Origin of the sequence: Neptuniibacter sp. CAU 1671 (assembly GCF_029222905.1) — a bacterium.
Taxonomy (GTDB): Bacteria; Pseudomonadota; Gammaproteobacteria; order Pseudomonadales; family Balneatricaceae; genus Neptuniibacter.
Window position 1 is genome coordinate 57,672 of sequence record NZ_JARHUE010000005.1, and the last position, 57,671, is coordinate 115,342.

Here is a 57,671-nt window from a genome sequence, read left to right on the forward strand (position 1 = left end):
ACTGCTTCATCGACAAATTTCATTGCATTCACCCTGCGGCTGACGCCGGTTCTTCTTCAATATTGCTAATCATAAACAAAAAAAGCCCCGCCAGGGCGGAGCTTTTTTCGATGTCAGGTGCTATTACGCAGCTACAACAGAAATGTATTTGCGCTTGTTAGGACCTTTCACTTCAAATTTTACTACGCCATCCGCTTTAGCGAACAGAGTGTGGTCTTTACCACAACCTACGTTCTCACCTGCGTGGAATTTGGTACCACGCTGACGGATCAGGATATTGCCGGCAATCACTGCCTGACCACCAAAGCGCTTAACGCCAAGGCGTTTCGATTCTGAATCGCGACCGTTACGCGTTGAGCCCGCAGCCTTCTTATGAGCCATTATCTATCTCCTGTTCAGTTAATCTCAGGCGTTGATGCCAGTGATTTTCACTTCAGTGAACCACTGACGGTGGCCCTGATGTTTCATGTGATGCTTACGACGCTTGAATTTGAGAATCTCAACTTTCTTAGCGCGACCAGTCTGCAGAACTTCAGCAGTCACTTTAGCACCTTCAACAACCGGCGCACCGACTTTAACGTCATCGCCATTGCCAACCAGCAGAACACGATCAAACTCAACGTTCGCACCGGATTCAGCCTGCAGTTTTTCCAGCTTAAGGGTCTGACCCTCCTGGACGCGGTACTGTTTACCGCCACTTACGATTACTGCGTACATGTTAATCTCCGTCAATTGCCCACCCGGCTACTGTTTAACAAACCTACTTTTAATGGCGCACCATATGGTAGGGAGCTACATTTGGATGAGTCAGGGCGCGCGATTATAAAGCACCTAACACCCGGCAGGCAACCCCTATCAAAGGTATCAGGCCGAATTCTTGACAGGGTTGCGGGCTACCCATAGCATGCGCGCTTACACAACTATCAGCCAATATCTTTAATCATGCAGCCATCTGAACTCAACCCGCTCATCACGCCACAGTTTGAGGCAGTTAATGACTACATTATCAACCACTTGGGCTCAAATGTGCCGCTGGTTGAAAAGATTGGCCACTATATAGTTGAAAGTGGCGGTAAACGCCTGCGCCCTCTACTGGTACTGCTGGCCGCCAATGCAACCCGGTACGAGGGTGACAAACATATCCCCATGGCCGCCGTGATTGAGTTTATCCACACCGCGACCCTGTTACATGATGACGTGGTGGATAATTCGGAACTGCGTCGCGGCAAAGACACCGCCAATGCCCGCTGGGGCAATGCGCCCAGTGTATTAGTGGGTGACTTCCTCTACTCCCGGGCATTTCAGATCATGGTCGAAATTGGCTCCATGGAGATCATGGAAGTCATATCCAATGCCACTAACGTCATTGCCGAAGGCGAAGTCCTTCAGCTGTTGAACTGCCGAAATCCGGATACTTCAGAAGACGCCTACATGCAGGTTATTCTGGGCAAAACCGCCATGTTATTCGAAGCAGCAGCAGAGGTTGGCGGCTTGCTGGCAAACTGCTCTGACACTGAGCGCCAGGCCCTGAAACACTATGGATTACAGCTAGGCATCGCTTTCCAACTGATCGATGATGTGATGGATTACCTTTCTGACAGTGACACCATGGGTAAGAACGTGGGCGACGACCTGGCAGAAGGCAAAGCAACGCTGCCGCTGATTCAGGCGATGCAGCTCTGCTCTGACGAGGAGCGCACTCTGCTACGGCGGGCGATCCGAGAAGGCGGTTTAGACGATCTGGATCCGATTCTGGAAATTATTGATCGCACCGGCGCCATCAAATATACCCAAAACAAGGCTCAGCAGGCCGCCGCCGCCGCCATTGAAGCCTTGTCAGCGCTGCCCGACAGCTCTTTCAAATCAACACTTGAACAACTTGCCAATCTAGCCGTAAACCGCGCTGCTTAAACAGCGCGGCAAAAGCGGCTATCGGTCGGTCAACAACCACACAGCCTCACGCCACTCAGGCCGATCCCAGGCGTCAGCTTCGGCAAGACACTGCAATTCAAAACGTTCACCAAACAGATTCGACACTTCCTGATCCGTCACAGTGAACGGCGGCCCACCTGCAGAGGGGCGCTGCAGGGTTACCAGTAACACCTTCACACCGCGAGGCAGGCAGTGCAGCAACAGCTCCGCATAACGCCGCCGCATTTCTGGCGGGAATGCCACCAACGCTGCGCGGTCATAAACTGCCCGGACATCGGTTAAGTCGTCCGGTGTCAAATCAAACACATCCCCGCAGAGCAACTCCAGATTCTGATGCCGAAAATGCTGAAACCGCGAACATTCCGAGACTGAAACAGACAGGTTATTTTCCCGGAAAAAACCGTCACAGGCAGTCCGGTCCAGCTCAATACCAGAGACCGAATAACCCTGCTGCAGCAACCAAAGCATGTCGAGACTTTTGCCACACAACGGCACAAACACCTGTTCGCCAGCATCAAGATTGAGCTCTGAACCATAACGAATCAGGTGCGGATTCACCTCAGCCTGGTGAAAACCAATCTCACCATTACGCCATCGCTCCTGCCAAAAAGCCTTTTCCATCCTATATTTCTCCGACATTCGTCAATAATTGGGCGAATTATAACGGACAGTTCGTGCCTCACCCGTTTCAAATCTGTATAATTGCGCGATATTTTGACCTTTAAAAGCCCGGAAACGCATAACCCAATGACACGACCTTCTTCTTTTAGCCGCGACGAACTTCTGCAGTGCGGCCACGGCGAAATGTTCGGCCCAGGTAATGCACGTCTGCCAATTGGCAACATGCTCATGATGGACCGAATCCTTAAAATCACCGAAGACGGTGGCAACTTTGGCAAAGGTGAAATCATTGCTGAACTGGATATCAATCCAGAGCTATGGTTCTTCCAGTGCCATTTCGAATCTGACCCGGTAATGCCTGGCTGTCTGGGTCTGGACGCCATGTGGCAGCTGGTCGGTTTTTATCTGGGCTGGAAAGGCAACCCTGGCCGCGGCCGCGCGCTGGGTTCTGGCGAAGTTAAATTCTTTGGTCAGGTCCTACCCACTGCGCAGAAAGTTACCTACCATATTCATCTAAAGCGTGTAATTGAACGCAAGCTGGTGATGGGCATTGCAGACGGCAGCATGTATGTTGACGGCCGCGAAATCTACACCGCCAAAGATCTGCGGGTTGGACTGTTTACGTCCACCGATGGCTTCTAAGCCGGGTAATCAGACAATAACGATAGGTGGAGAGCGACTTTCCGGTAGCCAAATCAGTTGGATTCACGGAAAATAACCGCCTTAACGATAAAGAAAGAGAGAGAAGCACATGCGACGCGTCGTAGTTACCGGTATGGGCATTGTGTCTTGTTTGGGTAATGACAAGGCCACTGTTCTGGAGTCCCTGAAACTGGGTCGCTCCGGAATCAAGTTCCAGGAAGAATACAAAGAACGCGGCTTTCGCAGCCAGGTTGCAGGCAGTATTGATATCAGTTTTGAAGACCGTATCGATCGTAAACTGCTGCGCTTTATGGGTGACGCTGCTGCCTACACCTATATTGCCATGCAGGATGCCATCACCGACTCCGGCCTGAGCGAAGACCAGGTTTCCAATGTGCGTACCGGCCTGATCGTTGGCTCCGGTGGTGCTTCCGCGGAAAACATCGTTGAAACAGCTGACATCACACGCGAAAAAGGCGTTAAACGTGTGGGTCCTTACCGTGTAACCCGTACCATGGGTTCCACTGTATCTGCTTGTCTGGCGACACCTTTCAAAATTAAAGGCGTGAACTACAGCATCACCTCTGCCTGTGCAACAAGCGCACACTGTATCGGTAACGCGGTCGAACAGATCCAGCTGGGCAAACAGGACGTGGTATTTGCAGGTGGTGGTGAAGAACTGCACTGGGTCCAGACTGCGATGTTTGATGCTATGGGTGCCCTGTCCAGCAAGTATAACGAAACGCCTGAAAAAGCATCACGCGCCTATGACGCTAACCGTGACGGATTTGTCATTTCCGGCGGCGCAGGTGTACTGGTGGTTGAAGAACTTGAACACGCCAAAGCCCGTGGTGCGAAAATCTACGCTGAAATCGTAGGCTACGGCGCCACATCTGACGGCTATGACATGGTTGCGCCATCAGGCGAAGGCGCCGCACGCTGCATGCAGCAGGCTATGGCTACCGTTGATGGCGATATTGATTACATTAACGCACATGGCACTTCTACCCCTGCAGGCGATATGCAGGAACTGAAAGCGATGAAGAACGTGTTTGGCGACAAAATGCCAGCCGTCACTTCAACCAAATCGCTTTCAGGTCACTCTCTGGGTGCTGCGGGTGTTCAGGAAGCGATCTACTGCCTGTTAATGCAGGAAAACAACTTCATTGCAGCCTCTGCCAATATTGAAGAACTGGATCCTGAAGCGGTCGGTCTGCCAATCGCTACTACAGCTAAAGAGAATGTTGATCTGCAGCGTGTGATGTCCAACAGCTTCGGCTTTGGTGGCACCAACGCTACTCTGGTGTTCCAGAAACTCTAAGCAGAATCTGCTGATTAAAAAACCCCGCCATGGCGGGGTTTTTTATTGCTGAGCTGTTATCAATCTTATCAGCCAGCTACATAGTTCAGCGGAATCACGGTACTCCACAGAATCACTGTGGCTGCCAGCATGCCAACCAGCGTACATAGGCCTACTGTCAGAATCGATGAAGAAAACATAAACGCCCGGTCTTCAGGTATTTTCATAATCACAGGCACCCCGGTGTAGAGCAGATAAACCGAGTAACAAACTGCCGCAAGCCCTACCGATACATTAAACCAGAGCAATGGATAAAGTGCAGCGAGGCCTGACAGGAAGAGCGGCGTAGCAGTGTAAGTTGCCAGAGAGACACAATCTTCAAATGAGATAGTGCCACCGTAGGTTTTTTCCATCCAGTGAATACAGTAGCTGATGAACGCAACACCGGCCCACATGGCAAAATAGAATGCTATGGCGGCGGGCAGCGCACTCATAACATCCAGCTTAACAAAGTCAGTACCATTAATACTCCAACCGACCTGTGTCGTCCCGATGAACATTGCGATGGCTGGAATGGCCGACAGCATACTGACCTGCTGCAGGAAAATATGCGAGACACTGTAGTGCTCGTCCCGGATCTGGTTCCATTCTGTTTTGGGGTGATACAGCATTCCCATCATATGTTGAATGAACATGGTAATTTCCTCTTTTTATTATTTTGCCGACTGCCTGACTTCAGACGCTCAACGGCTCGTTGGTTGGTTTACATCTACAGCTTTACTCCCTTCCTTTTTCAGGGGTTGGTAGTTTCTACTTAAGTTTAGATCGCCTAAACGCCGTTTCAACTAATGATCAGGTAATGATCAATTAAAATGACACAAAAAAGTAACATGATGTACGTGATGCTATAGCGGAACATTGCCATAGGCGCCCCGGGCACAGCGTTATAGACTCTCAGCGCCCATTGCATAAACCGCAGATTCAGCACCACCACCAATAACAAATAAAGATAACCACTCATGCCGCTCAGAAACGGCAACGCAGTTGTCGCCACCATCAGCAGGGTATAAAGCACAATCTGCAGGCGGGTATAATCATCGCCATGCGTCACAGGCAGCATTGGAATGCCTGCTTTGGCGTAATCCTGTTTACGGGCGATACACAACGCCCAGAAATGCGGAGGCGTCCAGGCAAAAATAATCAGCATTAATAACAGGCTGTTTGCGTCCAGTGAACCGGTCACAGCAGTCCAGCCCAGCATCGGCGGCGCCGCACCTGCGATACCACCAATGACAATATTCTGCGGTGTCGCGCGTTTGAGCCAGACCGTATAGACCAACGCATACCCCACCAGAGACGCCAGCGTCAGCCAGGCGGTAAGCGGGTTAACCCAGATCACCAACAGGCTGATTCCAACCGTCCCTACAATGGCAGAAAAGGTCAGCGCCTGCGCGGCGGTAAGACGACCCTGCGGTAATGGCCGACCTTTCGTGCGTGCCATTTTTTCATCGATGCGCCGGTCCATAACATGGTTTACCGCTGCTGCGGAGGCAGCCGCCATACCGATGCCGATCAATCCGACAATGACCTTAACGGGGTCTGGCAAAGAGGGCACCGCCACAAACATTCCCACTGCAGCAGTGATTAACATCACCAGTACTACATTGGGTTTGCACAGGATCAGGTAGTCTCGCCATCCAATGGGTGCTTCAGATACTGCAAAAACACGCTGCTCAGCCATCTATTACCTCCTTAACCGCCATTCCGGCACGGTCATATGCCCACAACAATGCCAATAAAACCGCCACTGCCATAAAGTGATGTGCCATCGCCAGACCTATCGGCAAGGCATGAACAATATTGGCAACACCTAACCCAACCTGCGCCACCACCAGCACCGTTAATAACCTCAGGGGGGTGGTCAACGCGGGGATACGGGAAAAACACCACAGCAGAATCAGGGTATAGGTGAGTACCACCAGTGCACCTATACGGTGTACCACCTGGATAGCCGCACGTGCTTCAACTCCCAACTGCCCGCCCTGATAGTTAGGACCGATCGATTTAACAGGATCAAAACCGGCCGCAAAATCGAGTCCCAGTTCAGTACCCGGGTTGCAACTTACCCAGTGAGTACAGGCATACCCAGCGTAGTTGGAACTGGTCCAGCCACCCAGTGCGATCTGTAACAGCAGCAAAAAAACACCTATCAGGAACCAGCGTTGAGGTGCTGCCGGGTTGATCGGCTCACGGATATTCAGCCGTTTCAGCTTTTGCCGCAGGAACAATAAAAGCGTCAGGGTCAGCAAGCCACCCATCAGGTGCAGAGTAACGACCAGCGGATGGAGTTTCAGGGTGACCGTCCACATACCAAATAACGCCTGAATAACCACCAGCAGCAGCAACGCCACACTGAGTCCAACCGGATAAGATCGAGTCTTGCGCTTATGTACAGCGATGCCGGCCAGCGCCGCAATCAGCAAACCCAATGAACCCGCCAGATAACGATGGCCCATCTCCAGCCAGGTTTTATGTTTTTCGATAGGTGTGTCCGGATAACGCTGTTGCGCCAGTTCAAGTGCCTCATGCGATCCGGGCATCACTATATGGCCATAACATCCAGGCCAGTCAGGGCAACTCAGACCCGCATCATTGATACGCGTCCAGCCACCCATTAAAACCACCAGCAAGACCAGCAGAATCGCCAGGTTGACCAATTTCCATGCTGTACGTAGCGCCATACTCAGCCCACCTTGGATAACTTCAGCAATTTACGCAGATCATCCAGCACCCCACGAGGAGACTGTTCATACTCATAACGCAGCACCAGATTGCCCAACGGATCAGCAATCCAGATTGCCTGTCCCGGAGAGACGGTCTGGTCTGACGCAGTCAGATCATCCAGCACATTAACCACGACCCGATCACTGTCTTTGCCAAGGGCAATATGAATTTTTTCAAGTCGATCACGCCACTCGGTACAAGACTTGGCGGACTGGCAGGTGGTTGGACTGGTCAGGATCAACTGCCAGTGCTCGGTGGTGAGTGTCTCGGGGGTTTTACTGCTTGCAAACCAACCATTCAACTGCTGCCCAACAACCAGTTCGCCATGATTAACACGGCCTTCGGGGACAGCAAACCCACCGTAATACATCACTATTGCACTGACCATCGGGATAAGCCCCACCCCCCAGACCAGCCAGAAAATACGTTTATTCATGGTGTTTTTCTCCCTGTAAGCGAAACCAGCTGACAACCAACAAAATCAACAGGGCCGTAGCCAGCGCAAACCACTGAAAGGCATAACCCCGATGTCGCTCCGGGGTCATCAGGTTAAGAGTCCAACGGATATCCAAGTCATCAACAACAGACTCCCGGGTCTTGGCCGTTGCATGCCAGATGGGTTGCTGAAGCAGCACTTCAACCCGTTGCGTATCAATCGCCTGGATACGCTTGGGCCAGCCTTCGGCCCATTGATCCCTGGCCAGAACCAGTGACGACTGCTCTGCTTTAGCCATGAGCGCCAGGCTGACAACACCCGATGGAAGGTCAACATTGGGCAATTCATCTCTGGAGTTTCCCGCTGGTGTCCAACCCAGGTTTACCAGTATCAAGTGCGCTTCCTGTAACGGCTGAAACAGCGCAATGACCTCATAACCCACGCGGCCTTCCCGGGTACGATTATCCAGCAAAAAATACTGCTGTCGGTCAAACTCTCCCTGCAGGGCAAGCATTGAATACTGAACGTCAGAAAGTGATTCAGAGAGGGGAAGATATTGCAGTTGTTCAGCCTGCTGCATACTGTCCAGCAGCTGCTGTTTCTGATCAGCCCTTTGCAACTGCCAACAGCCCAGTCCTACCAGTACCGGCAGCCCAAATAACGCGAACCCCGCCAACATCCACTTGAAGCGCAGCGTGCTTTGATCTTTACTCTGTAGATTCATCAGCTTGCCGGAACTGTACATAATGCTACTTAAACCACTGTTATTATTATTGTTTCTTGCCGCTGTTATCAGCCTTTTCTGCGGCCTTTTCTTTTTAATCAAGGATCAGGGACGCTCCAACCGAACGGTAAACTCACTTTTTTTCCGGGTTGGATTTTGCGCCCTGATCATTCTTGTTTTGCTGTATGGGATTTACAGTGGCGAACTGAAACCCCATGCACCCTGGCTGCATTAAAGGATGTAAACAAACAGGAACAATCCCACCCAGACCACATCCACAAAATGCCAATACCAGGACACCGCCTCGAAGCCAAAGTGTTTCTCGGCTGAAAAATGCCCCTTCATCACCCGCAGCCAGATAATGATCAGCATCAGCGTGCCCAGTGTGACATGCAGCCCATGGAAGCCGGTCAGGATAAAGAACGTGGCACCATAAACGCCGGCGTGGAGTGTGAGCCCAAGTTCATGATAGGCCTCAACGTATTCGTAGGCCTGGAACACAAGGAACCCGGCACCCAGCAAAATCGTGGCTGCCAGCCAGAGCACAATTGCAGAACGCTTACCCTGCTTCAGGGCCTTGTGTGCGATAGTGACCGTGACACTGGAAGAGATCAGCAGGATGGTATTAATCAAAGGCAGATGCCAGGGGTCGATGATGCCTTTAGGACCCGGGAAGGTTTCACTGTCTGGCGGTGCCATCAATGGCCATTCCGCGGTGAAGCCCGGCCAGAGCATATTGGCCACACCTTTTTCACCCTCACCACCAAGCCATGGCACGGCCAGCGTACGGATATAAAACAGGGTGCCGAAAAAGGCGGCGAAGAACATCACCTCAGAGAAGATAAACCAGCTCATACCCCAGCGAAATGAACGATCCATCTGACTGCTGTAGAGCCCTTCATGGCTTTCACGAATAACATTACCGAACCAGCCAATCAGGATCAGGCCCATGGCCAGCGCACCGGCCAGAAGCAGCATCACACCGATGCCTCCGCCCTGTTCGGCGTTAAGTCCGTTGATGGTATTCCCGGCACCAAAGGCCATCAGAAACAGGGCAATTGACGCCAGTATGGGCCAACGGCTCTGGGTTGGAACGTAGTAGGTCTGGGTAGTCATAATCCATTCCTCCCGCCGTCAGCAACGCGGTTGTCTGCCGCCGGCGTTATGTCAAAAAGCGTGTAGGAGAGCGTGATGGTATGAATGTGGGCAGGCAGTTTCGGATCGATACTGAGCAACAACGGCATCTCCTTCTGTTCAGCCGCAAACAATGGCTGACGATCAAAACAGAAGCAGTTCACCTTGTGCACATAGGGCGCGGCTTCCGAAGGAGACACCGACGGGATCGCCTGGGCGATCATGTAACGCTCCGTGGTGTTATGGGCAAAGTAGGCGGTTTGCAGCAACTGACCCGGATGCAGTCGGGTCTGACTTTTCATGGGGCGAAACTCCCATGGCATCGACTCGTTATTGACTGCTGTCAGTTGCAGTTTAACCTCGCGACTGAGGTCAACCGCCTCTGGAGCAGGCGCCTCAACGGCGCGCAGCTCAACCTTGCCATTCAGCCCTGTGATGTCACAAAAAACATCGTAGAGCGGCACCAAGGCAAAACCGAAGCCGAACATCGCCACACAGCTCATCACACTGTAAGCGATGGTGCGGCGTGTTCTGGCTTTCAGTTCAGCGTCCATCGATCCAGCCTCCTGCCTTATTTCACCACCGGAGGCTCGGTAAAGCTGTGGTAAGGCGCGGGGGATGGCAAAGTCCATTCCAGGCCATGCGAACCTTCCCAGACTTCACTGCTGGCTTTCTTACCAGATCGGATACAACTGATCACGTTGTAGAGGAAAATCAGCTGCGAGAAGCCAAAGATAAAGGCACCCACCGACGCGACGGCATTAAAGTCGGCAAACTGTAATGCGTAGTCCGGGATTCGCCGTGGCATACCCGCCAGACCGATAAAGTGCATCGGGAAGAAGGTGATATTCACCCCGATGAAACTCAGCCAGAAATGCACCTTGCCCATGGTTTCGTTGTAGTAGCGACCGGTCCATTTGGGAATCCAGTAATAGGTCGCCGCCATGATGGCAAAGATAGCCCCCGGCACCAGCACATAGTGGAAATGCGCCACCACAAAATAAGTATCATGGTATTGGAAATCCACTGGCGCGATGGCCAGCATCAACCCTGAGAACCCACCAATAGTGAACAGCACCACAAAGGCCAGCGAGAACAGCATCGGCGTTTCAAAGGTCATCGAGCCCCTGAACATGGTGGCGATCCAGTTAAACACCTTCACCCCGGTCGGTACTGCAATCAGCATGGTGGAGAACATGAAGAACACTTCACCCACCAGCGGCATGCCTACCGTGAACATATGGTGCGCCCAGACGATAAACGACAGGAATGCGATCGACGCGGTCGCATACACCATGGAGGCATAACCAAACAGTTTTTTGCGGGCAAAGGTGGGAATGATCTCACTGACGATACCAAACGCCGGCAGAATCATGATATAGACCTCAGGATGCCCGAAGAACCAGAACACATGCTGGAAAAGTACGGGATCACCGCCACCGGCTGCATTGAAGAAGCTGGTACCGAAGTGAATATCCATCAGCATCATGGTCACCACACCCGCCAGAACCGGCATCACTGCAATCAGCAGGAAGGCGGTGATCAGCCAGGTCCAGACAAACAACGGCAGCTTCATCATGGTCATGCCGGGTGCCCGCAGGTTCAGAATGGTAGCAATGATATTGATCGCCCCCATAATCGAACTGATACCCATCATATGCACGGCAAAGATGAAGAAGGTTACGCTGGGAGGCGCATAGGTCGTGGAAAGCGGAGCATAGAAGGTCCAGCCAAAGTTAGGTGCGCCACCGTCCATGAACAGGGTCGAGATCATCATGGCGAAGGCAAATGGCAGGATCCAGAAACTCCAGTTGTTCATCCGCGGCAGTGCCATATCCGGCGCGCCCACCATCATCGGCACCATCCAGTTAGCCAACCCGACAAAAGCGGGCATCACCGCACCAAATACCATGATCAGACCATGCATGGTGGTCATCTGGTTGAAAAATGCCGGTTCAATCAGCTGTAATCCCGGCTGAAACAGTTCAGCACGAATCATCAGCGCCATACACCCACCGGTGAGGAACATGATGAAACTGAACCAGAGATAGAGCGTGCCTATATCTTTGTGGTTAGTGGTAAATAACCAGCGGCCAATGCCTGAAGCAGGACCGTGGTGGTGTTCTGTCAGCTCGCCGGCTGCAGCAGTCTGTTCCAGAGTCGACATATCACCCTCCTACTGTTTCAGTGCTGCAATATCAGCGGGGTTAATCAGATCACCGGTGTTGTTACCGAAAGCATTTCGCTCATAGGTCACGACAGCGGCCAGCTCAACGGCACTCAACTGGTCACGGAACGCCTGCATGGCGGTACCAGCCTTACCGTTCATTACAATATCGATATGTGCTGCCGGATCACCGAGAGCAATCGGGCTGTTCTTGAGCGCCGGGAATACACCGGGTAAACCACCGCCATCAGGCCCATGGCATGCTGCACAGGTACGGTTGTAAACCTGCTGTCCGCTTTCCATCAGCTCAGCCAGCGTCCAGGTCTTTTCTGCCGCCGCGGCCTGAGACGACTTGGCCTGTTTCATCTCTGCCAGCCACTGCTGGTAATCTGCTTCAGACTTGGCCTCAACCACAATCGGCATAAATCCGTGGTCTTTACCGCAGAGTTCAGCGCATTGGCCCCGGAAAACACCGGGCTCTTCAACCCGGGTCCAGATTTCATTAATGAAACCAGGGATAGCGTCTTTCTTAACCGCCAAATCAGGCACCCACCATGAATGGATTACGTCATTGGCAGTCACCAGAAAACGAACTTTTTTGCCGGTTGGAATTACCAGCGGGTTATCCACCTCGAGCAGATAATGCTCGCCTTTGGATTCTTCATTACCGATCTGGGTTTGCGGCGTACTCAGGGATGAGAAGAAATCGATATCTTCGCCTAGATACTGGTAGCGCCACTTCCACTGGTAGCCGGTGATCTGGATATCCAGCTCAGCTTCCGACTGGTCATACATTTTGACCAGCGTCGCTGTTGCCGGGACAGCCATGGCGATGAGGATGACGAAAGGGATGATCGTCCAGGTGATCTCAACCGCCACGTTTTCGTGGAAGTTGTGGGCTTCGGCCCCACGAGATTTGCGATGATGGATCAGCGCCCAAAGCATGACGCCAAAAACGACCACGCCAATCGCAACACAAATCCAAAATATCAGCATATGCAGGCCATAGACCTCGCGACTGATATCTGTCACGCCCTGAGTCAGATTGACGGTCCAATCTGCCCATGCAGCGCACGGTGCACACAGTGCAACCAGCAACCATGGGGTAGCTCTACTCATTAACTGCCCTCCTTTGTAAACATACAAAAGAGCCTGCTCAAGGCAAGTCACTAGGGGCGTTGTGACAACAATACGCAACGTCGGTAGCGACAGGCTTTGAGCAGGCTCTCTGTAGTCCTGGTTCCTTCCTATCTTATCCGACCAATCCACTTGGTTTTGCTGAAGTATAGCAGGGAAAAACAGAATGCAAGTTTGGCAGTGAATATTTTTTGAACAGCAATTTCCCTAACAATAACAATACTTAAGCGTAAATCTTACAGACCATAAGTACTGCTTTCAGGGGTGTGACAATATGCCGCATTTGCAATAAGTCCGGCCGAATCAGGAAGGGAAAACCAGAGTGCTCGAGAGGGTGAGCGCCAGAAAATCAGGCCCCCGCAAGGTATAAAGCCACACGCACCAACACCATAACGCACAGCACAAACAGTAGCGCCACAACAACACCACTGACCAGGTAAGGCAGAAACTTGCCCGAGGTAAAATCACGACTACGATTTTTTTCAGACTGGACACCGAAAAGCGCTGCCAGTGTGCTGGTAAACACCTGCCAGAAATTATTCGTTTTGAACCTCCTCAACATCGCACACCTCCTTTGCCAGTTCAGGAAGAATGTACTTTAGACATCCTCAGTAGATGAGTTGTTCTTAATTTAAGGTATAGCCGATACCCCAGCAGTACCGCCAGAATCACACCATAAATCAGCACCTCAAGGTAGTTACTGCGGATCTGCCAGATAAAATGCAGCAACGCCAACAGACTGATCAGGTAAACGGACTGATGTAAGCGGGTCCAGTTTCTGCCCAGCCTGCGCTGCATTTTTTTGGTTGATGTGACCACCAGAGGCAATAACAGCAAGAACGCCAGCGAACCAACGATGATATAAGGCCGCTCTGTCACCTCATTCCACAACAAATCGAGTCGCCAACCCAGAATAAACGTGACAAAACATAACAGATGAATCAGCGCATAAAACGCCGTATACAGCCCGAGCATGCGCCGGTAGCGGATCAACCAGCTCCAGCCAAATAACTTTCGCAGCGGTGTAACCGCCAGGGTGAGCCACAAAAACCGTAGCGTCCAGGTGCCAGTAAAATCGGTAATCTCTTCAGCAGGATCAGCGCCAAGATTAAGTGTCCAGGCCTGATAACTGATCCATAGCAGGGGCATAAGGCAGCTTAAAAACAGACTCCACCATACAATGATCCGCCCCCAATTTATCCGAGCCGTTAATACCATTTTTTCAGATCCATTCCCTTATAAAGCCCGGCAACCTCCTCGGCATAACCGTTGAAGAGGGTTGTTTCAATCCGGTTAGGATCAAGCAATGAAGAGGGCAACCGGCGTTCTGTGGCCTGACTCCAGCGCGGATGATCAACCTTTGGGTTCACATTGGCGTAAAAACCGTATTCATTGGGCGCAGTCAGATTCCAGCTGGTCGGCGGCATCTCCTCTTCAAGGCTGATTTTGACGATCGATTTGATGCTCTTGAAACCATATTTCCAGGGCACCACCAGACGAATCGGCGCGCCGTTCTGTGGCGGCAAAGCATTGCCATAGACACCTACCGCCAGCAAGGTCAACGGATGCCTCGCTTCATCCAGCCGCAACCCTTCTACATAGGGCCAGCGAATGGTACTGAAATAGGATCGCTGCCCCGGCATCTGTTCCGGATCCAGCAAAGTGGTGAACGCAACATACTTAGCTTTTGAGGTAGGCTCAAAAGCTTTTAATACTTCAGCCAGTGGTACACCAATCCAGGGAATGACCATGGACCAGGCTTCAACACAGCGAAGCCTGTAAATACGCTCCTCAAGCAGATGGGGTTTGATGACATCTTCGAGGTGATAGTGACCGGGTTTATTTACCGCCCCGGCAATTTCCACCTTCCAAGGGTCGGTTTTGAACTCCTGCGCATACTGAGCCGGGTTCTTTTTCGCGGTACCAAATTCGTAAAAATTGTTGTGTGTAATGGCGTTGAAGTAGGGTGCTGGTGTTTCACTGGTTGAGTAGTCGTTGTTTCTGACACTGCTGCGAATCTGCGGTTGCAGCCAGGCAGGACCGGGGTAACGCGGCAGATCCGCATCAATAGGATACTCCGGCACGGCATGAGCCAAGCCTGACATACCACCGAGCATCAAACCGCCGACACCGCGCATAAACTGCCGTCGCTGCAGATAAACTGACTCGGATGTGATTTCAGAAGATGGTATGGAATCAGGTTTTTTAATCAGCATGGCAGCCCCCAGAGCAGTTTCCGATAGTGGTTAGACTGCCAACAGGAAAATAATTCCCCTGTACCGGGACAGGGGAATTCAGACTGCGCTTAAGCCTCAGTATCGCGATGCAACTGCTTGCGTTTTCTCAGTACCCAGAGCGCCGGGCCAGACAGGGCGTAGACCAGAAAGAGTAGCCACAGGAAGGTCGGCGGATTGATAGAGATCACCGCCAGGCCAAGGACAATGCCTGTCAGAATCAGGAACGGCACTTTCTCTTTCAGGCCCACATCCTTAAAGCTGTAATACAGGATATTGCTGACCATTAGCACTGCGGCCAAGGCGACGTAAACAGCCACCAGATAAACATAGTTTGCGCTGGTGATGTCAAACTCCACTGCCGCCCACACCAGGCCAGCAACGGTCCCGGCAGCAGCCGGGCTGGGCAGACCTATGAAATAGCGTTTATCCACTGAGCCGATCTGAGTATTAAATCTGGCCAGACGCAGGGCGGCACAGGCCACATACACAAATGCAACAAACCAACCCAGCTTGCCAATATCAGACAGCACCCAGTTAAAGGCTACCAGCGAAGGCGCTACACCAAAGGAGACCATATCCGCAAGGGAGTCATATTCAGCGCCAAACGGGCTGGTTGTATTGGTCCAGCGAGCCACGCGTCCGTCCAGTCCATCCAGAATCATGGCGACAAAAATGGCCACAGCCGCATTTTCAAACTGGTTGTTCATGCTGGCGACCACGGCATAAAAACCCGCAAATAAAGCGCCGGTGGTAAACAGATTGGGCAACAGATAGACGCCCCGACCCCGGGGTTTATCCTGCTCCTGTGCTGGTACTTCTTCGTGCTCTGTCATGGGTTTCTCATCCGCCAGAAAGGAAGAACGTCATTCTACTGTGCTGCACCCGCTGATGCCATGCATCAAACCAACAAGACACGATCAACAAAACGTGCCAGCAGCGCATTGGAGACCGGCGTTTCAACAGCGGCATCCAGAACCTGTTTCAGATGACGTTCACCTTCGGTGTAGTTGTGTTGATAGTAGGTCAGCCGTTCAACCAGCACTCGCCGATCCACTTCAGGGTGAAACTGGAACGCCCAGAACGGCTTATCCAACACCCTGAAAGCATGAATACACTGCTGGGTAAAGGCCAATACCTGGCAGTCTGATGGAAGCTGATCTGCATACTGTTTATGAACAGAAACCGCATAAAACGGATCATGCAGATGGCTGAACAGAGGGTCATCAGTAGCGGCCAGACTGACTGAAATAGGCAGCGTCCCCATTTCGAATCCAGTCTCCCGATGTTTAATCTCACCACCCAGCGCAAGTACGGCCAGCTGAAAGCCAAAACAGGAGGCAAAAACAGGGATATTCTGGTTGATACAGGCCGTCAGGAGATGGATACAACTGGTCACAAAAGGATACTGCTCTGGCTGCAACACGTTGGCTTCGCTGGCGCCACCGACAAACACAGCATCGTAGCCCTCAAACGCATCCACCGGCACCTGAGGGGTATCAAATACGTTTAACACATCGATCTGACGCAGACTCAGGCCACTGTAAAGCGCAAAACTTTCCAGCTCTTCACGCCTCACCTGAGCACCATCGCGAATTTGCAGCAGTAATACCCTGAGCGTACCTCGCTCCCGCATCCCCTTCCCTCTCAGAGAAACAGTTCATTGAGGTTACAGCTTGCTCTGATACCGATATCCTGCCGGTGGTTCTGCAACCATTGATCCGCTGTTTCCCTGCCGCGTTCTTTCAGCCCCCCCAGAAAATCCTGCCGGGTAACATACTTACTGGCACCCTCCAGCGTTGACAGCACCTCACCCGATTCAATCAAATGAAAACGTAACTGCCTGAACCGCTGCTCCAGACTGCTGGAGGTGAAATATTTACTGCGGGACTGTTCAATAGTGTAGCTGATGGCACGCATCTCCCGCATAAAGGTGCTCTGAAAACCCAGCTCGGTAATACGCTGGTTAATCGCCTGAGAGCTGGTCGGCACCTCCGGTCGATACATGGGTTGCAGAAGCACCATCAGAATATCGGAGCTGCGGCAGTCAAAAATCAATGGATAGACCGCGGGGTTGCCTGAAAAGCCGCCATCCCAGTAGGGCACACCCTCTATTTCAATGGCCTGATGCAGCGTTGGCAGACAGGCCGATGCCAAAATATGCTCTACCGTGAGTTCTGATTCACGAAACAACCGGATTTTGCCACGACTGACATCCGTAGCGGCGATAAAAAGATTAAAAGGAGACTCCGCCCGGAGCTGTTCAAAATCAACCTGCTCAACCAGCAGGCCCCGCAGCGGATTAATATCAAGTGGATTCAGATCATAGGGGGAAACATACCGCAGCAGATCCAGCATCCAGCCGGTCATCGTTGTCAGTTGCGCTTCCGGTACCTGAGTGCCCAGCAGGTCCTGCGGCGAACAAAGAGAGACCTTGTGCCAGAAGCGGTTCAACGCTTCCCGCGCACCCTCCGGACCATTATCCAGCCAGCCTTGTGTCATAATGATCGCATTGGTCGCACCGGCGCTGGTACCACTGATACCTTCAGGATAAAAATTCTCTTCTTCAAGCAGGCGGTCCAGCACACCCCAGGCAAATGCGCCATGAGCTCCACCTCCCTGCAATGCCAGATTTAAGCGTCGAGTCATCCTGAGCCCTCCATAAATTTGTGCATTGCACAAAGTATAACCTATTGACATCTCCGTATATGAAAAGTTTTAAAATTCAAGAATTATGCCGTGTATTTAAAATATACTTATTTAATATCAATAGATTAAGTTATGTTCGCTTTGTAAACCCCCAACTAACACCAACCCAACCCGCTCTCTGAAACGCTATCAAAAACAGATGAATCGCACCTTAATTGTGCAAAGCAACAACTCCATTTGCATTACTCCTCGTGCATCTGGCAAAAAAGCACAATAAGATGCCAGCATGGACATCAAACAGTTACGACAATTCCTAATCCTGAGTGAGTGCTTACACTTCGGCAAAGCCAGTGAAGCCTGCCATGTCAGCCCATCCGCCCTCAGCCGCAGCATCAAACAGCTGGAAGATGAGCTGGGTACCCCACTGTTTGAACGTGATAACAGGTCGGTTGCGATGACCGGTGCAGGCATGCTCTTTCAGAGCTACGCCCGCGACGCGCTGGGCCAGTGGGATCTGATCCGCACCACCCTGATGCAACAGTCCGGGGAATTACAGGGCGAGTTGAGCATCTATTGTTCCGTCACCGCCAGCTACAGCTTCCTGTTCGAAATACTGAGCCGGTTCCGGCTTGATTTCCCCAGCATCGAAATCAAGCTGCATACGGGTGATCCTGAGCATGCCATCCCCAGAGTGATGAGCGGCGAAGATGACTTTGCCATTGCAGCCAAACCCAGCCATCTGCCCAATGGCCTGGCATTTAAACAGATCGCCATTTCGCCACTGCTGTTTATTGGCCCTAAAGACCCGGGCAACGGCCAGAGCAGCACCGAGATCACTGCAGAGACCCCGATGATTCTGTCTGAGGAAGGCATTGCGAGAAAGCGGGTTGACCAGTGGTTCAGGCAGCACCAGATTAAGCCCCGAATCTATGCCCAGGTGGCAGGCAATGAAGCGATTGTGAGCATGGTCAGCCTGGGTTTCGGTGTAGGCGTGGTACCGCAGATTGTGCTGCAAAACAGTCCGTTGGCGGGGAGCGTTACTATTCTGCCGGTTGAACCGGAGCTGGAGCCCTACGAAGTAGGCATTGTGACCCTGAATAAAAAGCTGAAAAACCCCCTCATCAGCGCCTTCTGGTCACAGCTTCAGGCGCTCTGATCACCCTTCCAGCAGCGTTTCCAGAGCGGGGAGTACACAGGGACGCCCCTGAGGGTTCAGCGCCACACCGATGACTAATCCGTGCAATACCACCTGATTATCGGATAACCGAATGACCTGTTGCCGGAAACCGAATTTGACGCGGCTGATACGCTCAACCTGCACCTCAATTGCAAAACGATCACCGCTGGTGAGGGACTGGCGGTAATCCAGTTCGGAACGCACCACCACCAGATGAATCCCTTGGGCGGTGAGTGCTGCAAAGTCGATACCCTTCTCAAGCAGAAATTCATGCCGGGCGTGCTCCAGATAATTGAAGTAGACGCCGTTATTGACGATTCCCTGCAGGTCACATTCGTAATCCCGTACTTTCATCTCCAGCCTGAACGTCATAGCACCCCCGATTCAAAAAAACCTGTTATACCACATCAGACCGCCGATTTTAGCTGAGCGGTTACTCGCAAAGTCCACTATTATGGTTTTAACTTGGACTACCCATCTACGCTAACAAAGCACGAAACTCATAATAAAAACAGGAGCTTACATGCCTGACATCACCGGTAGCTGCCTATGCGGACAGGTGCAGTACTCAATCAGACCACCCTATATGGCATTTCAGAACTGTTTCTGCTCGCGCTGTCGGAAAACCAGCGGCAGCGCCCATGGCAGTAATATTATTTTGCCGCCGGACCAGTTCACCTGGCTGACGGGTGAAAACGAAGTGGGACGTTTCGAGATCCCTGAGGCACAGCATTTCGCTACCTGCTTCTGCAAGCGCTGTGGCAGCAGTTTGCCCTGGTTGACCCAGCGCGGTACGACGGTGGTTGTGCCCGCCGGCACGCTAGACACCCTGCCTGATGCAACGCCAACCCAGAATATTTTCTGGGACAGCCATGCCGCCTGGTACCGTTTACCGGACCAACTGGAAACTTACCCCACAGTACCCGGCAAATCACAGCCCACTGAAATCAAACGAGGGAAAGATTAATGTATGCGGTGATATTTGAAGTCTGGGTCAAACCCGAAGGTCGTGATGAATACTTGGGCATTGCCGCAGAAATGCGAGAAAAGGTCGATCAGATTGAGGGTTTTATCTCAGTAGAGCGGTTTCAGAGCCTCACCGAGGAAGGCAAACTTGTTTCGCTCTCTTTTTGGGAATCCGAAGCTGCGATCAAAACCTGGCGGGAGCAGATTGATCATGGCAGGGCTCAGGCACAGGGACGCTACAGCTTATTCAAGGATTATCGCCTCAGAGTTGCTCAGGTCATGCGGGATTACGGCCCCAACGATCGACGCGAAGCCCCTAACCCCTAGTCCTGCGAAATCCCCAGCCAGAATAGCTGCCAGTGATGGCCGTCCGGATCACTAAAGCTGCGGCCATACCCCAGCTCATGCTCGACGCGTGCGCCGACTTCGACCGCGCCGGCCTGTAACGCCTTAGAAAAAAGCTGTTCAACATCATCACGATGGTCACATTGCAGACTGAGCATCAGTCCTGTTTTAACAAAGCCGGTGCCAGCTTCCTGCCGGGTTTGCATAAAACTTTCCGGAGTATGCAGCAGCAGGTGCACGGCAGGATGATCCAGCGCCGTCATTTCAGCACCAGAGAATTGCAGGTTTATCGCAAAACCCAGCTTCAAATAAAACGCAGTAGCTCTCTCCAGCGAATCCACTGGCACATTGACGAACAGTTTAGTCATTTCAATCTCTGCTAGGTTGTTAGCTACAGACAAACAATAAAGACAGCAAGGATGAACAAAAATCAACCAAAAGCACTGCCAACGGCTTGGAATCCAGCCCAGGATTTATTATCATATTTTTATTAGTTATATGCTTATTACTTTAAGTTATCAAAAGGCAACAGCATGAAACCGATTGTCACCACCTTCTTCGATGAACCCACATTCACCTACAGTTATGTGGTTCAGGATCCAAACAGTGCGCATTGCGCCATTATCGACTCGGTGCTGGACTTTGATTATGCCAGTGGCACCACGTCAACGGCATCCGCAGAAGCCATTCTGGCTTATATAGCCGAGCATAACCTGACCGTAGATTGGGTGCTGGAAACCCATGTACATGCAGACCACCTGTCTGCGGCACCCTTTCTGGCAGAAAAAACCGGAGGCAAATTAGGCATCGGTTTTAATATCACCGTGGTTCAGAACACCTTTGGCAAAGCCTTTAATGCTGGCACTGAATTTGCCCGCGACGGCAGCCAGTTTGATGTACTGCTGGCGGATGGCGATGCCATTCAGGTTGGCGATCTGACCGGCAAGGCGATTCACACCCCGGGTCATACCCCTGCCTGCATGACCTATGTGTTTGGTGATGCTGCGTTTGTAGGCGACACCCTGTTTATGCCGGACTACGGCACTGCACGGTGTGACTTCCCGGGCGGTGATGCCTCTACACTCTATCAGTCAATTCAAAAAGTGTTTGCCCTGCCCGACGACACACGCCTGTTTATGTGCCACGACTACAAGGCACCGGGCCGCGACACCTATGCTAACGAAACCACGGTAGCGGAAGAACGCCTGCACAATATCCATGTTGGCAAAGGCATCAGTGAAGCCGACTTTGTCAAAATGCGTGAGACACGCGATGCCACTCTGGATATGCCACGCCTGATCCTGCCGTCTGTGCAAGTCAACATGCGGGCAGGGCATATGCCACCGGCAGAAGACAATGGTCAGGTCTACCTGAAGGTACCCATCAATCTGTTTTAAGTAGCGGCACACTCAATAACAATAAATCAGCCCGGAGGTTTCCAATGGATGTTCGCCAACTGACGCCCTTTATCAGCGTTTCACCTCAACTCACCGCAACCGATATGGGATTGGCGGCAGCAAAGGGTTTTAAAGCGGTGATCTGCAATCGGCCCGAGCATGAAAGCGAGGACCAACCCGCCATGGCCGATCTGCGTTCAGCAGCAGAAGCCAATGGGCTGACCTGGCATTTCCTGCCAGTGGTGGCTGGTCAGATCACTGAACAGGACATCAATGACTTCAGCGCCCTGATGAACCAGATAAAGGGACCTGTACTGGCGTTCTGTCGCACGGGCACCCGCAGCAGCACACTGTGGGCACTTTCTGAAGCCCAACATCTTTCTGTTGACGCCATTTTGAGCACAACAGCCGCTGCTGGATACGACCTCAGTGCCCAGCGCGAACGCCTTGAGTCCATCCAAACCTCGGCTTCGGAAAAACCCCTCAAGGTATCGGGTGCGCAACATGATGTGGTCATTGTCGGTGGCGGTGCCGGTGGCCAGGCGGTGGCCAGCAGCCTGTTGAAACGGGCACCCGATCTGGACATTGCCATTATCGAACCCCGCACTGAACACTACTATCAGCCCGGCTGGACGCTGGTGGGCGGTGGTGTTTTTGAACGCCGGGAAACAGTTCGTCCCATGAGTTCAGTGATGCCGAAGCAGGCCAAGTGGTATCAGGCCGCTACCGCTGGCTTTGCCCCGGAACAACAACAGGTGATTCTGGAAGATGGCGAGCGGATCGGATACCGCATTCTGATTGTGGCACCGGGACTCAGCCTGGACTGGGAAGCCATTCCGGGTCTGAAAGAAACCCTCGGCAGTAATGGCGTCACCTCAAACTATCACTTCGATCTGGCACCTTATACCTGGGAACTGGTTCAGAGCACGCAAAAAGGCAAAGCACTGTTTACCCAGCCGCCCATGCCGATCAAATGCGCTGGTGCGCCGCAAAAAGCGATGTATCTGGCCTGCGACCACTGGACGCGCCAGGGCAGAATTCAGGATATCGAGGTTGAGTTCTGCAACGCCGGCGCCGCGCTGTTTGGTGTCGCGGATTATGTACCCGCACTGATGGAATACATCAAAAAATACAATATTCAACTCAGCTTCCAGCACAATCTGGTCGCTGTAGACGGGGCTGGAAAAACAGCCCTGTTCAAAGCCACCGATGCCGAAGGCAATGTGTCTGAAATCGAAAAACAGTTCGATATGATGCACGTCTGCCCGCCGCAAAAGGCACCGGCTTTTATCGCTAACAGCCCACTGGCCGATCAGGCTGGCTGGTTGGACCTGAACCCGGAAACGCTGCAACACAAAAAATATGGCGACATTTTTGGTCTGGGTGATGCAGGCAACACCCCCAATGCCAAAACAGCCGCGGCGGTTCGCAAGCAAGCTCCGACGGTGGCCGAGAATGTGATTCGCGCTCTTGAGGGCGGCTCATCCCGTGCTGTCTATGATGGCTACGGCTCCTGCCCGCTGACCGTGGAACGCGGAAAAATCGTCCTGGCTGAATTCGGCTATGGCGGCAAACTGCTGCCAACCTTCCCAACCTGGCTGGTGGAAGGCCGTCAGCCCAGCCGTTTGTCCTGGTTCCTGAAGGAAAAAATGCTGCCCTGGATCTACTGGAACGCCATGCTCAAAGGGCATGAATGGCTGGCTAAACCTGAAATTCTGTTGCATCAGCCTACGGCACATGAGGCGCAACAGGCGTGTAATTTTGGTGACAAAAAATAAAGGCGCGCACGGATCAGATGATGAAGCTGCAACGTATTTTCCCCTGTCTGGAATGGGCCCGCACCTATGACCGACCCACGTTGACCAGTGATCTGGTAGCTGCGGCTATCGTCACCATCATGCTGATCCCGCAGTCACTGGCCTATGCCCTGCTGGCCGGTTTGCCCGCCGAGGTGGGGCTCTATGCCAGCATACTGCCGCTGGTCGCCTATACCCTGTTTGGCAGTAGCCGGACGCTGGCCGTGGGCCCCGTTGCGGTGGTTTCCTTGATGACCGCTGCCGCGGTAGGCAATCTTGCCTTACAGGGTACGGCTGAATCTCTGGCTGCAGCCGTCGCACTGGCCTTTCTGTCAGGTGTCATTCTGATTCTGATGGGTATTCTGCGCCTCGGCATGCTGGCCAATTTTCTGAGTCACCCTGTGATCTCCGGCTTTATAACAGCGTCGGGCATTATCATTGCTGCTTCCCAGCTGAAACACCTTCTGGGGGTGAATACAGGCGGACATAATCTGTATGAAATCGTAGTTAATCTGACCGCCGCTATCGATCAGGCCAATCTGACAACACTGGTCATTGGCGTCAGTGCCACGGTATTTCTGTTCTGGGTCAGAAAACAGCTCAAGCCTTTGCTGACCCGAGTTGGTGTTAAAGCAGGACTGGCGGATATCCTGACCAAAGCAGGCCCTGTCTTTGCGGTTGTGATTACCACGCTGGCAACCTGGAGCGGCGGTCTGCAGGATGCGGGCGTAAAAGTGGTTGGCCATATCCCTCAGGGGCTGCCCGGACTTAGTCTGCCAAGTTTTAATCCAGATCTGTGGGAACAGCTCTTTATCTCCGCGCTGCTGATCAGCGTGGTTGGCTTTGTGGAAAGTGTCTCCGTTGCACAAACGCTGGCTGCAAAACGTCGCCAGCGCATTTCGCCTGATCAGGAGCTGATCGGTCTGGGCAGCGCCAATATTGCCAGTTCGCTGTCCGGCGGCTTTCCGGTCACCGGTGGTTTTTCCCGCTCTGTAGTCAATTTTGATGCCGGGGCAGAAACACCAGCTGCGGGCGCTTTTACTGCAGTGGGCATTGCCATTGCCACCCTGCTGCTGACACCGATGCTGTTTTTCCTGCCGAAAGCCACGCTGGCAGCCACCATTATTGTTGCGGTGCTGTCACTGGTGGATCTGGGTGCCTTGAAACGGACCTGGGATTATTCACGCAGTGACTTTGCCGCCATGCTGGCAACCCTGTTGCTGACCCTGATCGAAGGCGTCGAAATTGGCATTATCGCCGGAGTCGGTCTGTCCATCCTGCTGCACCTCTACCGGACCAGCAAACCCCATAGCGCGATTGTGGGCCGGGTACCCGGCACAGAGCATTTTCGGAATATCGATCGCCATCAGGTGGAAACCGATGAAAGCCTGCTGACCCTACGGGTGGATGAAAGCCTCTATTTCGCCAACGCCCGCTATCTGGAAGACCTTGTCTATGATCTGGTGGCACGCAATCCTAGCGTCAAACATCTGATACTGATGTGCCCCGCCGTGAACCTGATTGACGCCTCCGCCCTGGAAAGCCTTGAAGCCATTAACCAGCGGCTTTTGGATAGCGGTGTCTGCCTGCACCTTTCTGAAGTGAAAGGCCCGGTTATGGACCAGCTAAAACGCAGCCATTTCCTTAACGATCTCAGTGGTCAGGTCTATCTGAGCCAGTTTGAAGCCTGGAACGAGATCCGACAGAGCAATCAGTCCTGTCAACCGAACACTGAAGTCGCCTGAATTAAACGCTGCTTTTAAACAGGCAATACCTGATGACCCCATGCAGGTACCCGTTTCTCACATCCGGTTTATTCAAAAAATCGATCCCAAGCCAGCCTAAGCCCCCTTTCTGCCATTAATTAAAAATTTCATAAAAAACAAAGCTATCGAAAACACACCTTATTCAGGAAATAAATTTTTTCGTGCAAATTAGAAAAGCTTTACATATCTGTAACTTAATCGAAATTTCAAACAAGCGAGTTAAAAATCATCCATCGGGTTATAAAAAATACACCTATTATTTATGCAGGTTAACTTGGACACCGATGTATGAACGGACATGGCAGAGACAAATTGGGCTATTTGTCTCTCATTTTTGTGGTTGTTGTCTGCATCATCCCCTTTAATCCGCTCTCTGCAGCAGAGGAAACCGTGCGGCTGCAACTGCTGTGGAAACACCAGTTCCAGTTTGCGGGTTATTACATAGCGAAAGAGAAAGGGCTGTATACTGAAGCCGGAATCGACGTCCAGTTTCTGGAATTGCCGCCAGGACAGGACCCGGCAGATATCGTCACCCGAGGGGATGCTGAATTTGGCGTCGGCCGGTCTTCACTGGTGCTGCAAAGAGCCAGGGGTGCGCCTGTTGTCGCCATGCTGGCAGCCTTTCAGTACTCGCCGCTGATGCTGATGACCCGCGCCGACAGTGATATTAAATCACCGGCTGACCTGGCAGGAAAACGCGTCGAAATCACGCTTGAGGCCCAACAGGGTTCCGAAATCATCGCCATGCTCCTGAAATACGGCCTGACCATAGACCAAATTGTGCTGGTGCCACACAGTTTCAGTATAGAAAAGCTGATCAACCACCAATCCGATGCCGTGGCATCCTATGTCTCTAACGAACCCTACGCCATGTCCCTTAGAGGCTTTGATGTAAATCAGATCCACCCTCAGGCACATGGCTTCCCCATGTACTCAGACATTCTTTTTACCTCAGAAAAACTGGCCCGTACCCGTCCGGACCTAGTCCAGCGATTCCGCACGGCCTCTGTTCAGGGCTGGCTCTATGCCTTTGACAATATCGACGAAACCGTCGCTTTGATTCTGAATAAATACAACCCGCAGGGTCGGACAGCAGATGCCCTGAAGTATGAGGCAGAAAGCCTGAAACACCTGGCATTTGATGAGCAGGGGTTATTTGGCACCATCAAGCCTGAACGTTTCCAGTCCATGGCCAACGTTTATCGCATTACCGACCAGCTAGCCGGTGACATTGACCTGTCCGGCTTTATCTTCTGTTGCAACATCAATCCTGAACAAACCCTTCCTATCAGTCTTAAAGAAAGACAATGGCTTGCCAACCTGCCGGAACTGACTGTCTGCACCGAAAATAATTGGGCACCCTTTGTCAGCGTACCCGATAAGGCACCTGAGGGCATTATTGTTGACTATACCAAAGCAGTTCTGGATACCCTGGGCCTCAAATATCGCTGGCGCACTGTGGAATACTGGAACCAGGCCCATGCGCGGCTGTTAAGCAAAAACTGTGACCTGCTCAGCGGCATCAATAACCGTCTGGACAGCAGTGACCGTATCCTGTTTTCAAAGCCCTATTTCAGCATGCCCATGGTAGCTGCTACCCGCAACGGAGAGGGACTGCAGAGTCTATCTCTGCGTCAGGGCCGTGTCGGCATCATGGCCCATCATGGCATTGGCCATCTGATCGCCGGCCGCTATCCTGGCCTGACTCTGCGCTCGATCTTTTCGGTTAAGGATGGCCTGCGTCAGGTCCAGAACAATGAGCTGGATGCCTTTATTGATGCGGAAGCCAGCATCGCCGATACGCAGCGCAAGTTGCATATCAGTAATCTGGTTATCGATACCAGCATTCAGGATTCATGGGATCTGAGTTTTGCGGCCACACCCAACAACAGCTATCTGATCAGTCTGCTGGATCGCGCCATCGGCACGCTGGAACCGAAAGTCCGCAATGACATTGCGGAGCGCTGGCTCCCTCTGAGTTACAAACCCGTCCTATCTTCTGAAACCGTTGAGAGGGGGTTGCTGTTACTGGGTCTGGTGCTGGCATTTTTTGGTTATCGTTATTACATCGTCCACAAAAACAACCGCATGCTGCAACGTATCGTACACACTGACCCGTTGACCAAAACCCAGAATCGCTATGCAATGCAGCAGCAGCTTAAACTTCACCTCAACCTGTCTGCTCGCAATCAGTCACCCTTCACCCTGATTTTCCTGGATATCGATAACTTTAAGCAGATCAATGACAAAAACGGCCATGATTTTGGCGACAAAGTACTGATTGCTGTCTGTGAAACAATTAAACAGGGATTACGGGTAACAGATGAGTTAGGCCGCTGGGGTGGTGAGGAATTTCTCGTCATCCTACCCAATACCGATCTGGATGGCGGGACACAGGTGGCTGAAAAATTACGCCTGCGCCTGAAACAGAGCACCGATTACCCGTTCGCACTGCCCACCTGCAGTTTTGGGGTCGCTGAATGGCAGCCGGGAGAAAGCCAGGAAAATCTGGTCCAGCGTGCTGATAACGCACTCTATCAGGCCAAGTATCGTGGCAAAGATATGGTACGACAGGCGCTGTTTCCCATTCCATCCATGCCACGGCCACCCCTGTCGCAAAAGAAAAAACCTTATTGAGACACAAAAAAACCGCCATAAAGGCGGTTTTTTTTCACGGTGGACGTTATACGATTTTGGCGTTCAACTCGCCTTTTTCGTAACGTACTGCCATATCTTCCAACGCGATCACTTTCAGTTTGTCAGCATTGCCAGCCGTACCGAAGGCCTCATAACGCGCGATACAGATCTCGGTCATCGCATCCATGGTTTTCTTCAGGTATTTGCGTGGGTCAAACTCGGCCGGGTTTTCAGCCAGGAAGCGACGGATCGCACCGGTCGATGCCAGACGCAGATCGGTGTCGATATTGACCTTACGTACACCGTACTTGATGCCTTCCACAATCTGCTCAACCGGCACACCGTAGGTTTCCGGAATTTCACCACCAAATTCGTTGATGATCGCCAGCCACTCCTGCGGTACAGAAGAGGAGCCGTGCATCACCAGATGGGTGCCAGGAATACGGTCATGAATCGCTTTAATGCGGTCAATCGCCAGAATATCGCCTGTCGGTGGACGGGTGAATTTGTAGGCACCATGGCTGGTACCACAGGCAATCGCCAGCGCATCAACACCGGTTTTCTGTACAAAGTCAGCCGCTTCATCCGGGTCGGTCAGCATCTGATCGTGGGACAGGGTGCAGTCTGCACCGATACCGTCTTCTTCGCCTGCCTGTCCGGTTTCCAGCGAACCCAGACAACCCAGCTCGCCTTCTACGGACACGCCACAGGCATGTGCCATTTCAACAGTACGACGGGTCACATCCACATTGTATTCGTAGCTGGACGGGGTCTTACCGTCAGCCATCAGCGAGCCATCCATCATCACAGAGGAAAAACCCATAGCGATGGAGCGCTGACATACCGCCGGAGACGTACCGTGGTCCTGATGCATACATACCGGGATGTGCGGAAACTCATCAATTGCCGCCAGAATCATATGACGCAGGAAGTTGGAACCCGCGTACTTACGCGCACCGGCAGACGCCTGAACGATCACGGGGGAGTTGGTTTTATCCGCCGCTTCCATGATGGCACGCATCTGTTCCAGGTTGTTTACGTTGAACGCCGGAATGCCGTAGCCATATTCTGCCGCGTGGTCCAGCAGCTGACGCATGGAGATTAGAGCCATTGTGTCACCTATTAATGTTGATTTTTCATGCCTGAAGGCACGGTTATGAGGCTTATAACAAGCCTCACATGATTAACTGTTTTTCGCTTCCAGAGCCGCCACTGCCGGCAGGGTTTTGCCTTCAACAAACTCAAGGAATGCGCCACCACCGGTGGAAATATAGGACACCTTATCAGCGATACCGTATTTGTCCACTGCTGCAAGGGTGTCGCCACCACCAGCGATTGAGAACCCCTGGTTCTCGGCAATGGCCAGTGACAGTGCTTTAGTGCCTTCGCCAAACTGATCAAACTCAAACACGCCCACCGGGCCGTTCCAGATGATAGTGCCGGCATCTTTCAGCAGGGCCGCCAGCGCTGCGGCAGAAGCAGGACCGATATCCAGAATCATGTCGTCTTCCGCCACATCGTCTACTGATTTCACGGTTGCTTCAGCTGTTTCAGCAAACTCTTTGGCCACCACCACATCAGTTGGCATCGGAATGTTCACTTTCGCCATCAGCTCCTGTGCGACTGGAATCAGGTCATGTTCGCACAGAGATTTACCCACTGGCTTACCCGCAGCAGCCAGGAAGGTGTTGGCAATACCGCCACCTACAATCAGCTGGTCTACCTGATCAGACAGCGCCGTCAGCACTTCCAGTTTAGTGGAGACTTTTGAACCACCCACAATCGCCGTCAGTGGGCGCGCAGGTTTATCCAGCGCTTTACCCAGTGCTTCCAGTTCACCTGCCAGCAATGGACCGGCACAAGCCACCGGCGCAAAACGGGCAACACCGTGGGTAGATGCCTGAGCACGGTGTGCGGTACCAAAGGCGTCCATTACAAACACATCACACAGCGCAGCATAGGCCTGTGCCAATTCGTCAGTATCTTTTTTCTCGCCTTTGTTAAAGCGCACGTTTTCCAGCAGCACCAACTCGCCTTCGGCCACATCAACGCCAGCCGAGAAGTCCTTGATCACTTTCACTTCACGCCCAAGCAGCCCCGCCAGATGACTGGCCACCGGCGCCATGGAGAACACCTCTTCATATTCGCCTTCGGTTGGACGGCCCAGATGGGACATCACAATCACTTTGGCCCCGGCTTTCAGCGCCAGTTCGATGGTGGGCAGTGATGCGCGGATACGTGCATCTGACGTCACAACACCGTTTTTAACCGGTACGTTAAGATCTTCCCGGATCAGCACGCGTTTGCCAGCCAGATCCAGATCGGTCATTTTCAGTACGCTCATTGATGTGTCCTGCAGTTAGTCAGTAAAAGTCAGTGTTTGCCAGCAGAGAGTGCCAGCCAGTGTTTCGCCACATCCAGCATGCGGTTGGCAAAACCCCATTCATTATCAAACCAGCACACCAGCTTCAGCAGCTTGCCTTCGCAAACCCGGGTCTGGGTGCCATCCACAATGCCGGAGCGGGCATCATGGTTAAAATCGATTGAAGCATGCGGCTCGGCGGTATAGCCCAACAAGCCATGCAACGGTCCCGCCGCCGCGTTTGCCAGCAGACGATTGACCTCTGCCACATCAGTCTCACGCTTCAGGTTCAACGACAGGTCCATCATCGAGACGTTGATGGTCGGCACCCGCACATGCAGACACTCAAACTTGCCTGCCAGTTGTGGCAACAGACGATCGATGCCCTTGCTCAGTCCGGTATCCACCGGCACGATCGACTGCATCGCACTGCGGGTCAACCGCAGGTCAGTCTGATGGTAGCTGTCGATCACCGGCTGGTCGTTCATCGCGGAGTGAATCGTTGTCGTCACGCCATTCACAATGCCCAGCTCGCGGTCCAGCAGATCCAGCAGCGGTACAATGCAGTTGGTGGTACAGGATGCAGCGGACACCACCTGATGTTCAGCCGCCAGTTGCTGCTCATTCACGCCATACACCACCGTACAATCCACTTCCGGCGTGGCCGGTTGCGAGAACAGCAGACGTTTAGCGCCCTGAGCAAGATGACGCTGTGCTTCTTCACGGGTTTTAAATGAGCCGGAACATTCAAACAAAAGATCGATGTTCAGGTCTGCCCAAGGCAGATCATCCGCAGAGGCTTTGTTCAGCAGCAGAATACGGTCACCATTAATCACCAGGCGATCCTGATCCTGCGAAACTGGCAGCGGAAAACGGCCGTGGGTGGTGTCGTACCGCGTCAGGTAAGTGACGGTTTCAGGATCAGACAGCTCGTTGATCGCAACAACCTTGAACTGATCCTGATAACCGTTCTCGTAAATCGCCCGCAGCAGACACTGGCCGATTCGGCCATAGCCATTAATAGCGATTCGATAACTCAACGCGGTCACTCACCTGAGCGGGGAAGTCCCCGACTGTTTAAAGTACGGATTTAACAGTGGCCACCACGTTTTCAACGGTGAAGCCAAAATGTTTGAACAGCTCACCGGCCGGTGCAGACTCACCGAAGGTAGTCATGCCCACGATGGCACCGTTCAGACCCACATACTTGTACCAGAAGTCCGCCTGCGCAGCTTCAACCGCCACACGGGCAGTCACCGCAGCTGGCAGTACGCTTTCACGGTAGGTGGCATCCTGCTGGTCAAACAGACGGGTTTCCGGCATGGAAACGACACGTACCTGTTTGCCTTCAGCGGCCAATGCTTCAGCAGCATCCATCGCCAGGCCGACTTCAGAACCGGTAGCAATCAGAATCGCATCAGGCTGACCATCGGTATCACGCAGGATGTAACCACCGCGAGCGATATTCGCCAGCTGCTCATCAGAACGGGTCTGATGGGGCAGATTCTGACGCGAGAAGATCATCGCGGTCGGACCGTCAGTGCGCTCCAGTGCTGCTTTCCAGGCGACAGCGGATTCAACCGCATCACATGGACGCCAGCAGCTCATGTTCGGGGTGTGACGCAGGTTGGCAATCTGCTCAATCGGCTGATGCGTCGGGCCATCTTCGCCCAGACCGATGGAGTCATGGGTGTAGACGTGGATGGCGCGCTGTTTCATCAGTGCAGCCATACGCACCGCGTTACGGGCATATTCCATAAACACCAGGAAGGTCGCGCCGTACGGGATAAAACCACCGTGCAGGGCGATACCGTTCATCATGGCGGACATACCGAATTCACGCACACCGTAGTACATGTAGTTGCCGTTAGCGTCATTTTTGCTGACACCTTTACAGCCGGACCACAGGGTCAGGTTGGAGCCTGCCAGGTCAGCGGAGCCGCCCAGCAGTTCAGGCAGCATCGGGCCGTAAGTGTTCAGGGCATTCTGGGACGCTTTACGGGAGGCGATGGTTTCACCTTTGGCCTGAATTTCACGAATCCAGGCATCGGCTTTTTCGCTGAAGTCCGCAGGCAGGTCGCCAGAGATACGACGCAGCAGTTCCGCTGCTTCTTCAGGATAGGCCGCGCGGTACGCAGCAAAACGTTCGTTCCACTCGTTTTCAGCATGGCTGCCAGCTTCGCGGGCATCCCAGTCAGCCGCAATATCTTCCGGCACAGTGAAGGCAGGGTAATTCCAGCCCAGACGTTCGCGGGTCAGAGCAATCTCATCATCACCCAACGGTGCGCCGTGACACTCTTCTTTACCTTCTTTGTTAGGTGAACCAAAACCGATCACGGTTTTACAGCAGATCAGGGTTGGCTGTTCGGTGTTTTCCTGCGCTTTCAGAATCGCTTCACGAATCTGATCCGCATCATGACCGTCCACACCCGGGATTACCTGCCAGCCATAGGCTTCAAAACGTTTGGCGGTATCGTCGGTAAACCAGCCTTCTACTTCGCCATCAATGGAGATGCCGTTGTCATCCCAGAATGCAATCAGTTTGCCCAGACCCAGGGTACCAGCCAGTGAACAGGCTTCGTGGGAGATACCTTCCATCATGCAGCCATCACCCATAAACACGTAGGTGTGGTGATCAACGATGTCGTGGCCTTCGCGGTTAAACTGCGCTGCCAGTACTTTTTCAGCAATGGCAAAACCAACAGCATTGGTCACACCCTGACCCAGCGGACCGGTAGTAGTTTCAACGCCAGGGCAATAACCGTATTCCGGGTGACCGGCGGTTTTGGAATGCAGCTGACGGAAGTTTTTCAGATCGTCGATGGACACATCGTAGCCGGTCAGGTGCAACAGGCTGTAGATCAGCATCGAGCCGTGGCCGTTGGAGAGAATGAAGCGGTCGCGATCAAACCACTGTGGGTTGCTCGGGTTGTGCTTAAGGAAATCATTCCACAGCACTTCGGCAATGTCTGCCATACCCATAGGCGCACCCGGGTGGCCTGATTTAGCTTTCTGTACGGCATCCATGCTCAATGCGCGAATCGCATTGGCAAGTTCTCGACGAGAGGACATTCACTCAGCTCCTGGGCATGGGCCCAATGGTAGAATTCGGGAAAAAATTTGCGCGCAATTTTCCCCCAGATAGGGTTCAGCTTCAAATCGGATTTGCGGTTTTCGCTAAAAAATGAAGCTTTTTCATGCTAAATCGCATTTTTTTCACCACCACGGGCATTGTATGTTAGGCAATCAATCATTGCGCGGGTACAATACCGGCCTTTTCCGACAGGGACCGGCGCTGTCCTCTCCCTGACAATTCGACTATCTTTTTTTCTCAACCAACTTTCCGAGGGTCTCCCGATAATGAGCGAATACGGCTTGTTCACCTCAGAATCCGTGTCTGAAGGTCACCCAGACAAAATTGCCGATCAGATCTCTGATGCGGTACTGGATGCGATCATTGCTGAAGACAAATATGCCCGCGTTGCCTGTGAAACCATGGTTAAAACCGGTGTAGCAATCGTCTCTGGCGAAATCACCACCAGCGCCTGGGTAGATCTGGAAGATCTGGTCCGTAAGGTGATCTGCGATATCGGTTACACCTCTTCCGATGTGGGTTACGACGGCCATACCTGCGGCATTATCAACATCATTGGTAAACAGTCCGTAGACATCAATCAGGGTGTTGACCGCAGCAAACCTGAAGATCAGGGTGCCGGCGATCAGGGTCTGATGTTTGGTTACGCGTCCAATGAAACCGATGTACTGATGCCAGCACCGATCACCTACGCGCACCGTCTGGTTGAGCGTCAGGCTGAAGCCCGCAAATCCGGCCTGCTGCCGTGGTTGCGCCCGGATGCCAAGTCTCAGCTGACCTTCCGTTACGAAAATGGCAAACCCTGCGCTGTTGAAGCGGTTGTGCTTTCAACTCAGCACAACCCGGATGTTACTCAGGCAGATCTGCATGAAGCCGTGATGGAACTGATCATCAAGCATACGCTGCCTGCTGAATGGATCACCAAGGACACCCAGTTCCACATCAACCCAACCGGCAACTTCGTGATTGGTGGCCCGGTGGGCGACTGTGGTCTGACTGGCCGTAAGATTATTGTAGATACCTACGGCGGCATGGCTCGCCACGGTGGCGGCGCATTCTCCGGTAAAGACCCATCCAAGGTAGACCGTTCTGCTGCTTATGCTGGCCGTTACGTAGCCAAAAACGTCGTGGCAGCGGGTCTGGCAGATCGCTGCGAAATACAGGTGTCTTACGCCATTGGTGTGGCAGAACCGACTTCGGTTTCCATCAACACCTTTGGCACCAACAAGATCCCTGAAGAGCGTATCACTCAGCTGGTGCGTGAGCACTTTGATCTGCGTCCTTACGCGATTACCAAAATGCTGGATCTGCTGCACCCAATGTATCAGCCAACAGCGGCTTACGGTCACTTTGGTCGTAACCCGTTTGAGATGGAATACAAAGGCGAAGTCTTCACAGCCTTCACCTGGGAGCGCACAGACAAAGCAGACGCTCTGCGCGATGCGGCTGGCCTGTAAGCTCAACGCACTGATAAAAAAGCACCTTCGGGTGCTTTTTTTGTACCTGTGACATCCTATCTAGATTCTGATTCAGGGATGCATTTTCAGATTTGATCCCGGATAATCCAGACATCATTCACGGGTTAGATCTGCCATGAGAATTCCACGCTTTTATGAGCCGCAAGCCTTTGGCACAGGGGTAACGCTTGAGTTGAGCGACGACGTGATCCAGCATGTCTGCCGGGCATTGCGGATGCGACCGGGCGACCAGCTCTGCTTATTTAATGCCGAGGGGCAGGAGTGTCTGGCCGAGCTGGTCACCACCGAAAAACGCGCTGCGACAGCGACCGTTATCGAACTGACCACGCCTCAGGTGGAATCTCCGCTGAGTGTCACCGTCGGACAGGTTTTATCCCGAGGCGAGCGGATGGATTATGCCGTACAGAAAAGCACGGAGCTGGGCGTGCATCGGATCTCGCCGCTGTTTTCCGAGCGCTGTGAGGTCAAACTGGCCGACCAACGCCAGGAAAAACGCACCCGCCACTGGCAGCAGGTTGCCATCAGTGCCTGCGAGCAGAGCGGCCGGGTACATCCCCCTCAGATAGATGCACCCGTTACCCTGACTGATTGGCTGGGCGAACAGACAGCGGAACTCAAACTGGTCTTACACCATCACAGCAAACAGCCGCTGGCTGAAATCGCACCACCGTCCTCCGTTGCCTTGCTAATTGGCCCCGAAGGCGGGCTTACCGAGACTGAAGTAGAACTGGCCATCCAGCATGGTTTTCAGCCGCTGGCTCTTGGCCCCCGGGTGATGCGTACTGAAACCGCCCCCGTGGCTGCCCTGTCGATCCTGAATTACCTCTGGGGCGATATGGGCTGAAACCCTGTGCCCCATCCCGGCACTGGGGTACACTCATTAACAGATTGATCAACCGGCAGATTGGCACTTTATGAGCATTAAACTCGGCATCATCATGGACCCGATTGAGTCCATTACGTACAAAAAAGACAGTTCACTGGCTATGTTGCGCGCAGCCCAGGATAAAGGCTGGGAGCTCTGGTACATGGAGCAGCATCATCTGTTCTCGCGGGATGGCATAGTGCAGGCCAGTATGGCACCACTGACTGTGGCAATGGACCCGGAGAACTGGTTTCAGCGCGGCGCATATGAGACCCACGCGCTGTCTGAACTGGACGTAATCCTGATGCGCAAGGACCCGCCATTTGATAACGAGTTTATCTACACCACCCATCTGCTGGAACAGGCCGAAAGTGAAGGCGTACTGGTGGTCAACCGACCACAGAGCCTGCGCGATTTTAACGAAAAATTGTTTGCCACTCATTTCCCGCAGTGCTGTCCGCCGGTACTGGTCACCCGCGATGCGGCCCGCCTGAAAGCGTTTCATGCCGAGCAGCAGGATGTGATCTTTAAACCTCTCGATGGCATGGGTGGGGCTCAAATTTATCGGGTTAAGGCCGATGCACTTAATCTGGGTGTAATTATCGAAACCCTGACGCAGCATGGCAGCCGTACCATCATGGCGCAGCGTTATATCCCTGAAATCGTTTCCGGTGATAAACGCATCCTGATGATTGATGGCGAACCGGTACCCTATGCACTGGCACGCATCCCTACCGGCACCGAAACTCGCGGCAATCTGGCCGCTGGCGGCCGCGGTGAGGGACGTGAACTGACCGAGCGTGACCGCTGGATCTGCGCTCAGGTAGGTCCAACGTTGAAAGAGAAAGGCCTGTTGTTTGTTGGCCTGGATGTCATCGGTGACTACCTGACCGAAATTAACGTGACCAGCCCAACCTGCATCCGGGAGCTGGATCAGCAGTTTGGTCTGGATATTTCGATGCAACTGATGAACTGCATCGAAGCAAAACTTAAGGATTGAGTAAAAGGAGCAAGACAGGGTGAGAACCGCAACACAACCCGTTGTATCCGTTGCTGACCGGTTCGGCTTTACCCTGTTTTTTGCTGCCGCTTTTCATGCCCTGATTGTGCTGGGGGTGGGTTTTACCGTTGATAAACCCAAACCCCGCACCACCATCGAAGTCACATTGGCGCAACAGCCCAGTGAAACCCGCCCGGACAAAGCCGACTTCATCGCGCAGGCGGATCAGCAGGGAAGTGGAGACGAGCAGAAGAAAAGTCTGCCTTCTACCCGTCAGACCGCTGACTTTCAGGACAACCAGTCTCAGGCACTGGCAGCACAGCAGGCACCGCAGCCGACGCTGGATGCACAACCCAGTCCGGATACCCTGGCTGACGCCCGCACCAGCAAGGATAAAAACACCACCCCTGCCCGCAGCGGGCAACAACAGGTGGTGACCGCCACACAGGCCAAACGCAGTACCAGCGATCAACGCAGCAGCCCTGATAAAGCCGCACCTCAGGCAGCACCGGGCACTGCAACCTCACTGCTGGCCCGCAGTCTGGAGATTGCCAGCCTGCAGGCGGATATCAAACGCCAGCAGGAACTTTTGGCAAGAGCGCCAAGAGTTCTGCGCGTCACCACCGCCGCTACCCAGGGCACCGACTATGCTGCTTATATGGATAACTGGCGTAAAGAGATCGAGCGGGTCGGTAACATTAACTACCCGGCCGAAGCACGCCGACAGAAAATGTATGGCAGTCTGAGACTGCTGGTTGCTATTCGGGCCGATGGCACCGTGCAAGAACTTGAACTACTGCAGTCTTCAGGTTTTCCGGTGCTGGATGATGCCGCGCTGAAGATCGTACGCCTGGCGGCGCCATTCCCGCCTTTCACTGTAGAGATGCGAAAAAAATACGATACGCTGGAGATTATCCGCACCTGGAAGTTTGAGAAAAAGGCTTACTTAGACTAAGCCTTAAGTGTCTGGTCTGATCACCGATCGGCATTTTCAAACCCGCAACCGGGGGTGACTCCGAGATGACCGCCACGTTTCATTCATTAAGAGATCACCTGCTGATCTCAATGCCCCATCTCAACGATCTGCACTTCTCTCAGACCGTCACCTACATCTGTGATCACAGTGAATACGGCGCCATGGGCATTGTTATCAACCGCCCGGTGGGCATCACACTGGCGGACCTGTGTGATCATCTGGATATACTCTGCCCCTCCATCAGTGATCAGCAGCAACCTGTGTTTTTTGGTGGCCCGGTGAAACCGGAACGCGGCTACGTATTGCACCGCGCCGAAGATCCAAAAGAGTGGCCTGACAGTTATTTCATTACCGATGATATCTGCCTCACCACCTCGGTGGATATTATTGAGCTGGCGGGCAGCGGCCAGCTGCACAGCGATTATCTGGTAGCCCTCGGTTGTGCCGGCTGGGGGCCGGGACAACTGGAGCAGGAGATGGTCGATAACAGCTGGTTAAGCTGCCCGGCAAATTCGGATATACTCTTTCGCATTCCGGCTGAAGATCGCCTTCGGGCAGCCGCTTCGATTCTGGGCGTAAATCTCGATCTTCTCTCCGCCCAGGCAGGACACGCCTGATATTAAGATGAGTAATACACCGAGTCAGTTGATGGGGTTCGATTTTGGCACCTCCCGCATTGGTGTGGCTGTTGGACAGAGTCTGACCGGCACCGCCAGTGAGCTGCCGCCGGTGTCTGCCCGTGAAGGACAACCAGACTGGTCACAATTGGATCGTATCATTGATGAGTGGCGACCCGATGGATTGGTTGTCGGCGTGCCCCTGAATATGGATGGCAGTATCAGCGAGATGGCTTACCGCGCACGCAAGTTTGCCAATCGCCTGCATGAGCGGTATAAACTGCCGAGTTTTTTGCAGGATGAACGACTCTCCACCCGGGAAGCAAAATCGATCCATTTTGCCCGCGGTGGAAGCAATGATTTTAAACGCCAGTCCGTGGACGGTCTTGCCGCCTGTCTGATTCTGGAAAGCTGGTTTCAGAGCACAACCCATATTCCAAGTCACACCCGTTTAGAGGACGTGTATGAGCTCAAGCAGCCTTAATGTTGAAGCCCTGCTGAAAAAGATGGAGCAGGATCTGAAAGCCCTGCTCACCAGCACTGAGCGCGAAGATCCGCTGATGATCGGTATTCACACCGGCGGCGTCTGGCTGGCTGAGCGCCTGCATAAGGCTCTCAATCTGGAAAGCCCAATGGGTGTACTGGACATCTCGTTTCACCGTGATGACTTTAACCACAGCGGACTCAGCCTGTGCGGCCAGTCCAGCCAGTTGCCGGTGACGGAAGGTCGTCACATTCTGCTGGTGGATGATGTGGTGATGAGCGGCCGCACCATCCGTGCCGCCCTGAATGAACTGTTTGATTATGGTCGACCTGCCTCAGTCACCCTGATCACCCTGCTGGACCTGCAACGTCGTGAACTCCCCATCCAGGCGGATGTCACAGGAGGCACCCTGGCATTGGGTCCGGACCAACAGATCAAACTGATCGGTCCAGAGCCTCTGGAACTGGAAATTCGTCAGAAATAATTTGTCCGAGTACCTGGCCATGTTTGAACATATCGATCCCAATCAGATCCAGCTCACCAGCGAAGGTGAACTGAAGCACTTTATCACCGTGGAAGGACTCTCCCGGGAGCTGCTGACCGAAATCATGGATACAGCCGACTCCTTTGTGGATATGGGCGCCAAACAGGTGAAGAAGGTGCCGCTGCTGCGCGGTAAAACGGTGGTAAACCTGTTTTTCGAAGCCTCTACCCGCACCCTTTCAACCTTTGAACTGGCGGCCAAACGCCTCTCGGCGGACGTGCTGAATCTGAATATCAGCACCTCGTCCACCTCCAAAGGTGAAACCCTGAAAGATACCCTGATGACCCTGCATGCGATGCAGTCAGATATGTTCGTAGTACGCCACTCCAGCAGCGGCGCAGCCCACTTTATCGCCGAACATGTGACACCGGATGTAGCTGTGATCAACGCCGGCGATGGCCGTCATGCACACCCAACGCAGGCGATGCTGGATATGCTGACCATTCGTCGTCATAAAGGTGATTTCACCAACCTGACAGTGGCGATTGTGGGTGACATCCTGCACTCCCGCGTTGCCCGCTCTCAGATTCATGCGTTGCGCACCTTGGGTGCGGCTGAAATTCGCGTGATCGCACCGAAAACCCTGCTGCCGCGTCATATCGAAGCGCTGGGCGTGAAGGTCTACACCGACATGCAGCAAGGTCTGCATGATGTCGATGTGATCATGATGCTGCGTCTGCAGAAAGAGCGCATGAGCAGTGCCCTGCTACCCAGTGAAAGCGAGTTCTACAAACTCTACGGCCTCACAGCAGACAAGCTGGCACTGGCCAAACCGGATGCGGTGGTCATGCACCCGGGACCGATCAACCGCGGCGTTGAGATCGCATCCTCGGTAGCCGATGGCGATCGTTCGCTGATTCTTGATCAGGTCACCAACGGCATCGCCGTGCGCATGGCCGTCATGTCGATGGCCATGAGTGGCCAGACCAAATGCCGAATGGAAACTGCTGAGAGCTTCGAGACACGTTTATGAGCATTCTGATTCAGGGCGGACGCCTCATCGATCCCGCCAGCCAAACCGACATGATTGCCGACCTGCTGATTCAGGACGGACGCGTAGCAGCCATCGGTGTTGACCTGCAGGAACAAGCCGAGCAGGTGATTGATGCCAGCGGACAGGTGGTCTGCCCCGGTCTGGTCGACCTCAGCGCCCATAGCCGCGAACCCGGTCCGGCTCAGCGCGGCTCAATCAAAACCGAGTCACGTGCAGCAGCGGCTGGCGGGGTAACCACCCTGATCTGCCCGCCAACCACCAATCCGGTGGTCGACAGCCCAGCCGTTGTCGAACTGATCAAGGACCGTTGTGAAGAGACCGGCATCACCCGCATTCTGCCAATGGGCGCCCTGACCAAGGGGCTAGAGGGTGACCAGTTAGCACCGCTCTACGCACTGGCTTCATCCGGCTGTGTCGCATTCAGCAATGGCCGTAACCCCTTTACCAGTTCCCGGGTGCTTAACCGCGCACTGGAATACGCCGCTACCCATGACCTGCTGGTCGTCTTCAACCCGGAAGACGCTGCGCTGGCCGAAGGCGGTTGTATGCATGATGACACCACCAGCACCCGCCTGGGCCTGAATGGCATCCCAAGCACCGCGGAAACCATCGAGGTTGCCCGCTGCCTGCTGCTGGTCGAACAAACCGGAGTACGTGCTCACTTTGGCCAGATCTCCTGCGAACGTTCAGTACACATGATCGCAGAAGCCTGCGAACGTGGCCTACCCGTCACCGCCGATGTCGCAATTCAGAACCTGTTGCTGATTGATGAAAATGTAAATGGTTTTAACAGCGCGTTTCATCTGCAACCGCCACTGCGGGGACAGCTGGACCGAGCCGGCCTGATTCAGGGGGTGATTACCGGTGCGATTCAGGCGATCTGCTCCAACCACCATCCACTGGAAAAAGCCGCCAAAGAAGCACCGTTTGCCAACACAGAGCCGGGCATGACCGGTCTCGAAACACTGTTATCGCTCTCGCTGATGCTGGTAGAGCAGCAGATTCTGGAGTTGCCACAACTGATCGAAAAACTGACGCTGGCACCCGCTACCATCATGGGTATCGACGCTGGAAAACTCAGTGTAGGCAGCCGTGCTGATGTCTGTATTTTCAACCCTGAACTGAGCTGGTCTCTGACACCCGAGACCTCAAGATCCCGGGGTAAAAATACTCCGTTTATGGGCTATCCGTTGCGCGGCAAAGTGACACACACATTGCTGAATGGACATACCGTTTATTCGCTTTAAACTGCGTCAGTGCCTGATCAGGCACTGAATGCCCTTACAGGATGACAGGGCTTTATTTACCCCCTACACTGGCTATATGTTTTAAACGAAGGATCGGACCAAGACGCCATGGCTGGGACCCTCACATTCCGGCGACCTATCTGGTCGCTGGTGATGTTTACACTTTGTTGTTTTGCCCTGATCAGAACAGTTCAAGCTGACCCCGGCGGTGTTACCCCACTGGATCTGACACCGGCAGAACAACAGTGGATCATCGATCACCCCTCTGTCAAAGTAGCCTTTGACGGTCATTACGCACCCTACAGTTTTATAGGCGAGGACGGCAATTTTGCCGGGGTGGCAGTGGATATCACCCGTGAAGTATTCCGCCGGGCCGGTGTCCGCCTGGAACCCTACCCGGAGAGCAAGTGGAGCACCCTTTACAATGATGCGCTGAAACGCGATGTGGATGTCATTGCCACCCTGGTTAAACTGCCTGGCAGAGAGGCCTGGTTCAGTTTCAGCCGACCATACCTGTCCCTCAGCCAATACATCATCAGCCGCAAACAATCCCTGCATCAAATTCACCAGAAAAGCGATCTTAAGGGGCTTAAGGTAGCCATGGTCACCGGCTATTCCATGGCCGAGGTTGTGCTGCGGGAATACCCTACCATCGAACCCGTGTTTGTAGACACCCTTGAGGACGCCCTGAAAACTGTGGATCAGGGCAGGGCGGATGCCACCATTGCTGATATTGGCATGGCCCACTATCTGGTCCGCCTGCACCAGCTCAATAACCTGGCTTACGCTGCACTCTACTCTGCGGATCAGTCCCGACAGGCGTTCGGCATCCGCAATGACTGGCCCGAACTGGCAGGAATTTTAAACAAAGCACTGGCGTCACTGACCGACCAGGAGCTGCTCAATATCTACGCCCGCTGGACCCTGCCCAATATTCCCCAGATCAGCAATAACCTGTTTGGTCTGACGGCACGTTTTAACGAGGAGCAACAGAACTGGCTGGAGGCCCAGACCGGGATTCTGGTGGGGGTGATGGCCTCCTGGCCGCCTATCAATTATCTGAACAGTCAGGACGAACCCGACGGTATCGGTGCCGACTATCTGCAGGAGCTGAACCGGATCATGGGCGGCAAGCTGCAGCCGGTCTATGGTGAGTGGAAAAGCCTGTATCAGGATCTGGAGCAGGGCAAGATTGATGTGCTGATGGACCTGACACCTTCACCTGAAAGAGCCAGGTCCTTCCTGTTCACGCAAGCCTATCTGAATATTCCCCATGTCATTGTGGCGCGCAAGGAAAGTGCGCCACTGTCATCGGAAACTGACCTGAAGGGCAAAACGCTGGCGCTCGAAGAGGGATTCGGAAACGTAAAATACTTTGCTGAAAAATACCCCGGTGTCAGTCTTAAACTTTACCCATCGACCCGTGAGGCACTCAACGCTGTCGCCCGGGGGGATGCCGATGCCTATGCCGGCAACCGTGCGGTAGCGCTGCATATTATCTCCCGTGACCTGATCACCAATCTACGCATTTTCGGTGAGCTGAACAAAGAAGGATCCGTGCTCGCATTTGGCATCCGCAAAGATAAACCCCTGCTGGCGAGTATTTTGGAACAGGCACTCAATTCCATCACCCCTCAGGTCAGAGAGCGGATTAATCTGCGCTGGATTGGTGGCGACCGCAGTTTTGTCGAAACCAACCTGACACCTCAGGAACAGGCCTGGCTGAAGGCCCATCCCCTGATTCGACTGGCATCTGATATCAGTTGGCCGCCCTATGAAAGCATCGACAGCAACGGTAACTATCAGGGGATAGCAGCAGACTACATCAGCCTGCTGGAAACGCGTCTGGGTATCCAGTTTGAAATCTCTCCGGTAAAGTCTTGGCAAACCATTACCGAAATGGTGCGCAATAAGGAGCTGGATCTGTTTCCTGCGGCGATGAAAACCCCGCAACGGCTCACCTATGCAGAATTTACCCGGCCCTACCTGTACTCCCCGATGGTGATCGTGACCCGTAAGGATGTGGGTTACATTGAGGACCTGTCCACTCTGGATGATAAACCCATCGCCATTGAGGCCGGATATGCCTCCTATGATCTGCTCAGTCAGAGCGGTCTGAACCTGAATCTGAAACCCTACACCGACAGTCTGTCCGCCATGCTGGCGGTCTCCAGTGGTAAAGCCTTCGCCTATATCGGCAACATCGCCACGCTGGGCCAGTTGATGCAGCAGTCCGGCATCACCAATCTCAAAGTCTCAGGCCAGACGCCTTATCAGTTCGAACTGGCGATGGGGGTCAGAAAGGACTGGCCCATGCTGACCTCGATTTTGCAGAAAGCCCTCGACAGTATTACTGCAGAAGAGAAACACGCCATTCTGAAAAAGTGGGTCGACATTAAACTCGAAAAACCACTCAGCCTGACCTACCTCTGGTACTTTGCCGGTGGTGCATTAGGCATCGCATTACTCAGTCTGTTCTGGAACTTTGCCCTGAACCGCAAGGTTCGCCAGCGCACCCGCCAGTTACAGCATCAGGCACGGTATGACAGTCTGACAACTCTGCCCAACCGTACCCAGGTGCTGGAACAGCTTGAGGTGCAGTTAAACCCGATCATTGGCAGTGCCGATCCGCTGGCGGTGTTGTTTATCGATCTGGATGACTTCAAACGCATAAATGACACACTTGGCCACGAAACCGGTGATCAGATTCTGATGCAGGCAGGACAACGTCTGGGGGAAACCGTCAGGGACCGGGACATTGTCGGACGTCTCGGCGGCGATGAATTTGTGATTCTGCTGTTTGGTTTACTGCAGGCCGATGACGCGGGTCGGGTGGCTGAAAAACTGCATCATCTGTTTTCTGAACCCTTCTGTATTGGCGGGCGCGAACTGGTCGTAACCTGCAGTATCGGGATTGCGCTCTACCCGGCGGATGGGCGTGATTCATCCGAGCTGCTACGTAATGCCGACACCGCGATGTATCACTCCAAGAAACTGGGCCGTAATACCTATTCCTTCTACACCGCCAGCATGAACCAGATAGTGCAGCGCAATCTGGAACTGGAAGAACAGATGCATGGCGCGCTGGAGCGAAATGAATTTTACCTCTGCTACCAACCCCAGGTGCACGCGGCCACTGGCAGAGTCGTTGCTTTTGAAGCACTGCTGCGTTGGAAAAATCCGGCGTTGGGCAATGTATTTCCGGATGAATTCATCCCCGTCGCCGAACACAACGGCATGATTGTACCCATTGGGAAATTCGTGCTGAAACAGGGATTGCTGTTACTGAGGCAGTTACAGCAACGTTTTGATCGAAACTACAGCCTCTCGGTCAACCTCTCCCCGCGCCAGTTCCGTGACACCCGTCTGGTGGGTAGCATCATTGAAATCCTGCAGGATTGTGGTGTATCAGCACGTTCTCTCGATCTTGAGATCACAGAAGGGGTGCTGCTCAGCGGTCTGGCGTATGTCCAGGAAAACCTGACCAGTCTGAAAGAGATTGGCGTGCGACTGTCGATGGATGATTTCGGCTCCGGCTACTCATCACTGAGTTATCTGCGTAATTACCCCTTCGACAGTCTGAAAATTGACCGTGAATTCATCATGGATATCACCCATGACAGCTCCGACCTGAATCTGGTTAAGGGTACCATTGCTATGGCGCACAGCCTGAACCTGCAGGTAGTGGCGGAAGGTGTGGAAACGCTGGATCAGGCCAATCTGCTTAAATCACTGCAGTGTGATCTGCTGCAGGGTTACCTTTACAGTAAACCGCTACCGGAGGATCAGATCATCCGTTATCTGGAGCAACAGACCGGTCATATCAGCACACCGGACCCCCATCCGCTCAACAACGATTAATAACAGATAAAAAAAGCCGGCTCATCGGCCGGCTTTCTTGTTCTCGTCCTGATTACAGGTTACGGAACTCTTCGTCTTCTTCGTCCATATAGTCATCCTCACCCTGCAGTGAGAACAAGGTTTCTTCCTGAACGCCCAGTTCCGGATTGGTATCCGCACTGAGTTTGATCAGCAGACGCAGGTCGTTGGCAGAGTCAGCATGGGCCAGCGCGGTTTCATAGGTCACTACACCGTCGCGGTACAATTCAAACAACGACTGGTCGAAGGTCTGCATACCCAGGTTAGTGGATTTCTTGATTACTTCCTTCAGCTCATGCACCTCACCCTTACGGATCAGATCCTGCATCAGCGGGGTGTTAATCAAGACTTCGATTGCTGCACGCCGGCCCTTGCCATCTTTAGTTGGCAGCAGCTGCTGCGCCACAATCGCTTTAAGGTTGAGGGACAGATCCATCCACAGCTGATCATGGTTTTCCGGCGGGAAGAAACTGATGATACGGTCCAGCGCCTGGTTGGCATTGTTCGCATGCAGAGTTGCCAGTGTCAGGTGACCGGTTTCCGCAAAGGTCAAACCGTACTGCATGGTGTCTTTAGTTCGGATCTCACCCATCAGAATGACATCGGGTGCCTGACGCAGGGTATTTTTCAGGGCGACACCAAAGGAGTCCGTATCCAGACCAACCTCGCGCTGAGTAATGATGCTCTGCTTGTGGTCATGCACATACTCGATCGGGTCTTCAATCGTGATGATATGACCACGATGGTTGGTGTTGCGGTAATCAATCATCGATGCCAGCGAGGTGGATTTACCGGTGGAGGTACCACCCACAAACAGAATCAGGCCGCGTTTGGTCATCGCCAGATCCTTCAGGATTGGCGGCAGATTCAGCTCCTCAAGGCTCGGGATATAGTCACTGATTTTACGCAACACCATGCCCGCTGCATTTCGCTGAAAAAAGGCGGAGACACGAAAGCGCCCAAGACCCGGAGCACTGATGGCAAAGTTACACTCTTTGGTGCCTTCAAACTCCGCCAGCTGTTTGTCGTTCATGGTGCTGTAAACCAAGGCGCGCGCTTGTGATGGCTTCAGCGGCTCTTTGGTCATTGGTTTAAGGGTACCGTCCACTTTCAGGGTAGGGCGGGCGCCAGCGGTAATGAAAAGGTCGGATGCGTCCTTCTCCACCATTACTTTCAATAACTGCGTAAAATCCACGCTTATCTCCTTTTATCCCGTCAGAACGCTTTCGGGTTTTGAGCTTTTTCACGCGCAACATCGCGTGAGATCTGCCCTTTTGCGACCAGGTTAGCCAGACACTGATCCAGGGTTTGCATACCAAAGGCCGAGCCGGTCTGAATGGCAGAGTACATCTGCGCCACCTTATCTTCACGAATCAGGTTACGAATCGCCGGCGTGCCGATCATGATTTCATGGGCTGCACAGCGGCCGCCCTGTGGTTTTTTCAACAGCGTCTGCGAGATAACCCCCTGCAGTGACTCAGATAGCATGGAGCGTACCATCTGTTTCTCCGCTGCAGGGAATACGTCGATGACACGGTCAATGGTTTTCGCAGCTGAGGTGGTGTGCAGCGTACCAAACACCAGGTGACCGGTTTCTGCCGCGGTCAGAGCGAGACGAATGGTTTCCAGGTCTCGCATCTCACCCACCAGAATCACATCAGGGTCTTCACGCAGAGCGGAGCGCAGGGCGTTAGCAAAACTATGCGTATCCCGATGCACTTCGCGCTGGTTAATAAGCGACTTTTTACTCTGATGCACAAATTCGATCGGATCTTCGATGGTCAGAATATGATCGGCGCGGGTGTCGTTGATGTAATCGACCATCGCCGCCAGAGTAGTACTCTTACCGGAACCGGTCGGACCCGTTACCAGCACCAGACCACGGGCTTTTTCCGACAGCTCACGGAAGACCGAGCCCATGCCCAGATCATCCATGGTCAATACTTTACTGGGAATGGTACGGAACACCGCCGCAGCGCCACGATCCTGGTTAAAAGCGTTTACACGAAAACGCGCGACACCGGGAATTTCGAAAGAGAAGTCAGTTTCATAAACCTCTTCATATTCCTTGCGCTGTTTGTCATTCATGATGTCATAAATCAGGCCGTGCACCTGTTTATGATCCATGGAAGGAAGCTTGATCCGACGTACTTCGCCATCTACCCGAATTACGGGAGGCATTCCGGCTGTCAGGTGCAGGTCGGAAGCATTCTGCTGTACGCTAAAAGTCAATAATTCGGTAATATCCATAACAATCCTGTTAGCCGGTACGACTGCTTATCAACTCATTTCTAGCAGATTGGGCCGAGCAATCCAATTGCCTGAGAGCAAAGATGCAAAACATCGCAGACAATCTAGGAAAAATTCACCTTCAGATACGTGCTGCTGAAGCCAATGCACACCGCGCTGCAGGCTCGGTCACCTTGCTTGCCGTGAGCAAAACCCAACCTGCCAGTGCCCTGCGAGAAGCCTATGCGGCAGGACAAACCGCCTTTGGCGAAAACTACCTGCAAGAAGCACTGGAAAAAATAGAGTCGCTGAGCGATCTGAAGATCCTATGGCATTTTATCGGCCCCTTGCAGTCAAACAAGACCCGAAAAGTTGCAGAAAATTTTGCCTGGGTTCACAGTGTAGACCGTTTAAAGCTCGCTGAGCGGCTTTCAGAGCAGCGTCCCGGCCATTTGCCGCCCCTCCAGATATGTCTTCAGGTCAATATCAGCCAGGAACAGAGCAAGTCAGGCTGCGCCCCAGAGTCGGTAATCGAACTGGCTCGGGCAATCCAACCCTTACCAAACATCACACTGCGTGGCTTGATGGCGATACCTCAAGCCACAAACAACCCCCAGGAACAGCAACAGGCCTTTCATGCGCTGGCTGAGTTGTTAAAATCCCTGCAAAACGAATTTCCCGAGATGGACACCCTCTCCATGGGCATGTCCGGTGACATGGAGATGGCGATTGCAGAAGGCGCCACCATCGTCAGAATAGGCACGGCCATCTTCGGGGCGCGACAGCCGCGCTAAACCAGTTAGGAGTTCATGTGAGCACACAACCCGTCTTGGCATTTATCGGTGCAGGCAATATGGCCCGCGCAATCATCGGTGGTCTGCTGGCCAACAATTATCCGGCCAGCCAGATCTGGGCGACAGAACCAGATGTGGCCAAACTCAATGACCTTGCTGCGCAGGGTCTGCATACCACCGGCAACAACAATGACGCGGTGACTGCTGCTGACATTGTTATTCTGGCGGTTAAACCCCAGGTTCTCAAAGCCGTTGCCACTGAGCTTGCGGATGCGGTTCAGGCCAAACAACCGTTGCTGATCAGTGTGGCGGCGGGTATTACGACTGCCAGCCTGCAACAATGGCTTGGCGGTAATTGTGCCATCGTCCGCTGCATGCCCAACACACCGGCCCTGGTCCAGACCGGTGCCAGCGGCCTCTACGCAACAGACACTGTCAGTCAGGAACAGAGAAATCAGGCTGAACAAATCATGGCAGCCACCGGTCTGAGCCTGTGGGTTGAAAACGAAGGCCAGCTGGATGCAGTCACCGCTGTTTCAGGTTCCGGACCTGCCTATTATTTTATGGTGATGGAAGCGATGATCGCTTCAGGCGAAAAGCTCGGCCTGAGTCCTGAGGTGGCACGCCAGCTCACGCTGCAGACCGCTCTGGGGGCAGCTAAAATGGCCAATAGCAGTGAATTTGATCCTGCAGAATTGCGACGTCGTGTGACCTCGCCCAATGGCACCACAGAACAGGCGATTCGCTGTTTCACCGAAGATCAACTGCCTGAAATGTTCAACCGCGGCATGCAGGCCTGCTATGACCGTTCAGTGGAACTGGCAAAGGAGCTGGGTGACTGAGCCCGATTAGAGACTGTCGTCAGTCGCATTTAAACTCTATACTCTAAAGCCTAACTCGCTGTTTTATTACAGGAATCGTCATGCAACAGGATCCAATCAATTTCCTCATTACCGTCATCGGTCAGATGTACGTGTTTATCGTGGTATTGCGCTTTCTGCTGCAGGTATCCCATGCCGACTACTACAACCCGATCTCCCAGGCGATTGCCAAACTGACCAACAAGCCGGTTTGGCCGCTGAGCCGGGTGCTGCCCAAAATCGGCCGTATCGACATCTCCGCGCTGGTATTGGCACTGTTGGTCAAACTGGTCATTATTCTGTTGCTGGTGCTCTACAACGGCGGCGGCATACCTCATCCGTTAGGCATTCTGATCTATGCCCTTGTGGGTGTACTGGATACGGTCCTGACCATCTATTTCTGGGCGATTCTGGGTGCCGTGATCATTAGCTGGGTTGCGCCTGACAGCTACCATCCAGGGCCACAATTGATTCAACAGCTGACCGAACCGGTGTTTGCCGTCGCACGCAAAGTGATTCCCCCTATCGGAGGGCTGGATCTGTCACCGATTCTGATCATCATCGTAATCCAGCTGATTCAGTCACAGTTGGGCCGGTTGCTGTAAACATGAGCTGGTTCCAGTGGCAGTCACAGGATCTGATCCTCAGCTGCCACCTGCAACCCAACGCCAGTCGGGATGAGTTTGCCGGGTTGCATGGCGATAGTTTAAAGATCCGCATCAAGGCACCACCGGTAGATGGCAAGGCCAATGCGCATCTGGTGAAATACCTTGCCAAACAGTTTGGTGTGGCTAAAAATGCAGTAATCATTGTCAAAGGTGAGCTGACGCGGGAAAAACGCGTTAAAATCCTGGCACCAAAACAGATACCAGATGTTTTAGAGATAGAGATACCCTGACGTGATCACGTACACATACAACGTTTCCAACCGCTTTCTTATCCTGTACGAGATGTGATGCTCAACTTCGCCGTGCCTGTACGGCCCCTGTTCCCTGTGTTCCTTCAGAGAAACGAGTATCGCCATGCCAGATGTAATTCCTGAAAACTCTGTGGGTCTGGTTCAACCTCAGACCCTTCACTTCGATCAACCCCTGCAACTCAGTTGTGGCCGCACTCTGGATCAATATGATCTGGTGGTGGAAACCTACGGCACACTGAATGAAGATGCCTCCAACGCCATCCTGATCTGCCATGCGCTGTCCGGCAACCACCATGTCGCCGGTTATCACAGCATGGAAGACAGCAAACCGGGCTGGTGGGACAGTGCCATTGGTCCCGGCAAGGTGATCGACACCAAGCGTTTTTTTGTTATCGGCGTCAATAATCTGGGTGGCTGTCACGGCTCAACCGGTCCCAACCAGATCAACCCCGAAACCGGCAAACCCTTCGGCCCGGATTTTCCGATTGTCACCGTCGATGACTGGGTCGAAAGTCAGGCACGTCTGGCGGATTATTTTGGTATCCAGCAGTTTGCCGCCATCATCGGTGGCAGCTTGGGCGGCATGCAGGCGCTGCAGTGGTCAATCAACTATCCCGACCGTCTCAGACACTGCATGGTGATTGCCGCGGCGCCACGACTGTCAGCGCAGAATATTGCGTTTAATGAGGTCGCCCGCCAGGCGATTACGCAGGACCCTCAGTTCTTCGACGGTCACTATTACGAACAGGATACCGTGCCGCGGGTTGGCCTGATGCTGGCGCGTATGCTGGGGCACATTACCTATCTGTCTGATGACGGCATGCGCAACAAGTTTGGCCGTGAGTTACGCTCAGGCAAGATCAATTTCGATTTCACCCCTCAGTTTGAGGTGGAGTCATACCTGCGTTATCAGGGCGAGCGGTTTTCCACCGCGTTTGACGCCAATACCTATCTCCTGATGACCAAAGCGCTGGATTACTTTGATCCCGCAGCGCTCTACAACCATGACCTGGCGGCCGCCCTGAAAAAAGCCAAGGCCAATTTTATGGTGATCTCCTTCACCTCAGACTGGCGCTTTGCACCGGAACGCTCCCGGGAGATCGTTGATGCGCTGGTAGCAGCGGATAAATCGGTCAGTTATGCCGAGATCGACGCACATCAGGGACACGATGCCTTCCTGATACCGATCCCACGCTATCTGGATGTATTTGGGGCCTACATGGAACGGGTAATTGCTGACACACCCTCCCTCAACACCCAAACGGAGGAGGTGTAACCATGCGCGCTGATCTTGACCTGATTAAAGACTGGATCAAACCCCAAAGCCGGGTGCTTGACCTCTGCTGTGGCGAAGGCGAACTGATGCATTACCTGCAAACCAACAAGCAGGTAAAAGGTTATGGCTTGGAAATCGGCCATGACAACATTACCGAATGCATCCGCAAGGGCGTCAACGTCATCGAAAAAGATATTGAAGAAGGCCTGGCCTCGATTCAGGACAACACCTTCGACAGTGTCATCATGACCCAGGCGATCCAGATCATGATGCGTCCGGATGAAATCCTGGATGAGATGCTGCGCATCGGCCGCGAATGCATTGTCACTTTCCCAAATTTTGGGCATTGGCGCGCCCGCGGCTATCTGGCGTTTCGCGGCAAAATGCCGGTGTCCAAGTTCCTGCCCTATACTTGGTATAACACCCCAAACACCCACTTCTGTACCTTCAAGGATTTTGAAAGACTGTGTGTGGAACGAAACATCTTTATCATGGATCGAACAGTGGTGGACCATGAACATCAGCACCGGTGGTGGATTCACCTGTGGCCGAATATGCTGGGTGAAATCGCCATCTACCGGATAACCAAATAACGGAGAGGCAGGTCATGAAAATGCTAACAACAATGGCACGTCGCGGGTTACAGGGCACGCTGCTGATACTGGCAACCCTGCTCAGTCAGCCCCTGTTAGCTGAGCAGTTTGTTGCCGTTGGCGACTATGAAATTCATTACAACGCTTTCAACAGCACCTTTGTTGAGCCGGATGTGGCAAAAAACGCCGGTATCCAGCGCAGTAAGGTGCGGGCACTGGTGAACGTATCGGTACTGAAAAAAGAGGGCGACAAGAAAACCCCGGTTACCGCAATGGTCAGCGGCAAAGCCACCAACCTGATCTCACAGACTCAGGATATCGGCTTCAGCAAGCTGGATGAGGGTGAAGCGATCTATTATCTGGGGCAGTTCGGTTTTTCTGACGACATGGTGATGCGTATCGCCCTGGATGTTCAGCCGGATGCCAACGCAGCCCCGTACCATATAGAATTTGAGCAGCGTTTTTTTGCTGAATAACCATTCCGCCCGGGCAACCCAGACACCCGGGCGAATTACACAGATACCCCAATGATCGATAAAATTGTGCTTGCCAGCGGCAACCGCGGCAAACTGCGTGAATTCAGCCAGATTCTGGAATCACTCGAGGTCACCGTCATTCCCCAATCCGAATTTCAGCTGGAAGATGCCGACGAAACCGGTTTGAGTTTTGTCGAGAACGCCATCATCAAAGCGCGCCATGCCGCTGCGGCTACCGGACTGCCCGCGCTGGCAGATGACTCCGGACTGGAAGTGGATGCTTTGCAGGGCGCTCCCGGCATTTACTCCGCCCGCTATTCCGGTGCCGATGCCACCGATGCAAAAAACAATGCCAAGCTACTGACAGAGCTGGCGGGCCTGCCTGAAGCACAAAGAACCGCACGTTTTCGTTGCGTACTGGTGTTTATGCGCCACGCCAACGACCCGATGCCGCTGATCTGTCAGGGCACCTGGGAGGGGCACATTCTAACAGCAGCACAGGGCGATAACGGCTTCGGTTACGATCCCCTGTTCTGGATTGATGCGCTGGGTAAAACCTCCGCTGAACTGCCTTCGGATGAGAAAAACCGTCTCAGTCACCGGGGACAGGCGGTGGATGCCTTTAAACAGGCTATAGCCCAGTACCTGAAATAACCCCAATGACGCTGCAACTGCCACCGCTTTCGCTCTATGTGCATATTCCCTGGTGTGTCAGGAAGTGCCCCTATTGCGACTTCAATTCGCATGCGGTTCGCAACGAGATACCCGAACAGGCTTACATCGAATGCCTGCTTGAAGACCTCAAACAGGAAGCGCAGTGGCTGCAGGGACGTACCATTCAGAGCATCTTTTTTGGCGGCGGCACCCCCAGCCTGTTCAGCGCTGACAGCTATAAAAAACTGCTGGCCGATATACACCGGATCACACCGCTGGCGGTAGATGCCGAGATCACCCTTGAAGCCAACCCCGGTACCTTTGAGCAGGAAAAATTTCGCGGCTTCAGGGAGGCGGGGATTAACCGTTTGTCACTGGGCATTCAGAGTTTCAGCGATCATCAGCTTCAGGCGCTGGGGCGCATCCATAACGCTGAGGAGGCACTGCACGCCGCCGGACTGGCCCGCGAGATTTTCCCCCGTCTGAATCTGGATCTGATGCATGGCCTACCCGATCAGAATGTTGAGGGCGCCCTTGCTGATCTTGAACAGGCACTCAGCATAAATCCTGATCACCTCTCCTGGTACCAGCTCACCATTGAGCCGAATACCGAATTTCATGCCAGACCGCCGCAGTTACCGGTAGATGAAACCCTCTGGAGTATTCAGGAAGCCGGACAGGCCCGGCTGGCAGACGCCGGGCTGCAGCAATATGAAATTTCGGCTTACAGCCAGCCCGGACAGGAAGCACGCCATAACCTCAATTACTGGCAGTTTGGCGACTATATCGGTATTGGTGCTGGCGCCCATGGCAAACTGACCCTGCCGGAAGAGGGGCGCATTATCCGGCGCTGGAAACAGAAACAACCAAAGGCGTACATGCAAACGGAAACCCGATTGGGCGGCGAAAGCGATATTGCAACGGAAGACCGTGCCTTTGAATTTATGCTGAATGTGCTGAGACTGACGGAAGGCGTGGATGCAACACTGCTGACCGCGCGTACAGGACTGGAACCGGAACAGATTGCAGAACAACTGGAGACCGCTCGCAAACGCGGACTGTTACTCAACAATCCTGAACGTCTGGCCCCTTCACAACAGGGCAGGCTGTTTCTGAATGATCTGCTGGGGCTATTTCTGAACTGATTCTGATCACAACGCTGCCGCCTTCCCTTGGCGCGACAATATGCCACATTCTGCCAACCAGTCTTAACTCTTAAACTGTCACGCTATTACTCTCACTGAATCTGGAGCATAGCGCCCATGGAATCTGGCCGAATCAGACCCTGCTGGTCTCATCTGTTCTTTACCTGTCTCGGCTTACCCAACATTTCCACCGTCTATGCCGAAGAACTCATGCCGGTTATGATCGTTACCGCCAGTCGGGATGATGAGCTCAACACTGAGGTGCCCGTCAGCATCGGTGTCGTGAGCCAGCAACAGCTGTCGATGGATCAGGGTGCCCATATTCAGGACAGCACCCGTCAGATGGCCGGAGTCACCATCAATCAGATAAGTGGCAGCTCTTCACACAACACCGGCATCCGCATGCCACTTAACTACGACGGTTATTATCTGTTTCTGCAGGACAATGTGCCGCTGCAATCCGCTGCTTTTTTTAATCATAACGGGCTGCGCTGGAGCAGTTTCAACACCAGCGCGTCACAGATTGAAGTGCTTAAGGGTGCGGGCAGCACCCTCTATGGCTCAGGGGCTGTTGCGGCGACCGTTAACATCATAAGTGAGGAGCCAGGTTTCAGACCTGAGGGCAAACTTTACCTGCAGGCAGGTGAAAACGATGCAGTCCAGACCCGGCTTAGCTACACCGATGCCATCAGCGACGATCAGAGCCTGCTGATTGCAACCTCCTACCTGCAGGACAATGGCTGGCGTGATCATACGGCGCGGGATCGCAAGGAGTTGTTGCTGAAACATCTGTGGCTGCTGGATGACCGAAACGAAATCAAAACCCAGTTCCAAACTTCACGCTCAAATGATGAGATGGCTACGTCCCTGAGCGCAGACGATTATCGTACTGATCCAACCTTGTCCGGACTGGGTGATCAGGTGCTGGCGATTGATCCGATCCGTGAAAGTGACTTTGCCCGCCTCAGTGTGGAGTGGACCCATTTTTACAGTGACCGTCTGGAGCTGAGCCTGATCCCTTACTGGCGGTACAACACCAATGATTATGTTGCCACCTGGAACAGCTACACGCCTCAGGCAGAGAGCACGGTACACAGCCTGGGCCTGCTGGCCAAGGCGACCTACAGTCATGACAACGGTAGCGAAACCCTGTTCGGCATCGATCTGGAACGGTCCGATGCTGATTTCAGCAGCCTGCAACCCTTTACGGTTACCATCAGCGGCTGGAGCGGTAGCACCACCTACCCGGAAGGGTTCAGTTATCAGGATCAGTCGGTGCGTTACAGCAACCTGTCGCCCTATATGCAGCACAACTACCGGTACAGTGACCAACTGATGCTTCAGGCAGGTATCCGTTATGACCACAACCGCTACCGCCTGGATAACCATCTGGTAGAAACCGATGATGACGGATTCGGCAACCGGCAGTTGGCAGATCGCACAGACAGCTTCAACAGCCTGAACCCAAAACTGGGCTTCACCTATCAACTGGATCAGCAGCAGGGGATTTACGGTCGGCTGGCACAGGCCAACCGCCTGCCAACCGCATCTACTCTGTATAACCTGAAAAGCGGTGACAGTGGCTCACTGGTCGGCGGGGTAGAAGAGGAAACTTCTACCACTCTGGAGCTGGGCTACCGTCTGCAGCACAGCCGCGGTTACCTGACCCTGGCCGTCTATCGAATCGATATTGATGACGCGATTGTACTGGCACGCGACGGCAATGATGACACCTACCGCACCAATGCTGGCAGGGTGCAGCATACCGGTATAGAAATCGAAACACGCTACAAACTAAGTCCGGACTGGTCGGCCCAACTGGCCTTCAGTCACTCTCGCCACGCTTTCGATGATTACATCAATAACACAGTCGATTATTCCGGTAATGAGCTGATGCTTGGGCCAAACAACAAAGGATCGGCCAGCCTGCTCTGGCACCCGACCGACAACCCGAAACTCAATCTTGAACTGCAACTCGACTACTTCGGCAACTACTGGATGGATGATGCCAACAGTCGCCGCGCAGATGGTTATACCGTCGCGCACCTGAAAACACGCTATCAGCTGACACCCGACCTGCAACTGCTGACCCGCATCGAAAACCTGTTTGATCGTGACTACGCCTATCAATCGGAGCTGAGTTGGGGCCGCGAAATGTTTTACCCCGGCGCCCCGCTAACCGTCAGCGCAGCACTCGAATACCGTTGGTAACGCCACAGGAGTACTAGATATGAAACGGACGCTTTATCACTGGCACCGTCGAATCGCGATGGTGGTGTTATTGCCACTGTTGCTCTGGGCGATGAGTGGCCTGCTGCATCCACTGATGCGCCTGACTCAGCCTGAGATCGCTCAGCACCACTACCCGCTTCCGGTCTGGCCAGCCAACCTGGCTGGTCCATGGAAAAGCGAGTTACAGACAATCGCGGGGGTCAGGGCAGTCAACGTAGGTGGTAGCTGGTGGCAGCAACAGTGGCAGGACCGTCATACCCCGGCGTCTTTCGTGGATCTAAAAACGGGCGTACCCCGCCCTGACGTTGCTAAGCAATATGCAACTCAACTGGCCCGGCATTTCAGCGGCGATACAACCTCGGCTATTCGTCAGATACGCTTTATTGATCGGTTTAATGATGACTATGCGCCGATTAACCGTCTGCTACCGGTCTGGGAGGTAAGCTTTTACCGCGCTGATGCGCTTAAGGTATATGTGGATATCCGACAGGATCGGCTGGCCACGGTCAGTGACAATACCCGCCGTACACTGCAAACACTGTTTCAAACCCTGCACCTGTGGTCATTCTGGGATGCTAACGCGCATCTGAGAAATGCCGTATTTATGGCCATGACAACGGGTCTGTTATTCATCGGCGCCAGTGGTCTTTACCTGTTTACCGTTTTGCCACTACGTAATAGCACGCTCAATAACAGCCGCAAACTGCATATATGGGGTGGTACGCTGCTCTCGCTAATCCTGTTGATGTTTGCCAACAGTGGACTGATGCGCACCCTTGAAAAACAGCTACCCGAGATGAGAGGGGTAATGCTCAACAGCCAGCCTAATCTGGGAGAGGTAACAGTCAATTTCGCACAGTTGCAACAGCACCTGCCCGACATGACCAATGCCATACTCCACCACCTGGATCGACAACCGGTCTGGCAGGTAAGTCGCTCAGGCAAACCGGATGAATGGATTTCCGCTGTAACCGGACAACGGATTCCGGGTGGAGAGACCGCGTTTGCCCATGCCTTAGCTGCGGCGGCTATTGGCGTTTTGCCAAACACCTCAGACATACAACGGATTGAAAACTTCAGAACATCGGATGATTACAGCTTTATCGACA

59 protein-coding genes (2 of these 59 cut by a window edge) are annotated in these 57,671 nt (G+C 53.3%); 32 read left to right on the plus strand and 27 right to left on the minus strand.

What is annotated here, in order from left to right; translation table 11 throughout:
- The 3 genes from cgtA to rplU form a co-directional block, all read right to left on the minus strand.
- Positions 1-23: the start of an Obg family GTPase CgtA gene (gene cgtA, locus P2G53_RS09835; protein WP_275816711.1), read on the minus strand. It extends 1,171 nt beyond the left edge of the window; 23 of the gene's 1,194 nt are visible here — the first part of the coding sequence; it begins with the start codon at positions 21-23; its stop codon lies off the left edge, out of view.
- 100 nt (positions 24-123) lie between these two features.
- Complete coding sequence (gene rpmA / locus P2G53_RS09840; protein WP_275816713.1) at positions 124-381, minus strand: 50S ribosomal protein L27; 258 nt, start codon at positions 379-381, stop codon at positions 124-126.
- A 24-nt stretch (positions 382-405) separates the two neighbouring features.
- Entirely contained in the window at positions 406-717 is a 312-nt protein-coding gene (gene rplU, locus P2G53_RS09845; RefSeq protein WP_275816715.1) for a 50S ribosomal protein L21, read from the minus strand.
- 225 nt (positions 718-942) lie between these two features.
- Between rplU and ispB the strand changes: the two genes are divergently transcribed.
- Positions 943-1,911, plus strand: a complete 969-nt coding sequence (gene ispB / locus P2G53_RS09850; RefSeq protein WP_275816717.1) for an octaprenyl diphosphate synthase — start codon at positions 943-945, stop codon at positions 1,909-1,911.
- An 18-nt stretch (positions 1,912-1,929) separates the two neighbouring features.
- On the opposite strand, the gene P2G53_RS09855 is transcribed toward ispB, so the two are convergent.
- A complete protein-coding gene (locus P2G53_RS09855; RefSeq protein ID WP_275816719.1) occupies positions 1,930-2,553 on the minus strand; it encodes a thiopurine S-methyltransferase in 624 nt (207 codons plus the stop codon).
- Between the two features lie 126 nt (positions 2,554-2,679).
- On the opposite strand from P2G53_RS09855, the gene fabA reads away from it, so the two are divergent.
- Together fabA and fabB are read left to right on the plus strand one after the other, a co-directional pair.
- Entirely contained in the window at positions 2,680-3,195 is a 516-nt protein-coding gene (gene fabA, locus P2G53_RS09860) for a 3-hydroxyacyl-[acyl-carrier-protein] dehydratase FabA (protein WP_275816721.1), read from the plus strand.
- Between the two features lie 109 nt (positions 3,196-3,304).
- Complete coding sequence (gene fabB / locus P2G53_RS09865) at positions 3,305-4,516, plus strand: beta-ketoacyl-ACP synthase I (protein WP_275816723.1); 1,212 nt, start codon at positions 3,305-3,307, stop codon at positions 4,514-4,516.
- A 68-nt stretch (positions 4,517-4,584) separates the two neighbouring features.
- On the opposite strand, the gene P2G53_RS09870 is transcribed toward fabB, so the two are convergent.
- From P2G53_RS09870 to P2G53_RS09890, 5 genes are all read right to left on the minus strand, one after another.
- The gene (locus tag P2G53_RS09870; protein WP_275816725.1) at positions 4,585-5,190 is read right to left on the minus strand and encodes a Yip1 family protein; all 606 of its coding nucleotides are present in this window, start codon (positions 5,188-5,190) and stop codon (positions 4,585-4,587) included.
- A gap of 146 nt (positions 5,191-5,336) precedes the next feature.
- The gene (cyoE, locus tag P2G53_RS09875) at positions 5,337-6,236 is read right to left on the minus strand and encodes a heme o synthase (protein WP_275816727.1); all 900 of its coding nucleotides are present in this window, start codon (positions 6,234-6,236) and stop codon (positions 5,337-5,339) included.
- Complete coding sequence (locus P2G53_RS09880) at positions 6,229-7,236, minus strand: COX15/CtaA family protein (protein WP_275816730.1); 1,008 nt, start codon at positions 7,234-7,236, stop codon at positions 6,229-6,231. Before P2G53_RS09880 ends, cyoE begins: the two co-directional genes overlap by 8 nt.
- Before the next feature lie 2 nt (positions 7,237-7,238).
- The gene (locus P2G53_RS09885; RefSeq protein ID WP_275816731.1) at positions 7,239-7,715 is read right to left on the minus strand and encodes a hypothetical protein; all 477 of its coding nucleotides are present in this window, start codon (positions 7,713-7,715) and stop codon (positions 7,239-7,241) included.
- A complete protein-coding gene (locus P2G53_RS09890; RefSeq protein ID WP_275816733.1) occupies positions 7,708-8,439 on the minus strand; it encodes an SURF1 family protein in 732 nt (243 codons plus the stop codon). The genes P2G53_RS09885 and P2G53_RS09890 overlap by 8 nt, the downstream gene beginning before the upstream one ends.
- Before the next feature lie 22 nt (positions 8,440-8,461).
- Between P2G53_RS09890 and P2G53_RS09895 the strand changes: the two genes are divergently transcribed.
- Positions 8,462-8,674 (plus strand): twin transmembrane helix small protein, encoded by a 213-nt coding sequence (locus tag P2G53_RS09895; RefSeq protein ID WP_275816735.1) that lies wholly within the window; start codon positions 8,462-8,464, stop codon positions 8,672-8,674.
- Here P2G53_RS09895 and P2G53_RS09900 read toward each other — a convergent pair.
- The 10 genes from P2G53_RS09900 to P2G53_RS09945 form a co-directional block, all read right to left on the minus strand.
- The gene (locus tag P2G53_RS09900) at positions 8,671-9,555 is read right to left on the minus strand and encodes a cytochrome c oxidase subunit 3 (protein ID WP_275816737.1); all 885 of its coding nucleotides are present in this window, start codon (positions 9,553-9,555) and stop codon (positions 8,671-8,673) included. The genes P2G53_RS09895 and P2G53_RS09900 overlap by 4 nt on opposite strands.
- Positions 9,552-10,127 carry a cytochrome c oxidase assembly protein gene (locus P2G53_RS09905; protein WP_275816739.1) on the minus strand — a complete coding sequence of 192 codons (576 nt, stop codon included), beginning with the start codon at positions 10,125-10,127 and terminating at the stop codon, positions 9,552-9,554. The genes P2G53_RS09900 and P2G53_RS09905 overlap by 4 nt, the downstream gene beginning before the upstream one ends.
- Before the next feature lie 17 nt (positions 10,128-10,144).
- Positions 10,145-11,740: a cytochrome c oxidase subunit I gene (gene ctaD, locus P2G53_RS09910; RefSeq protein ID WP_275816741.1), complete on the minus strand. Its 1,596-nt coding sequence runs from the start codon at positions 11,738-11,740 to the stop codon at positions 10,145-10,147.
- A gap of 9 nt (positions 11,741-11,749) precedes the next feature.
- On the minus strand, positions 11,750-12,859 hold the full coding sequence (gene coxB, locus P2G53_RS09915; protein ID WP_275816743.1) for a cytochrome c oxidase subunit II: 1,110 nt from the start codon (positions 12,857-12,859) through the stop codon (positions 11,750-11,752).
- Positions 12,860-13,226: 367 nt separating this feature from the next.
- Complete coding sequence (locus P2G53_RS09920; RefSeq protein WP_275816744.1) at positions 13,227-13,439, minus strand: DUF2970 domain-containing protein; 213 nt, start codon at positions 13,437-13,439, stop codon at positions 13,227-13,229.
- A gap of 20 nt (positions 13,440-13,459) precedes the next feature.
- Entirely contained in the window at positions 13,460-14,026 is a 567-nt protein-coding gene (locus tag P2G53_RS09925; protein ID WP_275816746.1) for a protein-methionine-sulfoxide reductase heme-binding subunit MsrQ, read from the minus strand.
- A 59-nt stretch (positions 14,027-14,085) separates the two neighbouring features.
- A complete protein-coding gene (gene msrP / locus P2G53_RS09930; protein WP_275816748.1) occupies positions 14,086-15,093 on the minus strand; it encodes a protein-methionine-sulfoxide reductase catalytic subunit MsrP in 1,008 nt (335 codons plus the stop codon).
- Between the two features lie 89 nt (positions 15,094-15,182).
- Positions 15,183-15,947, minus strand: coding sequence for a CDP-diacylglycerol--serine O-phosphatidyltransferase (gene pssA, locus P2G53_RS09935; RefSeq protein ID WP_275816750.1), 765 nt, complete (start codon positions 15,945-15,947; stop codon positions 15,183-15,185).
- A 65-nt stretch (positions 15,948-16,012) separates the two neighbouring features.
- On the minus strand, positions 16,013-16,747 hold the full coding sequence (locus P2G53_RS09940) for a type 1 glutamine amidotransferase (protein WP_275816752.1): 735 nt from the start codon (positions 16,745-16,747) through the stop codon (positions 16,013-16,015).
- 11 nt (positions 16,748-16,758) lie between these two features.
- Positions 16,759-17,760, minus strand: a complete 1,002-nt coding sequence (locus P2G53_RS09945) for a patatin-like phospholipase family protein (protein WP_275816754.1) — start codon at positions 17,758-17,760, stop codon at positions 16,759-16,761.
- A 286-nt stretch (positions 17,761-18,046) separates the two neighbouring features.
- On the opposite strand from P2G53_RS09945, the gene ilvY reads away from it, so the two are divergent.
- Positions 18,047-18,916: an HTH-type transcriptional activator IlvY gene (ilvY, locus tag P2G53_RS09950; protein ID WP_275816756.1), complete on the plus strand. Its 870-nt coding sequence runs from the start codon at positions 18,047-18,049 to the stop codon at positions 18,914-18,916.
- On the opposite strand, the gene P2G53_RS09955 is transcribed toward ilvY, so the two are convergent.
- Positions 18,917-19,309: an acyl-CoA thioesterase gene (locus P2G53_RS09955; protein ID WP_275816757.1), complete on the minus strand. Its 393-nt coding sequence runs from the start codon at positions 19,307-19,309 to the stop codon at positions 18,917-18,919.
- 151 nt (positions 19,310-19,460) lie between these two features.
- Between P2G53_RS09955 and P2G53_RS09960 the strand changes: the two genes are divergently transcribed.
- Together P2G53_RS09960 and P2G53_RS09965 are read left to right on the plus strand one after the other, a co-directional pair.
- On the plus strand, positions 19,461-19,904 hold the full coding sequence (locus tag P2G53_RS09960; RefSeq protein WP_275816759.1) for a GFA family protein: 444 nt from the start codon (positions 19,461-19,463) through the stop codon (positions 19,902-19,904).
- A complete protein-coding gene (locus tag P2G53_RS09965; RefSeq protein WP_275816761.1) occupies positions 19,904-20,230 on the plus strand; it encodes an antibiotic biosynthesis monooxygenase in 327 nt (108 codons plus the stop codon). Before P2G53_RS09960 ends, P2G53_RS09965 begins: the two co-directional genes overlap by 1 nt.
- Here P2G53_RS09965 and P2G53_RS09970 read toward each other — a convergent pair.
- Complete coding sequence (locus tag P2G53_RS09970) at positions 20,227-20,616, minus strand: VOC family protein (RefSeq protein ID WP_275816763.1); 390 nt, start codon at positions 20,614-20,616, stop codon at positions 20,227-20,229. The genes P2G53_RS09965 and P2G53_RS09970 overlap by 4 nt on opposite strands.
- A 165-nt stretch (positions 20,617-20,781) precedes the next feature.
- Between P2G53_RS09970 and P2G53_RS09975 the strand changes: the two genes are divergently transcribed.
- From P2G53_RS09975 to P2G53_RS09990, 4 genes are all read left to right on the plus strand, one after another.
- Positions 20,782-21,645: an MBL fold metallo-hydrolase gene (locus P2G53_RS09975; protein WP_275816765.1), complete on the plus strand. Its 864-nt coding sequence runs from the start codon at positions 20,782-20,784 to the stop codon at positions 21,643-21,645.
- A gap of 44 nt (positions 21,646-21,689) precedes the next feature.
- Positions 21,690-23,423, plus strand: coding sequence for a bifunctional protein tyrosine phosphatase family protein/NAD(P)/FAD-dependent oxidoreductase (locus P2G53_RS09980; RefSeq protein ID WP_275816767.1), 1,734 nt, complete (start codon positions 21,690-21,692; stop codon positions 23,421-23,423).
- Between the two features lie 20 nt (positions 23,424-23,443).
- The gene (sulP, locus tag P2G53_RS09985; RefSeq protein ID WP_275816769.1) at positions 23,444-25,186 is read left to right on the plus strand and encodes a sulfate permease; all 1,743 of its coding nucleotides are present in this window, start codon (positions 23,444-23,446) and stop codon (positions 25,184-25,186) included.
- Between the two features lie 309 nt (positions 25,187-25,495).
- The gene (locus P2G53_RS09990; RefSeq protein ID WP_275816771.1) at positions 25,496-27,844 is read left to right on the plus strand and encodes an ABC transporter substrate-binding protein; all 2,349 of its coding nucleotides are present in this window, start codon (positions 25,496-25,498) and stop codon (positions 27,842-27,844) included.
- Positions 27,845-27,890: 46 nt separating this feature from the next.
- Here the strand turns inward: P2G53_RS09990 and fba are convergent, their stop codons facing one another.
- From fba to tkt, 4 genes are all read right to left on the minus strand, one after another.
- The gene (fba, locus tag P2G53_RS09995) at positions 27,891-28,955 is read right to left on the minus strand and encodes a class II fructose-bisphosphate aldolase (protein ID WP_275816773.1); all 1,065 of its coding nucleotides are present in this window, start codon (positions 28,953-28,955) and stop codon (positions 27,891-27,893) included.
- A gap of 72 nt (positions 28,956-29,027) precedes the next feature.
- Positions 29,028-30,188 carry a phosphoglycerate kinase gene (locus P2G53_RS10000; protein WP_275816775.1) on the minus strand — a complete coding sequence of 387 codons (1,161 nt, stop codon included), beginning with the start codon at positions 30,186-30,188 and terminating at the stop codon, positions 29,028-29,030.
- Between the two features lie 29 nt (positions 30,189-30,217).
- Positions 30,218-31,246 (minus strand): glyceraldehyde 3-phosphate dehydrogenase NAD-binding domain-containing protein, encoded by a 1,029-nt coding sequence (locus P2G53_RS10005; RefSeq protein WP_275816777.1) that lies wholly within the window; start codon positions 31,244-31,246, stop codon positions 30,218-30,220.
- Between the two features lie 37 nt (positions 31,247-31,283).
- Positions 31,284-33,278 (minus strand): transketolase, encoded by a 1,995-nt coding sequence (tkt, locus tag P2G53_RS10010; protein WP_275816779.1) that lies wholly within the window; start codon positions 33,276-33,278, stop codon positions 31,284-31,286.
- A 288-nt stretch (positions 33,279-33,566) separates the two neighbouring features.
- On the opposite strand from tkt, the gene metK reads away from it, so the two are divergent.
- From metK to P2G53_RS10060, 10 genes are all read left to right on the plus strand, one after another.
- Complete coding sequence (metK, locus tag P2G53_RS10015; RefSeq protein WP_275816781.1) at positions 33,567-34,757, plus strand: methionine adenosyltransferase; 1,191 nt, start codon at positions 33,567-33,569, stop codon at positions 34,755-34,757.
- A 136-nt stretch (positions 34,758-34,893) separates the two neighbouring features.
- A complete protein-coding gene (locus P2G53_RS10020; RefSeq protein ID WP_275816783.1) occupies positions 34,894-35,622 on the plus strand; it encodes a 16S rRNA (uracil(1498)-N(3))-methyltransferase in 729 nt (242 codons plus the stop codon).
- A 70-nt stretch (positions 35,623-35,692) separates the two neighbouring features.
- The gene (gene gshB / locus P2G53_RS10025) at positions 35,693-36,643 is read left to right on the plus strand and encodes a glutathione synthase (protein ID WP_275816785.1); all 951 of its coding nucleotides are present in this window, start codon (positions 35,693-35,695) and stop codon (positions 36,641-36,643) included.
- A 19-nt stretch (positions 36,644-36,662) separates the two neighbouring features.
- Positions 36,663-37,598 carry an energy transducer TonB gene (locus P2G53_RS10030; RefSeq protein WP_275816787.1) on the plus strand — a complete coding sequence of 312 codons (936 nt, stop codon included), beginning with the start codon at positions 36,663-36,665 and terminating at the stop codon, positions 37,596-37,598.
- A 65-nt stretch (positions 37,599-37,663) separates the two neighbouring features.
- On the plus strand, positions 37,664-38,236 hold the full coding sequence (locus P2G53_RS10035; RefSeq protein WP_275816789.1) for a YqgE/AlgH family protein: 573 nt from the start codon (positions 37,664-37,666) through the stop codon (positions 38,234-38,236).
- A 7-nt stretch (positions 38,237-38,243) separates the two neighbouring features.
- Positions 38,244-38,720, plus strand: coding sequence for a Holliday junction resolvase RuvX (gene ruvX / locus P2G53_RS10040; protein ID WP_275816791.1), 477 nt, complete (start codon positions 38,244-38,246; stop codon positions 38,718-38,720).
- Entirely contained in the window at positions 38,701-39,204 is a 504-nt protein-coding gene (pyrR, locus tag P2G53_RS10045; protein WP_275816793.1) for a bifunctional pyr operon transcriptional regulator/uracil phosphoribosyltransferase PyrR, read from the plus strand. Before ruvX ends, pyrR begins: the two co-directional genes overlap by 20 nt.
- Positions 39,205-39,223: 19 nt before the next feature.
- Positions 39,224-40,237: an aspartate carbamoyltransferase catalytic subunit gene (locus P2G53_RS10050; RefSeq protein WP_275817142.1), complete on the plus strand. Its 1,014-nt coding sequence runs from the start codon at positions 39,224-39,226 to the stop codon at positions 40,235-40,237.
- Positions 40,234-41,505 (plus strand): dihydroorotase, encoded by a 1,272-nt coding sequence (locus P2G53_RS10055; protein WP_275816795.1) that lies wholly within the window; start codon positions 40,234-40,236, stop codon positions 41,503-41,505. The genes P2G53_RS10050 and P2G53_RS10055 overlap by 4 nt, the downstream gene beginning before the upstream one ends.
- Before the next feature lie 108 nt (positions 41,506-41,613).
- Entirely contained in the window at positions 41,614-45,366 is a 3,753-nt protein-coding gene (locus tag P2G53_RS10060) for a transporter substrate-binding domain-containing protein (RefSeq protein ID WP_275816797.1), read from the plus strand.
- Positions 45,367-45,418: 52 nt separating this feature from the next.
- Here the strand turns inward: P2G53_RS10060 and P2G53_RS10065 are convergent, their stop codons facing one another.
- Both P2G53_RS10065 and P2G53_RS10070 read right to left on the minus strand, forming a co-directional pair.
- Positions 45,419-46,579, minus strand: coding sequence for a PilT/PilU family type 4a pilus ATPase (locus P2G53_RS10065; RefSeq protein ID WP_275816799.1), 1,161 nt, complete (start codon positions 46,577-46,579; stop codon positions 45,419-45,421).
- Positions 46,580-46,599: 20 nt separating this feature from the next.
- Positions 46,600-47,634, minus strand: a complete 1,035-nt coding sequence (locus tag P2G53_RS10070; RefSeq protein WP_275816800.1) for a type IV pilus twitching motility protein PilT — start codon at positions 47,632-47,634, stop codon at positions 46,600-46,602.
- Between the two features lie 83 nt (positions 47,635-47,717).
- Here P2G53_RS10070 and P2G53_RS10075 point away from each other — a divergent pair, with 83 nt between their 5' ends.
- From P2G53_RS10075 to P2G53_RS10125, 11 genes are all read left to right on the plus strand, one after another.
- The gene (locus P2G53_RS10075) at positions 47,718-48,407 is read left to right on the plus strand and encodes a YggS family pyridoxal phosphate-dependent enzyme (protein WP_275816802.1); all 690 of its coding nucleotides are present in this window, start codon (positions 47,718-47,720) and stop codon (positions 48,405-48,407) included.
- A 17-nt stretch (positions 48,408-48,424) separates the two neighbouring features.
- Complete coding sequence (gene proC / locus P2G53_RS10080) at positions 48,425-49,249, plus strand: pyrroline-5-carboxylate reductase (RefSeq protein WP_275816804.1); 825 nt, start codon at positions 48,425-48,427, stop codon at positions 49,247-49,249.
- 80 nt (positions 49,250-49,329) lie between these two features.
- Complete coding sequence (locus tag P2G53_RS10085; protein ID WP_275816806.1) at positions 49,330-49,872, plus strand: YggT family protein; 543 nt, start codon at positions 49,330-49,332, stop codon at positions 49,870-49,872.
- A 2-nt stretch (positions 49,873-49,874) separates the two neighbouring features.
- The gene (locus P2G53_RS10090) at positions 49,875-50,165 is read left to right on the plus strand and encodes a DUF167 domain-containing protein (protein ID WP_275816808.1); all 291 of its coding nucleotides are present in this window, start codon (positions 49,875-49,877) and stop codon (positions 50,163-50,165) included.
- Between the two features lie 124 nt (positions 50,166-50,289).
- On the plus strand, positions 50,290-51,462 hold the full coding sequence (locus P2G53_RS10095; protein WP_275816810.1) for a homoserine O-acetyltransferase: 1,173 nt from the start codon (positions 50,290-50,292) through the stop codon (positions 51,460-51,462).
- A gap of 2 nt (positions 51,463-51,464) precedes the next feature.
- Positions 51,465-52,055 (plus strand): methionine biosynthesis protein MetW, encoded by a 591-nt coding sequence (gene metW, locus P2G53_RS10100; protein ID WP_275816812.1) that lies wholly within the window; start codon positions 51,465-51,467, stop codon positions 52,053-52,055.
- Between the two features lie 14 nt (positions 52,056-52,069).
- Positions 52,070-52,531, plus strand: coding sequence for a DUF4426 domain-containing protein (locus tag P2G53_RS10105; protein WP_275816814.1), 462 nt, complete (start codon positions 52,070-52,072; stop codon positions 52,529-52,531).
- A 51-nt stretch (positions 52,532-52,582) separates the two neighbouring features.
- Positions 52,583-53,185 carry an XTP/dITP diphosphatase gene (locus P2G53_RS10110; RefSeq protein WP_275816816.1) on the plus strand — a complete coding sequence of 201 codons (603 nt, stop codon included), beginning with the start codon at positions 52,583-52,585 and terminating at the stop codon, positions 53,183-53,185.
- Positions 53,186-53,190: 5 nt separating this feature from the next.
- A complete protein-coding gene (gene hemW, locus P2G53_RS10115; protein ID WP_275816818.1) occupies positions 53,191-54,330 on the plus strand; it encodes a radical SAM family heme chaperone HemW in 1,140 nt (379 codons plus the stop codon).
- Between the two features lie 117 nt (positions 54,331-54,447).
- Positions 54,448-56,541: a TonB-dependent receptor gene (locus P2G53_RS10120; RefSeq protein ID WP_275816820.1), complete on the plus strand. Its 2,094-nt coding sequence runs from the start codon at positions 54,448-54,450 to the stop codon at positions 56,539-56,541.
- A 19-nt stretch (positions 56,542-56,560) separates the two neighbouring features.
- Positions 56,561-57,671, plus strand: the 5' portion of a protein-coding gene (locus P2G53_RS10125) for a PepSY domain-containing protein (RefSeq protein WP_275816822.1). 275 nt of this gene lie beyond the right edge of the window; the window shows 1,111 of its 1,386 coding nt (coding positions 1-1,111); its start codon is at positions 56,561-56,563; its stop codon lies beyond the right edge, outside the window.

Coding starts and splice junctions, on each gene's coding strand:
- pyrR (WP_275816793.1), top strand. CDS start 38,701: ATGAGCTCAAGCAGCCTTAATGTTGAAGCCCTGCTGAAAAAGATGGAG.
- P2G53_RS10110 (WP_275816816.1), top strand. CDS start 52,583: ATGATCGATAAAATTGTGCTTGCCAGCGGCAACCGCGGCAAACTGCGT.
- pssA (WP_275816750.1), bottom strand. CDS start 15,947: ATGACAGAGCACGAAGAAGTACCAGCACAGGAGCAGGATAAACCCCGG.
- hemW (WP_275816818.1), top strand. CDS start 53,191: ATGACGCTGCAACTGCCACCGCTTTCGCTCTATGTGCATATTCCCTGG.
- P2G53_RS10075 (WP_275816802.1), top strand. CDS start 47,718: ATGCAAAACATCGCAGACAATCTAGGAAAAATTCACCTTCAGATACGT.
- P2G53_RS09890 (WP_275816733.1), bottom strand. CDS start 8,439: ATGAATCTACAGAGTAAAGATCAAAGCACGCTGCGCTTCAAGTGGATG.
- P2G53_RS09980 (WP_275816767.1), top strand. CDS start 21,690: ATGGATGTTCGCCAACTGACGCCCTTTATCAGCGTTTCACCTCAACTC.
- ruvX (WP_275816791.1), top strand. CDS start 38,244: ATGAGTAATACACCGAGTCAGTTGATGGGGTTCGATTTTGGCACCTCC.
- fabB (WP_275816723.1), top strand. CDS start 3,305: ATGCGACGCGTCGTAGTTACCGGTATGGGCATTGTGTCTTGTTTGGGT.
- P2G53_RS10020 (WP_275816783.1), top strand. CDS start 34,894: ATGAGAATTCCACGCTTTTATGAGCCGCAAGCCTTTGGCACAGGGGTA.
- ispB (WP_275816717.1), top strand. CDS start 943: ATGCAGCCATCTGAACTCAACCCGCTCATCACGCCACAGTTTGAGGCA.
- P2G53_RS09895 (WP_275816735.1), top strand. CDS start 8,462: ATGCTACTTAAACCACTGTTATTATTATTGTTTCTTGCCGCTGTTATC.
- P2G53_RS10120 (WP_275816820.1), top strand. CDS start 54,448: ATGGAATCTGGCCGAATCAGACCCTGCTGGTCTCATCTGTTCTTTACC.
- P2G53_RS10055 (WP_275816795.1), top strand. CDS start 40,234: ATGAGCATTCTGATTCAGGGCGGACGCCTCATCGATCCCGCCAGCCAA.
- P2G53_RS09955 (WP_275816757.1), bottom strand. CDS start 19,309: ATGACGTTCAGGCTGGAGATGAAAGTACGGGATTACGAATGTGACCTG.
- msrP (WP_275816748.1), bottom strand. CDS start 15,093: ATGCTGATTAAAAAACCTGATTCCATACCATCTTCTGAAATCACATCC.
- P2G53_RS09940 (WP_275816752.1), bottom strand. CDS start 16,747: ATGCGGGAGCGAGGTACGCTCAGGGTATTACTGCTGCAAATTCGCGAT.
- fabA (WP_275816721.1), top strand. CDS start 2,680: ATGACACGACCTTCTTCTTTTAGCCGCGACGAACTTCTGCAGTGCGGC.
- P2G53_RS09965 (WP_275816761.1), top strand. CDS start 19,904: ATGTATGCGGTGATATTTGAAGTCTGGGTCAAACCCGAAGGTCGTGAT.
- P2G53_RS09880 (WP_275816730.1), bottom strand. CDS start 7,236: ATGGCGCTACGTACAGCATGGAAATTGGTCAACCTGGCGATTCTGCTG.
- P2G53_RS09900 (WP_275816737.1), bottom strand. CDS start 9,555: ATGACTACCCAGACCTACTACGTTCCAACCCAGAGCCGTTGGCCCATA.
- P2G53_RS10035 (WP_275816789.1), top strand. CDS start 37,664: ATGACCGCCACGTTTCATTCATTAAGAGATCACCTGCTGATCTCAATG.
- metK (WP_275816781.1), top strand. CDS start 33,567: ATGAGCGAATACGGCTTGTTCACCTCAGAATCCGTGTCTGAAGGTCAC.
- ctaD (WP_275816741.1), bottom strand. CDS start 11,740: ATGTCGACTCTGGAACAGACTGCTGCAGCCGGCGAGCTGACAGAACAC.
- gshB (WP_275816785.1), top strand. CDS start 35,693: ATGAGCATTAAACTCGGCATCATCATGGACCCGATTGAGTCCATTACG.
- coxB (WP_275816743.1), bottom strand. CDS start 12,859: ATGAGTAGAGCTACCCCATGGTTGCTGGTTGCACTGTGTGCACCGTGC.
- P2G53_RS10000 (WP_275816775.1), bottom strand. CDS start 30,188: ATGAGCGTACTGAAAATGACCGATCTGGATCTGGCTGGCAAACGCGTG.
- P2G53_RS10105 (WP_275816814.1), top strand. CDS start 52,070: ATGAAAATGCTAACAACAATGGCACGTCGCGGGTTACAGGGCACGCTG.
- sulP (WP_275816769.1), top strand. CDS start 23,444: ATGAAGCTGCAACGTATTTTCCCCTGTCTGGAATGGGCCCGCACCTAT.
- P2G53_RS09885 (WP_275816731.1), bottom strand. CDS start 7,715: ATGAATAAACGTATTTTCTGGCTGGTCTGGGGGGTGGGGCTTATCCCG.
- cyoE (WP_275816727.1), bottom strand. CDS start 6,236: ATGGCTGAGCAGCGTGTTTTTGCAGTATCTGAAGCACCCATTGGATGG.
- P2G53_RS09870 (WP_275816725.1), bottom strand. CDS start 5,190: ATGTTCATTCAACATATGATGGGAATGCTGTATCACCCCAAAACAGAA.
- P2G53_RS09925 (WP_275816746.1), bottom strand. CDS start 14,026: ATGCCCCTGCTATGGATCAGTTATCAGGCCTGGACACTTAATCTTGGC.
- P2G53_RS09960 (WP_275816759.1), top strand. CDS start 19,461: ATGCCTGACATCACCGGTAGCTGCCTATGCGGACAGGTGCAGTACTCA.
- P2G53_RS10050 (WP_275817142.1), top strand. CDS start 39,224: ATGTTTGAACATATCGATCCCAATCAGATCCAGCTCACCAGCGAAGGT.
- P2G53_RS10095 (WP_275816810.1), top strand. CDS start 50,290: ATGCCAGATGTAATTCCTGAAAACTCTGTGGGTCTGGTTCAACCTCAG.
- fba (WP_275816773.1), bottom strand. CDS start 28,955: ATGGCTCTAATCTCCATGCGTCAGCTGCTGGACCACGCGGCAGAATAT.
- P2G53_RS09970 (WP_275816763.1), bottom strand. CDS start 20,616: ATGACTAAACTGTTCGTCAATGTGCCAGTGGATTCGCTGGAGAGAGCT.
- P2G53_RS09855 (WP_275816719.1), bottom strand. CDS start 2,553: ATGGAAAAGGCTTTTTGGCAGGAGCGATGGCGTAATGGTGAGATTGGT.
- tkt (WP_275816779.1), bottom strand. CDS start 33,278: ATGTCCTCTCGTCGAGAACTTGCCAATGCGATTCGCGCATTGAGCATG.
- P2G53_RS10085 (WP_275816806.1), top strand. CDS start 49,330: ATGCAACAGGATCCAATCAATTTCCTCATTACCGTCATCGGTCAGATG.
- rpmA (WP_275816713.1), bottom strand. CDS start 381: ATGGCTCATAAGAAGGCTGCGGGCTCAACGCGTAACGGTCGCGATTCA.
- P2G53_RS10090 (WP_275816808.1), top strand. CDS start 49,875: ATGAGCTGGTTCCAGTGGCAGTCACAGGATCTGATCCTCAGCTGCCAC.
- P2G53_RS10070 (WP_275816800.1), bottom strand. CDS start 47,634: ATGGATATTACCGAATTATTGACTTTTAGCGTACAGCAGAATGCTTCC.
- rplU (WP_275816715.1), bottom strand. CDS start 717: ATGTACGCAGTAATCGTAAGTGGCGGTAAACAGTACCGCGTCCAGGAG.
- P2G53_RS10060 (WP_275816797.1), top strand. CDS start 41,614: ATGGCTGGGACCCTCACATTCCGGCGACCTATCTGGTCGCTGGTGATG.
- P2G53_RS09990 (WP_275816771.1), top strand. CDS start 25,496: ATGAACGGACATGGCAGAGACAAATTGGGCTATTTGTCTCTCATTTTT.
- ilvY (WP_275816756.1), top strand. CDS start 18,047: ATGGACATCAAACAGTTACGACAATTCCTAATCCTGAGTGAGTGCTTA.
- P2G53_RS09975 (WP_275816765.1), top strand. CDS start 20,782: ATGAAACCGATTGTCACCACCTTCTTCGATGAACCCACATTCACCTAC.
- P2G53_RS09920 (WP_275816744.1), bottom strand. CDS start 13,439: ATGTTGAGGAGGTTCAAAACGAATAATTTCTGGCAGGTGTTTACCAGC.
- P2G53_RS09905 (WP_275816739.1), bottom strand. CDS start 10,127: ATGGACGCTGAACTGAAAGCCAGAACACGCCGCACCATCGCTTACAGT.
- metW (WP_275816812.1), top strand. CDS start 51,465: ATGCGCGCTGATCTTGACCTGATTAAAGACTGGATCAAACCCCAAAGC.
- P2G53_RS09945 (WP_275816754.1), bottom strand. CDS start 17,760: ATGACTCGACGCTTAAATCTGGCATTGCAGGGAGGTGGAGCTCATGGC.